Raw genomic sequence first — 42,726 nt, forward strand, 5'->3', positions numbered from 1 at the left:
CAAGACGCTCAGGCGCTGCGCGCGCAGCTCGGTTTGCCTGAAGATCAAAAAATCATTCTTTACTCAGGCAACATCGGCGAAAAGCAGGGGCTTGAGAGCGTGATTGAAGCGGCTCAACAGCTGAACGAACATCCATGGACGTTTGTGATAGTCGGGCAGGGCGGTGGGAAAGCGCGTCTGGAAAAAATGGTCAGCGAACGCGGCCTGACCAACGTGAAATTCTTCCCGCTTCAGTCTTACGAGGCATTGCCTGCGCTGCTGAAGATGGGCGACTGCCATCTGGTAGTGCAAAAACGCGGCGCGGCTGACGCGGTGCTGCCGTCCAAGCTGACCAACATTCTGGCAGTGGGCGGCAACGCGGTGATTACGGCCGAAGCCGAAACTGAATTAGGCCAGCTGTGCGACAGCTATCCGGGGATTGCCGTGTGCGTGGAGCCGGAATCGGTTCCGGCGCTGGTCACCGGAATTGAGCAAGCACTTGCCATGCCAAAAGTGAACACGGTGGCACGTGAATATGCCGAACGCACGCTCGAGAAAGAGAACGTGCTGAGCCAATTTATTGCAGATATACGGGGATAAATCATGAGTCAAACCACTTTGTATCCGGTTGTGATGGCTGGTGGCTCTGGTAGCCGGTTGTGGCCGCTGTCCCGCGTGCTCTATCCAAAACAGTTCCTCTGCCTGAAAGGGGATCTCACCATGCTGCAGACGACGGTGAACCGTCTCCACGGCGTGGAGTGTGAAAGCCCGGTGGTGATTTGTAACGAACAGCACCGCTTTATTGTTGCCGAGCAGCTGCGTCAGCTGAACAAACTAACAGAAAACATCATTCTGGAGCCTGCCGGACGCAATACCGCGCCTGCGATCGCCCTGGCGGCGCTGGCGGCAAAACGCAGCAGCCCGAACTGTGACCCGCTGATGCTGGTGCTGGCGGCAGACCATGTCATCCAGCAGGAAGAGGCCTTCCGCGACGCGGTGCGTGCGGCCATTCCTTACGCTGAAAACGGCAAGCTGGTGACCTTCGGCATCGTGCCGGATCTGCCGGAAACCGGCTATGGATACATCCGTCGCGGCAACGTGACGCCGGGTGAAGGCGACAGCGTGGCGTTTGACGTGGCGCAGTTCGTTGAAAAACCGAATCTGGAAACCGCGCAGGCGTATGTCGCCAGCGGTGAGTATTACTGGAATAGCGGGATGTTCCTGTTCCGCGCCGGACGCTATCTGGAAGAGCTGAGCAAATATCGCCCGGATATTCTGCACGCCTGCGAGAAAGCGATGGCGGTGGTGGACCCGGATCTCGACTTCATCCGCGTGGATGAAGAGGCGTTCCTCGCCTGCCCGGAAGAGTCGATTGACTACGCGGTGATGGAACGCACGGCGGACGCCGTTGTGGTACCGATGGATGCGGGCTGGAGCGACGTGGGCTCCTGGTCCTCCCTGTGGGAGATCAGCGCCCATACCCCGGAGGGTAACGTCCACCACGGCGATGTCATTAGCCACAAAACGGAAAACAGCTACGTCTACGCCGAGTCCGGCCTGGTCACCACGGTTGGGGTTAAGGATCTGGTGGTGGTCCAGACCAAAGACGCGGTGCTGATTGCTGACCGTAACGCCGTGCAGGACGTTAAAAAAGTGGTGGAGAAGATCAAGGCGGATGGACGCCACGAGCACCACATTCACCGTGAAGTCTACCGTCCCTGGGGTAAATATGATTCCATCGACGCAGGCGACCGCTATCAGGTGAAACGCATCACCGTGAAGCCGGGCGAGGGGCTGTCGGTGCAGATGCACCATCACCGCGCCGAGCACTGGGTGGTGGTTGCGGGTACCGCTAAAGTCACTATCGACGGTGAAGTCAAACTGCTGGGCGAAAACGAGTCAATTTATATTCCGCTGGGGGCGACGCACTGTCTGGAGAACCCGGGGAAAATTCCTCTCGACTTAATTGAGGTGCGCTCCGGCTCGTATCTGGAAGAGGACGATATCGTGCGCTTCCAGGACCGCTACGGGCGGGTGTAGCACTCTGCATTATGCCCGGTAGCGTTACGCTTACCGGGCCTACGAATGACAAAAAAATCAATTTGGCCATTTAGTGGTCAGGGCCGACTGTTGCCTGAAAAAGGGGTCATCATGGAAAAATTAACCTGTTTTAAAGCCTACGATATTCGCGGCAAGCTGGGCGAAGAGCTGAATGAAGATATCGCGTGGCGCATTGGCCGCGCGTACGGCGAATACTTAAAACCGCAGACCATCGTGCTGGGCGGTGACGTGCGTCTGACCAGTGAATCCCTGAAGCTGGCCCTGGCGAAAGGGCTGCAGGATGCAGGCGTGGACGTGCTGGACATCGGCCTTTCCGGAACCGAAGAGATTTACTTTGCCACGTTCCACCTGGGCGTGGACGGCGGTATCGAAGTGACGGCCAGCCACAACCCGATGGACTACAACGGGATGAAGCTGGTGCGCAAGGGCGCCCGTCCTATCAGCGGCGACACCGGCCTGCGCGACGTGCAGCGCCTGGCGGAAGCCAACGATTTCCCGCCGGTGAACGAGGCGAAGCGCGGCAGCTACAAAAAAATCAACCTGCAGAAAGAATACATCGACCACCTGCTGGGCTACATCAACGTGGCAAACCTGAAGCCGCTGAAGCTGGTAATTAACTCCGGCAACGGCGCGGCCGGCCCGGTTGTCGATGCCCTGGAGGCGCGCTTTAAGGCCCTGAACGTGCCGGTGACCTTCGTGAAAGTGCACAACACCCCGGACGGCAACTTCCCGAACGGTATTCCTAACCCGCTGCTGCCGGAGTGCCGCGACGACACCCGCAACGCGGTGATTGAGCACGGTGCGGACATGGGCATCGCATTTGACGGTGACTTCGACCGCTGCTTCCTGTTCGACGAGAAAGGGCAGTTCATTGAGGGCTACTATATTGTCGGCCTGCTGGCGGAAGCGTTCCTTGAGAAAAACCCGGGCGCGAAAATCATTCATGACCCGCGCCTTTCCTGGAACACCGTCGACGTGGTGTCAGCAGCGGGCGGCACGCCGGTGATGTCCAAAACCGGCCACGCCTTCATCAAAGAGCGCATGCGCGAAGAAGACGCCATCTACGGCGGCGAGATGAGCGCCCACCACTACTTCCGTGACTTTGCCTACTGCGACAGCGGGATGATCCCGTGGCTGCTGGTGACCGAACTGCTGTGCCTGAAGGGGCAGACGCTGGGCGAGCTGGTACGCGACCGTATGGCGGCGTTCCCGGCGAGCGGGGAGATCAACAGCAAGCTGGCGGAGCCGGCCGAGGCGATTGCCCGCGTGGAGCAGCACTTTGCGATTCACGCGCTGGAAATTGACCGTACCGACGGCATCAGCATGGCGTTCCCGCAGTGGCGCTTTAACCTGCGCTCGTCCAATACCGAGCCGGTGGTGCGCCTGAACGTGGAGTCCCGTGCTGACACCGCGCTGATGGAAGCCCGAACGAAGGACATTCTGGCGCTGTTGAATCAGTAATACTTGCCCCTCCCGGTGGGAGGGGGAACCGAATACAGGAACAACGATGACGAATCTAAAAAAACGCGAACGAGCGAGAACGAATGCATCGTTAATCTCTATGGTGCAGCGTTTTTCTGATATCACCATCATGGTCGGTGGATTGTGGGCGGTGTGTCGGATCGGCGGGCTGCCGTTCTTATACATGCATCTGCTGATGGCCCTGATTGCGCTGGTCGTGTTTCAGATGATCGGCGGAATGACCGATTTCTACCGCTCGTGGCGCGGCGTGAAAATGACCACCGAACTGATGCTGCTGCTGCAGAACTGGACCCTCAGCCTGATCTTCAGCGCAGGACTGGTGGCGTTCAGCCATGATTTTGATAATCGCTTCGTCACCTATCTCTGCTGGTATTTAATATCCAGCGTCGGCATGGTGGTGTGCCGTTCTCTGATCCGCTTCGGTGCGGGCTGGCTGCGTAACCGCGGCTATAACCGTCGCTTCGTTGCCGTAGCAGGCGATCTGCCGGTTGGTAAGGTTCTGCTCGACAGCTTCCGCAAAGAGCCGTGGTTAGGGTTTGAAGTGGTCGGGATTTACCACGATGCGAAGCCGGGCGGCGTGCCGTCGGACTGGGCGGGCAATTACGAACAGCTTATTGAAGACGCGAAAGCCGGTAAAATTCACAACGTCTACATCGCCATGCAGATGAGAGACGAATCCCGCATTAAGCAGCTGATGCGCGAGCTGGCGGACACTACCTGTTCGGTGATCCTCATCCCGGACGTCTTTACCTTCAACATCCTTCATTCACGCATTGAAGAGGTGAACGGCGTGCCGGTGGTACCGCTGTACGACACCCCGCTGTCGGGCATTAACCGCGTGCTCAAGCGCGTTGAAGATATCGTGCTCTCGTCGCTGATTTTACTGCTCATCTCCCCGGTGCTGTGCTGCATTGCCCTGGCGGTGAAGCTGAGCTCTCCCGGCCCGGTTATTTTCCGCCAGACCCGCTACGGTATGGACGGTAAGCCGATTATGGTGTGGAAATTCCGCTCCATGAAGGTGATGGAAAATGACAAGGTGGTGACCCAGGCGACGCAGAACGATCCGCGCGTCACCCGCGTGGGGAACTTCTTGCGCCGTACCTCACTGGATGAACTGCCGCAGTTTATCAACGTCTTTACCGGCGGCATGTCGATTGTTGGCCCGCGTCCGCACGCGGTGGCGCATAACGAGCAGTACCGCTCGCTGATTGAAGGCTACATGCTGCGCCATAAGGTGAAGCCTGGCATTACCGGTTGGGCGCAGATCAACGGCTGGCGCGGCGAAACCGACACGCTGGAAAAAATGGAAAAACGCATCGAATTCGATCTGGAGTACATCCGTGAATGGAGTATCTGGTTCGATATCAAGATTGTTTTTCTGACCATCTTCAAAGGTTTCGTGAACAAAGCGGCGTACTAAGATGAGCTTACGTGAAAAAACCATCAGCGGGGCGAAGTGGTCAGCGATGGCGACCATCGTCATCATTGGCCTCGGCCTGGTGCAGATGACCGTGCTGGCGCGCATTATTGATAACCACCAGTTCGGCCTGCTGACCGTCTCGCTGGTGATTATCGCGCTGGCCGATACGCTGTCTGATTTTGGTATCGCCAACTCGATTATCCAGCGCAAAGAGATCAGCCATCTTGAGCTGACCACGCTCTACTGGCTGAACGTGGGGCTGGGGATTTTCGTGTTTGTGCTGGTGTTCCTGCTGAGCGACACCATCGCCAGCGTGCTGCACAACCCGGATCTCGCCCCGCTGATGCGCACGCTGTCGTTTGCGTTCGTGGTGATCCCCCACGGGCAGCAGTTCCGCGCGCTGATGCAGAAAGAGCTGGAGTTCAACAAAATCGGCATGATCGAAACCAGCGCGGTGCTGGCGGGCTTTACCTTTACCGTGGCGAGCGCCCATTTCTGGCCGCTGGCGATGACCGCAATTCTGGGATACCTGGTTAACTCTGCCGTGCGTACGCTGCTGTTCGGCTACTTTGGCCGCAAAATTTACCGTCCCGGGCTTCATTTTTCTCTTGCGTCCGTCTCGTCCAACCTGCGCTTTGGCGCGTGGCTGACGGCGGACAGTATCATCAACTATGTGAATACCAACCTGTCGACGCTGGTGCTGGCGCGTATTCTTGGTGCGAGCGTGGCGGGGGGCTACAACCTGGCCTACAACGTCGCGGTGGTGCCGCCGATGAAGCTGAACCCGATAATCACCCGCGTCCTTTTCCCGGCGTTTGCCAAGATTCAGGACGACACCGAGAAGCTGCGCGTCAACTTCTACAAGCTGCTTTCCGTGGTGGGAATTATCAACTTCCCAGTGCTGCTGGGGCTGATGGTGGTCTCCAGCAACTTCGTGCCGCTGGTGTTTGGCGAGAAGTGGAACGGCATCATCCCGATCCTGCAGCTGCTGTGCGTGGTGGGGCTGCTGCGCTCCGTGGGGAATCCGATTGGTTCCCTGCTGATGGCAAAAGCGCGCGTGGATATCAGCTTTAAGTTCAACGTGTTCAAAACCTTCCTGTTTATTCCGGCAATTATCGTCGGCGGGCATATGGCAGGCGCCATCGGCGTCACGCTGGGCTTCCTGCTGGTGCAGATAATCAATACCGTTCTGAGCTACTTCATCATGATCAAGCCGGTGCTGGGCTCCAGCTACCGTCAGTACATCCTGAGCCTGTGGCTGCCGTTCTATCTCTCGTTGCCGACCCTGGCGGTGAGCTACGGCCTGGGCATCATCCTCAGCGGTCACCTGCCGCTGGCCGCGCTGCTGGCGGTGCAGGTTGCTGCGGGCGCGCTGGCATTTGGCGTGATGATTGTGCTGTCACGCAATGCGCTGGTGGTGGAGATGAAGCGCCAGTTTTGCCGTAACGAAAAAATGAAAACGCTGCTTCGCGCAGGCTAGTTATTTAAGAGGCCATTATGAAATTATTAATTCTTGGCAACCATACCTGCGGCAACCGTGGCGACAGCGCCATTCTGCGCGGTTTACTGGATGCAATTAACACCCTTAAGCCTGAGACCGAAGTGGACGTGATGAGCCGTTATCCGGTTAGCTCATCCTGGTTACTGAACCGCCCCGTGATGGGCGACCCGCTCTACAGCCAGATGAAACAGCACAATAACGCCGCGGGCGTGATGGGCCGCGTGAAGAAAGTGCTGCGTCGTCGCTACCAGCACCAAGTGCTGCTTTCCCGCGTGACCGATACCGGCAAGCTGCGCAACATCGCGATCGCCCAGGGCTTCACCGACTTTGTTCGTCTGCTGTCCGGCTATGACGCTATTATCCAGGTTGGCGGTTCGTTCTTCGTCGATCTCTACGGCGTGCCGCAGTTTGAGCATGCGCTTTGCACCTTTATGGCGAAAAAGCCGCTGTTTATGATTGGTCACAGCGTGGGGCCATTCCAGGATCCGCAGTTTAACCAGCTGGCAAACTATGTCTTCGGCCACTGCGACGCGCTGATCCTGCGCGAGTCGGTCAGCCTCGACATGATGAAGCGCAGCGAAATAGACATCTCAAAAGTTGAGCACGGCGTGGACACCGCCTGGCTGGTGGATCACCAGGACGACAGCTTCCAGCCGAGCTACGCGGTGCAGCACTGGCTCGACGTAGCGGCGAAACAGAAAACCGTCGCGATTACCCTGCGCGAGCTGGCACCCTTCGATAAGCGTTTAGGCACGACGCAGGCGGCGTATGAGAAAGCCTTCGCCGACGTGGTGAACCGCGTGCTGGACAGCGGTTATCAGGTGCTGGCGCTTTCTACCTGCACCGGTATCGACAGCTACAACAAAGACGATCGTATGGTGGCGCTGAACCTGCGCAACCTGGTGAACGATCCGTCCCGCTATCACGTGGTGATGGACGAGCTGAACGACCTGGAGATGGGCAAGCTGCTCTCCGCCTGCGACCTGACCGTGGGCACGCGCCTGCACTCGGCGATTATCTCCATGAACTTTGGAACGCCGGCCATAGCCATCAACTACGAGCACAAGTCTGCCGGCATCATGCAGCAGCTCGGTATGCCGGAAATGGCCGTGGATATTCGTCATCTCCTGGATGGTTCTCTTGGCGCGATGGTGGGGGATACGCTCGGCCAGCTGCCTGCGATCAACGAGCGTCTGGCCGTTGCGGTGAAAGCCGAGCGCGAGAAGGGCATTGGGATGGTGAAATCGGTACTTGACCGCGTGCGGGAGGGGGAATGAAGGTTGGTTTCTTCTTACTTAAATTTCCGCTGTCGTCTGAAACGTTTGTCCTGAACCAAATTACCGCGTTTATCGATATGGGATATGACGTGGAGATTATCGCCCTGCAAAAGGGCGATACCAAAAATACCCATGCGGCGTATACCCAGTATGGGCTGGAGGCGAAAACCCGCTGGCTGCAGGATGAGCCGTCCGGGAAGCTTAGCAAGCTACGCCACCGTGCCAGCCAGACGTTGCGCGGGATCCACCGCGCGTCGACGTGGCGGGCGCTGAATATTTCCCGCTATGGGTCCGAATCACGCAATTTAATTCTCTCGGCCATCTGCGGGCAAACGGCGCAGCCGTATCGTGCCGACGTGTTTATCGCCCACTTTGGCCCGGCTGGCGTCACCGCCGCGAAGCTGCGCGAACTGGGCGTGATTGACGGTAAAATTGCGACCATCTTCCACGGCATCGACATCTCCAGCCGCGAAGTGCTGAACCACTACACGCCGGAATACCAGCAGCTTTTCCGGCGTGGCGACATGATGCTGCCCATCAGCGACCTGTGGGCCGGACGCCTGAAAAACATGGGCTGCCCGGGAGAGAAAATTGCCGTTTCGCGCATGGGCGTAGATTTAACGCGCTTTACCCGCCGTCCCGTGAAGGTGCCTGGCAAACCGCTGCAGATCATCTCCGTTGCCCGTCTGACCGAGAAGAAAGGGCTGCATGTGGCGATTGAAGCCTGCCGCCAGCTGAAAGCGCGCGGGGTGGATTTCCACTACCGCATTCTCGGCATTGGGCCGTGGGAGCGTCGGCTGCGGACTCTTATCGAACAGTATCAGCTGGAAGATGTCGTAGAGATGCCCGGCTTCAAGCCGAGCCACGAGGTCAAGGCCATGCTCGATGAGGCAGATGTATTTCTGCTGCCTTCCGTAACGGGTGCCGATGGCGACATGGAAGGCATTCCGGTGGCGCTGATGGAGGCGATGGCCGTAGGTATTCCGGTTGTATCGACTCTGCACAGCGGGATCCCGGAGCTGATTAAGTCTGACCATTCCGGCTGGCTGGTGCCGGAGAATAACGCGATGGCCCTTGCGGACCGTTTAGCCGCCTTCAGCGACATCGACCAGCAGTCGCTGGAGCCCGTGCTCCACAACGCCCGACAAAAAGTTGAAACCGATTTTAACCAGCAGGTGATTAACCGCCAGCTAGCGAGCCTGCTGCAAACGCTGTAACGCCGAGGATGTATGCTGAAAAAGATTACCCGACGCACCTTTGTCTCTTCTCTGTCCGTTCTGGCGGCCACGCCCCTGCTGTCGTCCCGCATTGCGCGGGCGGCAAGCGGCAGAACGGTCTCTGTCAATCAGTACAATAACAACGACTGGATCGCCGCTTTTAAGCAGGCGTTTAATGACGGTGACACCGTCGTGGTCCCGGCCGGACTCACCTGCGAAAACATCAATGCGGGTATTTTCATTCCCGACGGTAAAACCTTGCTGATCCGCGGGGCGTTAACCGGCAACGGGCGCGGCCGCTTTGTTCTGCAGGAAGGCAGCAAAGTGATAGGCGAAGGTGCTGGTCGCACGGAGAACATTACGCTCGACGTTCGCGGCTCTGACTGCGTTATCAAAGGGCTGGCCATGAGCGGTTTTGGCCCGGTGACGCAGATCTACATCGGCGGCAAGAAACCCAGCGTGATGCGCAATCTGCTGATTGATAACATCAGCGTGAGCCAGGCCAACTACGCCATTCTGCGCCAGGGTTTCCATAACCAGGTGGATGGCGCCCGCATCACCAACAGCAAATTTAGCCATCTGCAGGGCGATGCAATCGAGTGGAACGTCGCCATCAACGATCGCAATATTCTGATCTCCGACCATGTTATCGACAACATCAACTGCACCAACGGCAAGATCAACTGGGGCATCGGCATTGGCCTCGCCGGCAGCACCTACGACAACGACTACCCGGAAAAGCAAACCGTTAAGAACTTCGTGGTAGCCAACATCACCGGCAGCAACTGTCGCCAGCTGGTGCACGTTGAAAACGGTAAGCATTTTGTTATTCGTAATATCAAAGCCAAAAATATTACTCCCGACTTCAGTAAAAAAGCGGGGATAGACAATGCCACTGTGGCCATTTATGGCTGTGATAATTTCATTATTGATAATGTCGACATGGTTAACAGTGCAGGAATGTTAATCGGCTATGGGGTAATAAAAGGCGATTATTTGTCCATCCCGCAGAACTTCAAGCTCAACAATATTCACCTCGATAACCGCCAGCTTGCATATAAATTGCGCGGGATACAGATTTCATCCGGCAACGCCACGTCGTTTGTGGCGATAACCAATGTGGAAATGCAGCGTGCAACGCTGGAACTGCACAACAAGCCACAGCATCTTTTCTTACGCAATATCAATGTGATGCAGGAAGCCGCTGTGGGGCCCGCCCTGAAGATTAACTTCGACCTGCGCAAGGATGTGCGGGGCAAGTTTATGGCGAAAGACGAGACGTTGCTGTCACTGGCGAACATAAAAGCTGTGAATGAGAAGGGGCAGAGTTCGGTGGATATTGACCGGGTCGACCAGCAGGTAGTGAATGTGGAAAGGCTGAACTTTGCGCTTCCGCACAGATAATCGACAAACATCAGTTTTGAGACTATTCCTGGCATAAAAGCGCGATCTAATCAGATTACAACTACAGAAATTTGTGATGCTGAGGCGTAAGATTGCCTAAGGATTACGGCAAATCATGCTGGCGAAAACAGGTTTAAGAGCTATAATTCGTCAACCATTTTAAGGTGGAAGAAATAATGATTAATTTGAAAGCAGTCATTCCGGTAGCAGGCCTGGGCATGCATATGCTGCCAGCCACAAAAGCCATTCCAAAAGAGATGCTGCCGATCGTCGACAAGCCAATGATTCAGTACATTGTCGACGAGATTGTTGCTGCAGGGATCAAAGAAATCGTCCTGGTTACGCACTCGTCCAAGAATGCGGTAGAAAACCACTTCGACACCTCTTACGAACTCGAAGCGTTGCTTGAGCAGCGCGTTAAGCGCCAGCTACTGGCGGAAGTGCAGTCTATTTGCCCGCCGGGCGTGACCATCATGAACGTGCGTCAGGCGCAGCCGCTGGGTCTGGGCCACTCAATTCTGTGTGCCCGTCCGGTTGTGGGTGATAACCCATTCATTGTCGTGCTGCCGGATATCATCATCGATACCGCATCTGCCGATCCGCTGCGTTACAACCTGGCGGCAATGGTGGCACGTTTCAATGAAACCGGCCGCAGCCAGGTGCTGGCGAAACGCATGAAGGGCGATCTCTCCGAGTACTCCGTCATCCAGACCAAAGAACCGCTGGAAACGGAAGGGCAGGTGAGCCGCATCGTTGAGTTTATCGAGAAGCCGGATCAGCCGCAGACGCTGGACTCAGACCTGATGGCGGTTGGCCGTTACGTTCTGAACGCTGATATCTGGGCAGAGCTGGAAAAAACTGAGCCAGGTGCCTGGGATCGTATTCAGCTGACCGACGCGATTGCCGAACTGGCGAAAAAACAGTCCGTTGACGCCATGTTGATGACCGGCGACAGCTACGACTGCGGTAAGAAAATGGGGTATATGCAGGCGTTCGTAAACTATGGGCTGCGTAACCTGAAGGAAGGGGCGAAGTTCAGAAGCCGCATTGAGAAGCTGCTGGCTAACGACTGATATTTCTGTCTCCGACCTGAGCAAGCGGCAGTCATTATTTTGGTGTGTTAATATCCAACCAAAATGATGACTGCCGTTTTTTGTTATAAATTCAATATTTACATAGAGTTATCCAGACTGCTCCTGGACCGCTTTGTAGCGATTTGTGCTTGTTTCTGAGGTCGTTTAGGACGACAATTAACGGCAGTTTTTTGTCTGTAAACAGACAAGAAAAATCATTTAATCAAACATCGCTCAGTGCACTGGTAGCTGTTAAGCCAGGGGCGGTAGCGTGCTCAATTTCTGAAACCGCTTATAAAAGCTCAGGTTCCAGAACGCCAGTATCCAGACATATACACTAGACGGAACAGATAACGTGAAAATTCTTGTGACGGGGGGGGCCGGCTTTATCGGCTCAGCGGTTGTACGACATATTATTAAAAATACCCAGGACTATGTCGTCAATGTGGATAAGCTGACCTATGCCGGTAATCTTGAGTCGCTTAGTGAAGTCAGCGAAAGCGACCGCTATGCCTTTGAACATGCGGATATTTGTGATAAAGACGCTATAGATCGCATCTTCGCAAAGCATAAGCCTGATGCGGTGATGCATCTGGCCGCTGAAAGTCACGTCGATCGTTCTATTACCGGCCCGGCTGCGTTTATCGAAACCAATATCGTCGGCACGTATGTGCTGCTGGAAGCCGCTCGTGCGTATTGGTCAACGCTGGAGGAACAGGCGAAGAAAGCGTTTCGTTTCCATCATATCTCTACCGACGAAGTGTATGGTGATTTGCCACATCCTGATGAGCATCCAGCATCAGCGGATCTGCCGCTCTTCACCGAAACCACGGCTTATGCGCCCAGCAGCCCGTATTCAGCATCAAAAGCCTCAAGCGACCATCTTGTTCGTGCCTGGCTGCGTACCTATGGTTTCCCAACTATTGTCACCAACTGTTCGAATAACTACGGTCCGTACCACTTCCCGGAAAAGTTGATCCCGCTGGTAATTCTGAATGCGCTGGACGGTAAAGCGCTGCCGATTTACGGCAAAGGCGACCAAATCCGTGACTGGCTGTATGTAGAAGATCATGCGCGTGCACTCTATACCGTTGTCACTCAGGGGAAACCGGGTGAAACGTACAACATTGGCGGTCATAACGAGAAGCAGAACCTGGACGTAGTACATACGATTTGCGATCTGTTGGATGAGATTGTGCCGAAAGAGGGGTCATATCGCGATCAGATTACGTATGTGGCTGACCGACCAGGTCATGACCGTCGCTATGCGATTGATGCGCATAAAATTGGCTTTGAACTGGGCTGGAAGCCTGAGGAGACGTTCGAAAGCGGAATTCGTAAGACGGTGGAATGGTATTTGAGCAATCAGAATTGGGTTAGCAACGTTAAAAGTGGTGCTTATAAAAGTTGGATCGAGCAGAACTACGGGGAACGTTAATAATGAATATTCTTCTGTTCGGTAAAACAGGGCAGGTGGGGTGGGAACTCCAGCGTGCGCTTGCTCCATTAGGTAATTTGATAGCGGTCGATGTGCATTCTAAGGAGTATTGCGGGGACTTTAGCAATCCGGAAGGGATCGCTGAAACCGTTCGTGCCATTAAACCCGATGTCATTGTTAATGCGGCGGCACATACAGCAGTCGATAAGGCTGAATCTGAGCCGGATTTTGCCAGACTCCTCAATGCAACAAGTGTTGAAGCGATAGCCAAAGAAGCCGCAAAAATAGATGCATGGGTTGTTCACTATTCTACCGACTACGTTTTTCCTGGTGATGGCGAAACGGCATGGCGTGAAACGGATTCGACTGCACCGTTGAATGTATACGGTGAGACAAAGCTTGAAGGTGAAAAGGCATTGCAGGCGCATTGTCCTAAGCATCTTATTTTCCGTACCAGTTGGGTATATGCCGGGAAGGGCAACAATTTTGCTAAGACTATGTTGCGACTGGCAAAAGAGCGTAAGGAGCTCTCCGTTATCAACGATCAAGTTGGTGCCCCTACAGGCGCTGAGTTGTTAGCAGACTGCACAGCGCATGCTATTCGTGTCGCAATGATAAAGCCTGAAGTCGCTGGTCTCTACCATCTGGTCGCGTCGAATACGACAACCTGGTATGACTATGCGGCCCTTGTGTTTGATGAGGCAAGAAAAGCTGGGGTCGAGTTGGCTATTGAAAAACTAAATGCTGTGCCAACATCAGCTTACCCAACTCCTGCTAGTCGACCGCATAATTCGCGCTTGAACACAGAGAAGTTTCAGGCGAATTTTGGCCTTGTACTGCCTTCCTGGGATATTGGCGTAAAACGAATGCTCGCTGAGCTTTTTACGACCGAATCAATTTAATGAGATAAATGCCCTAATATGGGCATTTGGTATTTATAGAGAAAAAATGATGGCTACGCGTAAAGGTATTATTCTTGCTGGTGGATCTGGCACTCGTCTATATCCGGTGACTATGGCAGTGAGTAAACAGCTATTGCCAATTTATGATAAACCAATGATTTACTACCCGCTGTCAACACTCATGCTGGCAGGTATAAAAGATATTCTTATTATCAGTACTCCACAAGACACACCACGTTTTGAACAATTACTGGGTGACGGTAGCCAGTGGGGACTGAATCTGCAATATAAAGTACAACCAAGTCCAGATGGCCTAGCACAGGCATTTATCATCGGAGAAGATTTTATCGGCGATGACAGCTGTGCTTTGGTGTTGGGTGACAATATTTTCTACGGACATGACCTGCCGAAGCAGCTTGAATCTGCAGTAAATAAAGATGATGGTGCTACAGTTTTTGCCTATCATGTCAATGATCCTGAGCGCTATGGTGTGGTGGAGTTTGATAAGAACGGCACCGCAATCAGTCTGGAAGAAAAACCGTTAGAACCGAAGAGTAATTACGCCGTCACAGGGCTGTATTTCTATGATAATGACGTGGTAGAAATAGCAAAAAATTTGAAGCCATCCGCACGTGGTGAGTTAGAAATTACAGATATTAACCGTATTTATCTTGAGCAGGGGCGTCTGTCTGTAGCGATGATGGGGCGTGGTTACGCGTGGCTGGATACTGGCACACATCAAAGTTTGATCGAAGCGAGTAATTTCATTGCGACTATTGAGGAACGTCAGGGATTAAAGGTTTCATGTCCTGAAGAGATTGCATTTAGAAAAGAATTTATTAATGCAGAACAAGTTAAAAAGCTAGCGGTCCCATTATCAAAAAATGCGTACGGACAGTATTTAATTAAAATGATTAAAGGCTACTAAGAATGAAAGTAATCAAGACAAATATACCAGATGTATTAATTTTTGAACCGATAGTTTTCGGTGATGAACGTGGATTTTTCATGGAAAGCTTTAATCAGCAGATATTTGAAAAGGCAGTAGGGCGTAAGGTTGAGTTTGTTCAAGATAATCACTCTAAATCAAGTAAGGGAGTGCTACGTGGACTGCATTATCAATTGCCTCCGTTTGCTCAGGCAAAGTTAGTTCGTTGTGTTGTTGGTGAGGTATATGATGTTGCAGTAGATATTCGTCGTGATTCACCAACATTTTCACAGTGGGTTGGGGTAAAGCTGTCCGCAGAAAATAAGCGACAGCTATGGATCCCTGAAGGATTTGCTCACGGCTTTTTAGTTTTAAGCGAAATTGCTGAGTTTGTATATAAAACAAATAATTACTATATGCCTGCATATGATAACGGGATATTGTGGAGTGACCCTCAGCTAAATATAAATTGGGATTGTGATGATGATTCGGATTTTAATCTTTCATCCAAAGACAAATCTTTGCCATTATTCTCTGATGCGAATGTTTTTTAATTAAAAAAAGAGTTTTTTAAGAAAAATCTTCTTTTAAAGGTGATAATACAAAAAATGCTCAGGGTTTTTATTAAAAACATTCAATTGATGGTAGGATTAATAAACCAATCATGTAATATTATTGTCCCATTTGTAGTAACTTTTGCATCTTTAAAAATACTGCCTCAAGAAGAGGGTAGTATATGGTTAATGTTTTTATCTATGGTGATTCTGGTAAGTCTTTTTGATTTCGGTTTATCGCCTACAATAATTAGAAACGTTAGTTATGTTATTGCAGGAGCACAACATTTATCAAAAAATAACTTAGATAAAATAGAGTTTAGTGATGCGGTTTCCTACTCGCTTTTGGGACGCTTAATAAGCGATATTAAATTAATATATAAAAAGCTAACATTTCTCGCGATATTAGTGATTACAGTCTTTGGTGGATGTTATTTTTTCATTGTTGCTCCAAAGGATATTCTGCTTGATACTCTAATATCATGGATGATATTCAGTACGGGATTATTGCTGAGCTTATATTATCTTTACTACACTCCTGTTTTGAGTGGGTTTGGCGAGATACAGTATGCTAATCTTTCAAATATTTATGGTCGACTGAGTTGGTTGGTATTTAGTCTATTATGCATACCAATTGGATTGAATCTAATAAACTTGTCTCTTTCTTTCCTTCTTTCTGTTGTTGTAGCAAGAATATCCTGTCTTTATTTCTATAATCGCAATTCTTATACAAAGGAAATAAAAAAAACAAAGCCTGCAAAGGAATCAACAATTCCTTATATATCTGGCAGTGCTATTAAACTAGGTTTAGCTACGGCAGGAAATGTGGTTATTAATCGCGCTCCAATTATAATCGCGGGCGTTGCATTTAGTCTGAATATTGCAGGTGAGTTTACATTAACTATGCAAATATTCCTGGCGATTATTTCAGTAAGTAACGTCTACTTGGCAGTAAAAATACCAAGATTATCTCAATTGGTGATAAGAAATGAAAGGCTCGAAATAAATAAAATGGTTGTTAAGATCATATTTATTTCCATTGCTCTTTATTTAACAGGGGTCATTGCTTTTGCTTGTTCCTCTGATTTAATTATAAAAATAACAGGTGCAAAAGTTGGTTTCTTAGAGAAAAAATATATTTTATTATTAGGTGTTGTTTTACTTTTAGATTTAAATCATAACATATGCGCATCTATTTTGACTGCCGGCAATAAAATCCCATTTGTTATACCTGTTATAGCTTCAGGCATCTTGATTGCCCTTGTAGGTTGGCTATTTGCTGTTGTATTTAATATGGGGGTTGCGGGTCTTATTTTAGCTCAGGGGATTATTCAGTTAAGTTACAACAATTGGCGATGGCCACTTATGGTATATCAAGATTATATCAAAAAATGAATGTTGAACGAACTTATATTTATGAGTGCGCTGAGTGAAAATAAATCTAGACTTACCTTGTGAGGTAAAAATGACCAATGTTAAATTAATTCTATTAATGGTTATTTCAGCCAGCGCCCATTATTTAGGAATAATCGCTTACTTAGCATTAAGTATATTGATAATAATTAATGTAATAAAAAATAGTCTGACAATAAGACGAATTTTTATAATCATTGCTTTTTTAACAATATTTCTGTTAAATTCAGCATCCACTCTATATTCAGGCTTAACCATTGACTCTGTCGTGTGGAATTTTTTCCTCCAAATGATTTTTTTATTGTCATTGGATTATAAGAAAGAAAATTCCTTGTTGGTGCTTGAGGCCATTAAATGGCAAATAGTAGTATCTTTTATATTAGGTTTGATTGGACTTGCGGGGATTAATAAATCAATGTTAATTGACGCGGGATCGGCTAAAGGATTCTCAGGGTTCTACGCTCTTACAGGGATATTTGCCACACCTCAATTGCTTGCGAGTGCATGTATTGCGTTTCTGATATTTAAACCAATTATAAGATGTGGGGAGTCAGAAAATAAAAAAAATAATAACTTCATCAGATATGTATCCTTAAGTGTTTTATTGGTCAGCTTAAATAGAGTCAATATTGTCTTTTTTTTGTTGTGGAAGTTAATAAAACCACTTTATAAAAAACTCGGCGGCAATGTCATCTTATTTTTATTGGCATTGCTTGGGGTAACTCTTTTCTATATTGCAATATCATTTTTATCATTAGATAGTACTATCTTACAAACTATCCAAAGTCGTATGGCATTGATTCAAGGGGTAATATCGATAATTAATTTTAATGATGTTTGGCAAATACTATTTGGAATGTTTAATACTATAACTTTTTATTTGCCTGAGTACCTAATAGATATTTCATATGTTGAAAATGGTTTTCTTTTTATTTTTAAGTATTTCGGTTTGTTTGGTTTGATGACTTATTTGTCATTTTCGATCTTAATCTTCATAACGCTTTTTAAGCGAAATAAGGTATTGGCATTTTACGCGGCATTCTATCTACTTATAGTTCAAAACTTTACGAATGAATTTGTATCTATTATTTTCCCGCAAATCATTTATTTATTAATGTACTGTGCGTATGCGGATAATCGAAGTACGATACAACAAAGAATAGGGTAATATTGTACATGAAAAGAATTGCTATTTTTCATCCTGTAGACGACAGCTACGGGGCCAGCAAGATTTTAGCTTATGTGATAGATTTTCTATCGGAACAATATATTTGTGATGTCTACATTCCAAAAAATAATAAAGTCATAGAAGGAATGCTAACAAATCAAAAAAATATAAATTTTTATGAGTTGCCTTCACTTCCAGTCATTCATCGGGGTATGTATAACATCAAAGGTGTCTTTAAATGGGTATTTATGAACATTAAATTATATTTCCTTATGAAAAAATTGCGAGGGAATTATGATCTGATATACATAAATACATTGGCGCTTTTCAGTATTGTTGTTATAGCAAAACTATTGAATATAAAAAGTCTTGTTCACTGTCATGAGTATTTAAATGGTAGTTTTTACGGTCGATTGATTAAAAAGACAGTTCAACACTGCGCAACTGTAATCGTAAGTGTGTCTAACCATGTTGCTTCATACATTTCAGATTTTAAATCGAATAGCTACGTCATTCATAATGGCATACCTGATCTTAGTCTTAAAAAGACAGCCCCTCTTAATAATGGTTTTGTTAACTTTGCCATGGTTGGTAGAGTGATGCCTGAAAAAGGGCAATGGTTTTTGTTAGATGCTTTGAAAGCCACACCTAAAGAAAATTTAGCAAAAATAAAAGTTCATGTGTATGGCGATGCTCCGCCGACAAGAAAGGAATTGATGTCGAAATTCATTGAGGACATAAACCTGGCAGGTTTGAGTGACACTGTTATTGTATATGGGTTTGATCCTGAAGCATCTGAAAAAATTCAGCAATTGGACTGTTGTCTTGTACCATCACTAATGCAGGATCCCTTCCCGACGACAGTTTTGGAAGCAATGAGAGCTTCAAAAATAGTTATTGCAACTAACCATGGTGGTGCCAAAGAAGTTATTAATAGTGGAGTTAATGGATTTTCCATAAATCCAAATGGTGTAGAACAACTATCTTCTGTGTTAAGTAAAGTTGCTTGTATGTCAGTTGATGAAAGAGAATTGATAGGTAAGAATGCCAGAGAAACTTACTCTAATGAATTTACTGTTGAACAGTTCAAAAAACGCTTTCTTACTACATTAGGTTTATACTTGTAATATTTTGGGTTTGCAATGAAAAAAATTCATATAATTGGTACCGTAGGGGTTCCCGCTTGTTATGGCGGGTTTGAAACTTTAGTTGATAATCTATTAGATGATACTAACTTTGATATTACTGTATATTGTAGCTCGCATACATACAAAAACAGTAAAATTGTTAATTATAAAAAAGCAAAACTAGTATATGTTCCATTAAATGCAAATGGTATACAGAGTGTTGCCTATGATATGTATTCTATGATGTATGCTATTTTGAAAAAAGCTGATGTGATCCTGATTTTAGGTGTTTCCGGATGTGTTTTTTTACCTGTTATCCGAAGAATGAGTAATGCTAAAATTATTACGAATATTGATGGCTTAGAGTGGCGGCGGGATAAATGGAATTCCTTTGCGAAGTCATTTTTAAAAAAATCAGAAGAGTTAGCCGTTAAATATTCTGATGTCGTCATTTCAGATAATAAAGCTATTGCTGATTATGTCAAAAGCGAATATGGTTGTGAGAGTAAAGTTATTGCTTATGGTGGTGACCATGCAGTTAATAGTGGCTTTGCTTCGATAGATAAGAATTATGCATTTACAGTATGTAGAATTGAACCTGAAAATAATATCGCAATGATACTAAAAGCTTTTAGTATGGTTCGTAAAAAATTAATAATAGTTGGAAACTGGAATAATAGCAGGTATGGTATGGATTTGCGTGAGGAATATAAAAATTTTAGTAATATACAGATGCTAGATCCCATATACGATACCGCCAAATTAGCAGAGCTACGTGCATTTTGTTCATGTTATATACACGGGCATTCTGCCGGTGGCACTAATCCCTCATTGGTTGAAATGATGCATTTTGGTAAATCTATAATCTGTTTTGATTGTAGTTACAATAGAGAGACTACAGAACATAGAGCGGTTTATTTCGAAAATGAACTGGCATTATCTGAAATAATAAAGTCCGGAGAGTGTTTTGGCAATAATAAACATATGCTTGATATTGCTAGAGAAAAATATACTTGGGAAAAAATACGCAAGCAATACTATGAACTATTTTAATATTGATTAAATTTTTATATAAGCATGGAATGAATATGAACATTAGCAAAATACTCTCTTCATTATCATATGATGACGAATCATTTAATATTGGAGTGTTGTTTCGTGTTTTATTTATGACGATTAGAGGTGGGTGGCTTTCCATACTTTCCTTGAACAGGATCGCTTTTCCTGTATTTGTGTCAAAGAATGTTAAGGTAGTTGGTCCCTACAAAAACATTAATACTGGTAAATATGTTAAAATTGAGTCTGATGTCATAATCCAAACGGAAGCAATTAAAGGGATAAAAATTGGGAGATCTTGTACTATTGGTTCTGGTACAAGTATTAGACCATCCAGTTATTATGGTGGGGATAGAGGCGAAGGATTGGTTTTAGGAGATCGCTCTGCTATTGGAATTAATTCTTATATAGGCTGTTCTGGTTATATTGAGATCGGTGATGATGTTATTATTGGGCCGCATTTCACTATTATATCTGAGAACCACAATTTTTCTGATCGGAAAAGAAAAATAAAAGAACAGGGTGTAAGGCGCGCTAATATCAAGATTGATAATGATGTTTGGATTGGCTGCAATGTCACTGTTCTTGCTGGGGTAAATATTGGTGGCGGAAGTGTTATTGCTGCAGGCTCAGTCGTTACCAAGTCGTTTCCACCAAACTCTCTTATTGGTGGTGTTCCCGCGAAGTTAATAAAAACAATATAAAATTAAAGAATTCTTTCTGAGTTTTAACGCCAAATTAAGATATTTAATAAATAAATTATATCTATTTATAGTTGAAGTAAGCTAGGATAATATAGAAGTATATTGAACAACCGCGTGTGCCGCGGTGACCACACCTGACAGGAGTATGTAATGTCCAAGCAACAAATCGGCGTCGTCGGTATGGCAGTGATGGGGCGCAACCTGGCGCTCAATATCGAAAGCCGTGGTTATACCGTCTCCGTTTTCAACCGCTCCCGTGATAAGACCGAAGAAGTCATTGCCGAGAACCCTGGCAAGAAACTGGTTCCTTTCTATACGGTGAAAGAGTTCGTTGAGTCTCTGGAAACGCCTCGTCGTATCCTGTTAATGGTGAAAGCTGGCGCAGGTACCGATGCAGCTATCGACTCCCTGAAGCCTTACCTCGAAAAAGGTGACATCATCATTGATGGCGGTAATACCTTCTTCCAGGACACCATTCGTCGTAATCGTGAACTTTCTGCTGAAGGTTTTAACTTCATCGGTACCGGTGTTTCCGGTGGTGAAGAGGGCGCTCTGAAAGGCCCATCCATCATGCCTGGCGGCCAGAAAGAAGCATACGAACTGGTTGCGCCTATTCTGACTAAAATCGCTGCTGTTGCAGAAGATGGCGAGCCGTGTGTGACTTATATCGGTCCTGACGGTGCCGGTCACTATGTGAAAATGGTGCATAACGGCATCGAATACGGCGACATGCAGCTGATTGCTGAAGCTTATTCCCTGCTGAAAGGCGGTTTGAACCTTTCTAACGAAGAGCTGGCTGAAACCTTTACCGAGTGGAACAAAGGCGAACTGAACAGCTACCTGATCGATATCACCAAAGATATCTTCACTAAAAAAGATGAAGAAGGTAAATACCTGGTTGATGTGATTCTGGACGAAGCAGCGAACAAAGGCACCGGTAAATGGACCAGCCAGAGCTCTCTTGATCTGGGCGAACCGCTGTCACTGATCACCGAATCCGTCTTCGCGCGTTACATCTCTTCCCTGAAAGAGCAGCGCGTTGCGGCATCTAAAGTGCTGTCTGGCCCTCAGGCTAAACCAGCGGGTGATAAAGCCGAATTCATTGAAAAAGTGCGTCGTGCACTGTACCTGGGTAAAATCGTCTCTTACGCGCAGGGCTTCTCTCAGCTGCGTGCGGCATCAGACGAGAACAACTGGGATCTGAATTACGGTGAGATCGCGAAGATCTTCCGCGCGGGCTGCATCATTCGTGCGCAGTTCCTGCAGAAAATCACCGATGCCTATGCTGAAAACGCCGGTATCGCCAACCTGCTGCTGGCACCGTACTTCAAGAAAATTGCTGACGAATATCAGCAGGCGCTGCGTGATGTGGTTGCCTACGCTGTCCAGAACGGTATCCCGGTTCCGACCTTCTCTGCTGCAGTAGCCTATTACGACAGCTACCGTGCGGCTGTTCTGCCAGCTAACCTGATTCAGGCACAGCGTGACTACTTCGGAGCGCATACTTACAAACGTACCGATAAAGAAGGCGTGTTCCATACCGAATGGATGGAATAAGTTAACTTACTCGCTGTCATCAAAACCCGGAGCCTGTCTCCGGGTTTTTTTATGCAAAAAATGTCGCCTGTTATTCGAAGTAGTCTGAATCTCGCCCCGCTCATAGTGATTACTCCTGGTTTGCCTTGACAGTTCAGTTTGCCAGGAGGTACAAAGCCCAACAGTTATGTTTATCGCGATGGTCTGGTGGCCATCAGTACAGTTAACTCACAGAAGTCATTAGCGAATGAAAATAACAATCTCCGGAACAGGGTATGTCGGTCTTTCTAACGGCATTCTGATTGCCCAGAATCATGAAGTGGTTGCGCTGGATATCGTGCAGGCCAAAGTGGATATGCTCAATCAGAAGAAATCGCCGATTGTGGATAAAGAAATCCAGGACTATCTCAGCAATAAATCGCTGAATTTCCGCGCCACGACAGATAAAGAAGATGCATACCGCGATGCGGATTACGTCATCATTGCGACGCCTACTGACTACGATCCTAAAACCAACTATTTCAACACCTCAACGGTAGAAGCGGTAATCAAAGACGTTATCGCGATCAACCCTGATGCGGTGATGGTGATTAAATCGACCATCCCTGTCGGTTTTACCAAATCCATTAAAGAAAAATTCGGTATTGATAATATCTTCTTCTCGCCGGAATTCCTGCGCGAGGGGAGAGCGCTTTACGATAACTTGCATCCTTCGCGTATCGTTATTGGCGAACGTTCTGAGCGCGCTGAACGTTTTGCTGCGTTGCTACAGGAAGGGGCGCTGAAGAAAGATATTCAGGTGCTGTTTACCGACTCCACTGAAGCTGAGGCGATCAAGCTCTTCGCGAATACCTATCTGGCAATGCGAGTGGCTTATTTCAATGAACTGGACAGCTACGCAGAGAGCCTCGGACTGAATACCCGTCAGATTATTGAAGGGGTATGTCTCGACCCACGCATTGGCAACCACTATAACAACCCGTCATTTGGCTACGGTGGCTATTGCCTGCCAAAAGACACGAAGCAACTGCTGGCAAACTATCAGGCGGTGCCGAATAATCTCATTTCGGCGATTGTTGATGCGAACCGTACCCGTAAAGATTTCATCTCCGACTCCATCCTCGCGCGTCAACCCAAAGTGGTGGGCGTATATCGTCTGATCATGAAGAGCGGTTCCGATAATTTCCGCGCTTCTTCTATTCAGGGGATCATGAAGCGCATTAAAGCCAAAGGGGTTGAGGTTATCATCTATGAGCCTGCCATGCCGGACGATCAGTTCTTCAATTCTCGTGTGATCCGCGACCTGGATGCATTCAAGAAAGAAGCCGATGTCATCATTTCAAACCGCATGGCTGAAGAACTGGCTGACGTAGCGGACAAAGTCTATACCCGCGATCTCTTCGGTAGCGACTAATTCTCATGCTCCATAAAAAACCCGGCGGATAAGCCGGGTTTTTATTTTCAGACTTTGTAAAACTCGCGGTACCAGTTAACGAAGTTTTTCACTCCATCCTTAACCGAGGTTTGCGGTTTAAATCCGATCACCTCATAAAGAGCCTGTGTATCGGCACTGGTCTCCAGAACATCCCCTGGCTGGAGAGGCAGCATGTTTTTCTCTGCTTTTGTACCCAGCGCTTCTTCCAACGCGGTAATGTAGTCCATAAGTTCGACCGGCGAGCTGTTACCAATGTTGTAAACGCGATACGGCGCGGAGCTGGTCGCCGGGGAACCGGTCTCAACGGTCCAGTCTGCATCAGCCTGAGGAATAACATCCTGCAGACGAATAATGGCTTCGGCGATGTCGTCGATGTATGTGAAGTCGCGCTTCATCTTGCCGTAGTTGTAAACGTCGATGCTTTTGCCTTCAATCATCGCTTTGGTGAATTTAAACAGCGCCATATCCGGACGGCCCCATGGACCATACACGGTAAAGAAGCGCAGCCCGGTGGTCGGCAAGTTGTAAAGATGCGAATAGGTGTGCGACATCAACTCGTTGGCTTTTTTAGTCGCGGCATAGAGCGAGACTGGGTGATCCACGGAGTCGTCAGTGGAGAAAGGCATCTTGCGGTTGAGACCGTATACTGAGCTCGATGAGGCATACAGAAGATGCTGAACATTGTTATGGCGGCAGCCTTCCAGCACGTTGAGATGCCCAATAAGGTTGGCATCAGCATACGCGTGCGGGTTTTCCAGGGAGTAGCGCACACCCGCCTGCGCGGCAAGATGAATCACACGATCAAACTTCTCAGCCGCGAAAAGCGTGGCCATACCTTCCCGGTCGGCTAATTCCAGCTTGTGAAAGGTGAAACGCTCAGATTTTAACAGTTCCAGGCGTGCCAGCTTCAGGTTGACATCGTAGTATTCATTGAGGTTATCGATACCGACAACCTGATGACCAGCCTCAAGGAGGCGTTTACTGACATTTGCACCGATAAAACCTGCGGCACCCGTGACCAAAAATTTCATAGCTTCCCTCATAAACCCTATTCTTTAGATGCCGTAACGCATCACATGGCGTCTATGATAGCGCGAAGGGGGTTAGTTACATAACCCATCTTTCCGATATTACTCATCGGATTCTTATAGAAAAATCGCCAGTAATCGATAAACTATACAAACTTAATTATGTTTGCCCTTTTTTATCAGTTAGGGATTGTATGACGCAAAACAACAATGGCCAGGTCAGCAGAAGCAATGACCCTGAGCAAATTGATTTATTTGATTTAGTGTTCCAGCTGTGGCGTGGGAAGTGGGTGATAGCAGCCTTTGTTGTTGTTTGTATCGCCCTGGCAATTGGATATTTATCCGTTGCAAAAGAAAAGTGGACCTCTAGCGCAATTATTGCACAACCTGACGCAGCTCAGATTGCCAGCTATTCTAATGCGTTGAATATCCTGTATGGTACCGCCGCACCTACAATGAATGACAACCAAACGCGTGCTATCGGCCGTTTTAGCTCATCATTCTCGGCGTTGTCGCAGGCGCTTGAAAACCAGGCTGTACCTGAAAAACTGACTATTGAGCCCAAGGTTAAAGACCAGCCATTCCCGTTAATTGTATCGTATACCAGTTCATCGGCAGAAGCCGCGCAAAAGCAGCTGGCGCAGTACATCCAACAAGTCGATGAGCAGACTGCAAAAGAGCTAGCTCTTGACCTTAAGGACAATATCAAAGAGCAGATCAAGACTCTGAATGATTCTCTGCATAACCAGGAGAAGGTCGCTCAGGAGCAGAAAGATCTGCGTATCAAACAGATTGCTGAGGCGTTGAAGAACGCAGAAGCGGCGAAAATTACCTCTCCACAGCTCCAGCAGACACAGGATATAACTCAAGAGACGTTATTCCTGCTGGGAAGCGAGGGGCTGAAGTCGATGATTGACAATGAAGCTTCTCGTCCGCTGGTCTTCTCAACGGCTTATTACCAGACCAAGCGAAACCTCCTGGACATCCAGAATCTGAACGTAAACCCGGAAACGATCCACGTTTACCGTTATGTTATGAAGCCGGAACTCCCTGTACGTCGTGACAGCCCGAAAACAGCTATTACGCTTATTCTTGCCGTGCTGCTTGGCGGGGTGCTTGGTTCAGGTGTGGTATTAGGCCGCAACGCATTGCGCAACTACAAACCAAAAGCCTGATTTGCAGATAAAAAAAACCGGGGATATTCCCCGGTTTTTTTTATTTGTGCCGTTTGCGAAGATTTTCTATCACCGCCGTCAAATCCAGCTCCTGATCCTGCAGCAGCACCAGCAGGTGATACATCAGGTCCGACGCTTCATTCGTCAGCTCCTCGCGGTCATGCACCGTCGCGGCCAGCGCGGTTTCAACGCCTTCTTCACCTACCTTCTGCGCAATACGCTTGGTTCCGCTGGCGTACAGCTTTGCGGTATACGAACTTTCAGGGTCAGCCGTTTTACGCTCTGCCAGCAGCTTTTCCAGTTTATACAGGAACAACCACTGGTGGCTCGCCTCGCCGAAGCAGCTGCTTGTGCCCTTATGGCAGGTTGGGCCGATTGGGTTTGCCAGCACCAGCAGGGTGTCGTTATCGCAGTCTGGCGTAATGCTCACTGCATTCAGGAAATGACCCGAGGTCTCGCCTTTGGTCCACAGGCGCTGTTTCGTGCGGGAGTAGAAGGTCACTTTGCCGCTGGCGAGCGTTTTCGCCAGCGCGTCCTGGTTCATATACCCCAGCATCAGCACTTCGCCTGAGACGGCATGCTGGACAACCACCGGCAGTAATCCGTCCGTTTTTTCCCAGTCCAGCTGCGCCTGTTGTTGCTCTGTTAACATACCCTGATCTCCACGCCCTGGTCGGCCAGGTACGTTTTTAACTCACCAATATTAATAATCTGCTTGTGGAACACGGAAGCGGCCAGCGCGCCGTCCACGTTCGCATCGCGGAAGGCTTCCAGGAAATGTTCCATGGTGCCCGCGCCGCCGGAGGCAATCAGCGGAACGTGGCAGACCTCACGAACTTTTTTCAGCTGTTCGAGGTCATACCCGTTACGCACGCCATCCTGATTCATCATGTTGAGGACAATCTCGCCAGCGCCACGCTTCTGCACTTCCTGCACCCAGTCGAGCGTTTCCCACTGCGTCACGCGCGTGCGGCTTTCATCCCCCGTGTACTGGTTGACGTGATACTTGCCCGTTGCGGCGTCATACCAGGTGTCGATCCCAACCACAATACACTGCACGCCAAAACGATCGGCAAGGCGGGTGATCAGCTCCGGGTCGGCCAGGGCAGGGGAGTTGATGGAAATCTTGTCGGCGCCAAACGAGAGGATTTTGGCGGCGTCGTCAGCGGACTTAATTCCGCCCGCCACGCAGAACGGAATGTCGATCACTTCCGCCACGCGTTCCACCCAGCTTTTGTCAACCACGCGGCCATCGCTGGACGCGGTAATATCGTAGAACACCAGCTCGTCTGCGCCTTCATCAGCATAGCGTTTTGCCAGCGGAACGATGTCGCCAATGATCTCGTGGTTGCGGAACTGCACGCCTTTCACGACCTGGCCGTCACGTACGTCCAGGCAAGGGATTATCCGTTTTGCCAGCATTGAATCGCCTCCGTCACAGTAAATTTACCTTCCAGCAAAGCCCGGCCCACAATCACACCCTGCACACCGGTACCGCGCAGCGCGGCTACGTCGCCTATATCACCGATACCGCCGGAAGACTGGAACGCTATCTGCGGATAACGCGCACAAACCTCTTCATAAAGCGAGACGTTGGAGCCAGCCAGCGTGCCGTCGCGGGAGATGTCAGTGCATAACACGTGCTTCAGGCCAACGGGCAGATAGATATCAACCAGCTCTTCCAGCGTCACGCCGGAGTTTTCCTGCCAGCCGCTGACGGCCACCTGCTTGTTGCCCTGTTCGTCAATACGCACGTCCAGCGCCAGTACAAGGGCGTCGGCGCCAAAGCGGCGGAACCAGCCCTTCACCGTCTCAGGATCTTTCACGGCGGTCGAACCTACCACCACGCGGGCCACGCCAGCGTCCAGCAGCGCCGCGACGTCATCTTCCGTACGCACACCGCCGCCAACCTGTACCGGCACATCAACACCCGCAACAAGTTGTTTAAGCAGCGGGATCTGGCGTTTCGCCGGGTCTTTCGCGCCCGTCAAATCCACAAGATGCAGTACCTGCGCACCCTGGGCGGCATAATCCTGCAGACGCGGCAGCGGATCGTTTCCGTAGTCTCGCTGCTGCCCGTAATCACCCTGATGCAGACGGACAACCGTACCATCAATTAAATCTAACGCGGGAATAATCATCACATCTCCAGGAAGTTTTTCAGCAGCTGCGCGCCCGCGGCGCCAGAGCGCTCCGGGTGAAACTGCACGCCGAAGAAATTGTCTTTCTGTACGGCTGCCGTAAACGCCTCGCCGTAAGTGCACTGGGCGATCGTATTCACGTTCACCGGCATGGCGTAGCTGTGCACGAAGTAAAAATACGCGCCGTCTTCGATGCCGCGAAACAGCCTGTCGCCCGCTTTGGCGTAAACGCGGTTCCAGCCCATATGCGGCAGAGGCAGACCGTGGTCAGTCATTTTCGGCACGTCTTCGTCAATAATGCCCAACAGGTCAACGCCGTTATTCTCTTCGCTGCGGCGGCCCAGGATCTGCATGCCCAGGCATATGCCCAGCACCGGCTGGGTACAGGCCTTGATCAGATCGATCAGATCGCGTTCGCGAATCTGATCCATTGCAGCCTGCGCGGTACCTACGCCCGGTAAAAAGAGTTTGTCGGCTCGCAGCACCACGTCCGGGTCACGGCTCACCACCGGCTCGTAGCCGTGGCGCGCAATGGCCGATTTTACGGAGTTCAGGTTGGCGCATCCGGTATCCAGAATCACCACATTCATTACAGTACTCCTTTCGATGAAGGCAGGGCGTCACCTTCCACGCGAATTGCCTGGCGCAGGGTACGACCAAAGGCTTTGAAGAGACTCTCCACGCGGTGGTGGTCGTTCTTACCTTTGGTCTTCAGGTGCAGCGTCAGGCCCATGGTATAAGACAATGAACGGAAGAAGTGCTCCACCATTTCGGTGCTCAGATCGCCCACGCGCTGGTAATTGAAGTCTGCTTTATATTCCAGGTGCGGGCGACCGGAGATGTCCATGGCGCAGCGCGCCAGACACTCGTCCATCGGCAGGACAAAGCCAAAACGGTTAATGCCGCGTTTATCACCGAGCGCAAGCTTCAGTGCTTCACCCAGCGCCAGGCCGGTATCTTCCACGGTGTGGTGATCGTCGATGTAGAGATCGCCTTTTACCGTAATTTCCATGCGGAAACCGCCGTGGGTGGCAATCTGGTCGAGCATGTGGTCGAAGAAACCTACGCCAGTATGGATCTTGCTGCCGCCTTCGCGGTCCAGCCAGACCTTCACATCAATCTGCGTCTCTTTGGTGTTACGTTCAACGTGCGAGTAGCGGTCGCGTTTTGTCAGCTGCTCACCAATCATCGTCCAGTTCAGGTTGTTGCGGTCATATCGCAGTCCCGCGATGCCCATGTTTTCCGCCAGCGTAATATCGGTTATGCGATCGCCGATAACATAGCTGTTGGTTTTATCCAGCGCATCTTCAGCCAGGTAGCGCTCAACCAGCTTCACCTTTGGCTTACGGCAGTCGCACTCGTCGGCCGGCATGTGCGGGCAAATCAGCACCTCATCAAATACCACGCCCTGAGAGGTCAGCACCTGCATCATTAAATTATGCGGGCCGTCAAAGTCTGCCTGCGGGAAGCTGTCGGTACCCAGACCATCCTGATTGGTGATCATCACCAGCCTGTATCCGGCTTTTTGCAGCTTGAGCAGCACCGGGATCACGTCCGGTTCAAAGGCCAGCTTGTCGAATCGATCGACCTGAAAATCGGCTGGAGGCTCCGAAATAAGGGTGCCGTCACGATCGATGAAAAGGATCTTCTGGGTCATACTTTCTCCGCTTTCAGGGCGTCAATTACGCGCTGGCTCTCTGCGCGGGTGCCGACGGTAATGCGCAGGCATCCGCTCAGGGAAGGTTGTTTATTCTGGTCTCGTAAGATAATGCCCTGATCCCATAAAGATTTAAATACGGCACTCGATGCGGTGAAGCGTACCAGGATGTAGTTGGTTTCCGAGTCGAACACCTGCTCCACGCACGGAATATCCTTCAGGGCAGTCACCAGATACTGACGTTCCTCCAGGATTTGCGCCACGCGCTCGCGCATCGCGTTGATCCCCTGAGGCGTCAGCGCCTGTGCCGCAATATCGGCAACCGGCGTTGAGAGCGGGTACGGGGCGATCACCTTCAGCAGCAGGTCGATGACCTCTTTATTCGCCAGCGTAAACCCGCAGCGCAGGCCCGCGAGGGCGAAGGCTTTTGACAACGTGCGCAGCACAACGAGATGCGGATACTCTTCCAGCCAGCCCGTCAGCGTCGCCTGCGGGCAGAACTCGATGTAGGCCTCGTCGGCCACCACCAGCGCTTTACCACGGGTCATCTCCAGCAGGGTGCGGATATCCTGCGGGTTAATAATCTGCCCGGTCGGGTTGTTTGGGCTGCAGACGAAGACGACCTTCACGCCGTCGAGATTGTCGGCAATGCCCTGCAGATCCAGCTGCCAGTTCTCCAGCGCCTGCACGTTGCGGCACGCCACGCCGAAGGTTTCCGCGCTGACGCTGTACATGCCGTAGGTAGGTTGACAGTACATTACCGCGTCTTTGCCCGGCTCGCAGAAGGCGCGGATCAGCAGTTCAATGCCCTCATCCGCGCCGCGGCTGACCAGCACCTGCTCTGGCTTCACGCCCGCGTACTGCGCGTAGTTTTCAATAACCGCCTTCGGCTGACACTCCGGATAGCGGTTCAGCGTTTGCTGCGACAGCTCGAACTGCACCGCAGTCGGGAATTCGTTAGCGTTCAGCCAGACATCCCCTTTTCCGCCCAGACGACGCGCAGACTGATAGGGCGTCAGGCGACGGACATTTTCGCGGGCTAATTCTTCAATGTTCATGCTTGCTCCTTCAGGGCTGCAACGCGCAGCGTAACGGCATTTTTGTGGGCGGTCAGGCGCTCGGCGGCAGCAAGGGTTTCAATGGTCGAGGCCAGTGAGGCAAACCCTTCGCGGGAGAGTTCCTGCACGGTCATGCGCTTCTGGAAATCCGCCAGGCCGAGGCTGGAACAGGTTGAGGTGTAGCCGTACGTTGGCAGCACGTGGTTGGTGCCGGAGGCGTAATCGCCCGCTGACTCCGGTGACCAGTCGCCGAGGAACACCGAGCCCGCGCTGGTAATGCTGTCGACCAGATCGCGCGCGTTGCGGGTCTGAATAATCAGGTGCTCCGGGCCGTACTGGTTAGAAATGGCAATGCACTGCTCCATATCGCGCGCCACAATCAGGCGGCTGGCCGCTAACGCCTGGCGTGCCGTTTCGGCGCGGGGCAAGTCGGCAAGCTGACGCTCAACGGCTTCGCCCACGCGTTTTGCCATGTTGGCGTCCGGCGTCAGCAGGATGACCTGCGAGTCCGGGCCGTGTTCCGCCTGTGAAAGCAGGTCGGATGCCACGAAATCCGGCGTTGCGCCGCTGTCGGCAATCACCAGCACCTCAGACGGGCCGGCAGGCATATCGATGGCCGCGCCGTCCAGACGCTGGCTGACCTGGCGCTTGGCTTCGGTAACATACGCATTGCCCGGACCAAAGATTTTGTCGACCTTCGGAATGGATTCCGTGCCGAACGCCAGGGCAGAAATCGCCTGCGCGCCACCCACTTTATAGACCGCCTGCACGCCGCACAGCTTCGCCGCGTAGAGGATCTCGTCGGCAATCGGTGGCGGCGAGCACAGCACCACTTTCTGACACCCGGCAATCCGCGCGGGAGTCGCCAGCATCAGTACGGTGGAGAAAAGCGGCGCAGAGCCGCCGGGAATATAGAGGCCGACGGACGCAACCGGGCGCGTTACCTGCTGGCAACGCACGCCGGGCAGGGTTTCGACATCTACGGTCTGCAGCTTCTGCGCGGTATGGAAGGTATCAATGTTTTTCACCGCAACAGCCATTGCCTGCTTGATGTCGTCACCCAGACGATTGCTGGCATCAGTGATTTCCTGATCGGTAACCTGTAATGCGCCGACTTCCGTCTTATCAAACTTCGCGCTGTATTCACGCAGCGCGTCATCGCCACGGGCTTTGACGTTATCCAGGATCTCAGCCACGGTGCGCGAGATGCTTTCAGAGGCGGAAATCGCCGGGCGCATCAGCAGCTCGCGCTGCCGTGCGTCGCTACAGGTATTCCAGTCGATGATTGTGTTAAAGCTCATGGCCATTACTCCATCATCTTCTCAATCGGCAGCACCAGGATGGAGCTTGCGCCCAGCGCCTTCAGTTTTTCCATGGTTTCCCAGAACAGGGTTTCGCTGCTCACCATGTGCATCGCCACGCGCTGCTGATCGCCCGCCAGCGGCAGGATGGTTGGGCGCTCAGCGCCCGGCAGCAGGGCAATCACTTCATCCAGGCGCTCGGTTGGGGCGTGCATCATGATGTACTTGGATTCACGCGCCTGAATGACGCCCTGAATACGGGTCAGCAGTTTGTCGATCAGCTGTTGCTTGGCGTCGGCCATCTCGCCGTCGCGCTGAATCAGGCACGCTTTGGAGCGGTAGATCACTTCCACTTCGCGCAGGCCGTTCGCTTCCAGCGTCGCGCCGGTAGAGACCAGGTCACAGATGGCGTCCGCCAGACCCGCACGCGGCGCCACTTCAACGGAGCCGTTCAGCAGGCAGGATTTAAACTGCACGCCTTTCTGATCCAGATAACGCTTTAACAGGTGAGGGTAGGAGGTGGCAATACGTTTGCCGTTCAGCGCGGCCGGGCCGTCCCAGGCTTCATCAACCGGCGTTGCCAGCGACAGGCGGCAGCCGCCGAAGTCCAGACGACGCAGGGTGAAGTAACGCGGGTCTTCGCCCTGCGCGCGGCGGGTCAGCAGCTCTTCTTCCAGCACGTTTTCCCCGATGATGCCGAGGTCAACGACGCCATCCATGACCAGGCCGGGAATATCGTCATCACGCACGCGCAGAATGTCGATGGGCATGTTTTCAGCCAGAGCAATCAGGCGCTGGGTGTGCAGGTTAATTTTAATCCCGCAGCGGGCCAGCAGTTCGCGTGAATCGTCACTCAAACGGCCTGATTTTTGAATAGCTATGCGTAAACGTGAGTTATCTAACATTCTTTATTCCTCGTTAACCTGTTTTAACCTGTCTGAATTCGGTCCAAAAAAAAGCCCCCGGAAGAAGATCTTCCGGAGGCTTTTTCATGCGTTCATGCACCACTGGAAGATCCAAACGTCTTCCAGCACACATCGCCTGAAAGACTAGTCAGGATGATGGTGATGATGGTGGTGTTTAAATTGAACGCGTGTCATATAAATTCTCGATGAATGCTTATTCATTTGATGTCTTTTAACCTAAACCAGTTGTGCGACATATTGCAAGGGCTTTTTTTGATCATTAATTCATTTCATATTGATGCTATGAATTGTGTGTTCTGCCGGGCTGGCGTAGCCTTATGAAAGACGAGTAAGAGTCAGGAGAATTCGCATGAAAAAGGTCGCGATTGTCGGTTTAGGATGGCTGGGAATGCCGCTGGCGATGTCATTAGCCGCGAAAGGCTGGCAGGTGACCGGGAGTAAGACCACCCGAGATGGGGTCGAAGCGGCGCGCATGTGCGGTATTGATGGCGTTGAACTGCGTCTGGAGCCGGAACTGGTGTGTGATGCGGACGATCTGGACACGCTGATGAACGTCGATGCGCTGGTCATTACGCTACCCGCGCGGCGCAGCGGCCCGGGCGAATCATTTTATCTGCAGGCGATGCAGGAGATTGTCGACAGCGCGCTGGCGCATCACGTACCGCGCATTGTTTTCACCAGCTCGACGTCGGTCTATGGCGATGCTGAAGGTGTGGTAAAAGAGAGCTCCGAGCGACGTCCCGTTACGGCGAGCGGTCAGGTCCTGAAAGAGCTGGAAGACTGGTTGCATAATCTTCCAGGCACGCAGGTTGATATCGTGCGTCTGGCAGGATTGGTGGGGCCTGGACGCCATCCGGGACGCTTTTTTGCCGGAAAGACGGCGCCAGACGGCCAGCACGGCGTGAATCTTGTCCATCTTGAGGATGTTATTGGCGCGATTGAGTTACTCTTACAGGCTCCGAAAGGCGGACACATCTATAATATATGTGCACCGTCTCATCCAGCGCGCAGCACCTTTTACCCGCTGATGGCACGTCAGCTTGGCCTGGCTCCGCCGGTCTTTAGTGAGGCAAAAGATGACAGCAAAGGCAAAATTGTTGATGGCAATCGCATTTGTCATGAGCTGGGGTTTGAGTATCAGTATCCCGATCCGCTGGTGATGCCCATGGAATAAGACCAGCAGCGGAGACGATCGCACACCAGAAGGGGGCGAGCATGAAACCGCTGCTGGATGTTCTTATTATTCTGGATGCACTGGAAAAAGAGGGGAGCTTTGCCGCTGCGTCGGCAAAGCTCTACAAAACCCCGTCTGCGTTGAGCTATACCGTTCAAAAACTGGAAAGCGATCTCAATATTCAGATCCTCGATCGCTCCGGGCACCGCGCACGTTTTACCCGAACCGGACAGATGCTGCTGGAAAAAGGCCGCGAAGTTCTGCATACCGTTCGCGAGCTGGAAAAACAGGCTGTTAAGCTCCATCAGGGATGGGAAAACGAGCTGGTTATTGGCGTGGATGATACCTTTCCATTTTCTCTCCTGACGCCGCTGATTGAAGCTTTTTATCAACACCACAGCGTGACCCGTCTTATCTTTATAAATGGCGTGCTGGGTGGCTCCTGGGATGCTTTAACCCAGGGCAGGGCGGATATTTTTGTCGGTGCACTCCATGAGCCTCCCCAGCTGAGCGATTTTGGTTTTGCCCGGCTCGGCGTGCTGGAGCAGGTATTTGCCGTGGCGCCCCATCATCCCCTGGCTCAGGAACCAGAGCCTCTTAACCGTCGTATGATTAAAGGCTACCGCGCGATTGTGGTGGGGGACAGCTCTCGTCCGGAATGTTCGGCCTCCTCGCAGCTGCTTGATGAGCAGGAGGCCATCACCGTTTTCGACTTTAAAACCAAGCTGGAGCTACAAATAAGCGGCCTGGGCTGCGGCTATTTGCCCCGCTATCTGGCGCAGCGGTTTATTGACAGCGGTGCGCTTGTTGAAAAACAGGTACTTGCTCAAAACAGCCATGAGTCGGTGTGGGTGGGCTGGAATGAACAGACCGCCGGGCTGGCCAGTGCCTGGTGGCGCGACGAAATTTTAGCAAATAGTGCTATCGCCGCTGTTTATGCTCAGGGCAGCGTCGAGAAATCAGCCAGTTAGCAAAAAGAAAATTACCCGCTGCGTTGCAAAGTATTGCCTTTTGTATCCGATGTGGGGCAAAATGCCGCCGCTGCAACCAAATGAATAATCGACGATATAAAAGGCGTCGGTTATTTTTTTTTGCATGTACGAAACGAAACTAAAAACCAAGAGGCCGGGCTTCGTACCGGATAGATATTTACTAAAATCCGACAGTTGTTGTCGCTGAGGAAGAAACAAATGGGGCAATTTTTCGCTTACGTGGCGGTTATCACCTTAAAGGAGAATAACTATGTCGCATAACGCAACTCCAAACACCTCTCGCGTGGAATTACGTAAAACGCTTACGTTGATTCCGGTTGTTATGATGGGCCTGGCCTATATGCAACCGATGACGCTGTTCGATACATTCGGTATCGTATCAGGCCTCACAGACGGTCATGTGCCGACGGCTTACGGCTTCGCGCTGATTGCGATCCTCTTTACCGCGCTGAGCTACGGTAAGCTGGTTCGCCGCTATCCGTCTGCCGGTTCCGCCTACACCTATGCACAGAAATCCATCAGCCCGACGGTTGGCTTTATGGTGGGCTGGTCTTCGCTGCTCGACTATCTGTTCGCGCCGATGATCAACATTCTGCTGGCAAAAATCTATTTTGAAGCGCTGGTGCCATCGATTCCATCCTGGATGTTCGTCGTGGCGCTGGTGGCCTTTATGACGGCCTTCAACCTGCGTAGCATTAAGTCTGTTGCCAACTTTAACTCCGTTATCGTTGTGCTTCAGGTTGTCCTGATTGCCGTTATTCTTGGCATGGTGATCTATGGCGTGTTCCACGGCGAAGGCGCGGGCACCCTGGCGAGCAGCAAACCGTTCTGGTCTGGTGATGCGCATGTGATCCCGATGATTACCGGGGCAACCATTCTGTGCTTCTCCTTTACCGGTTTTGACGGCATCAGCAACCTGTCCGAGGAAACGAAGGATGCAGAGCGCGTGATCCCTCGCGCAATCTTCCTGACGGCGCTGATTGGCGGTCTGATCTTTATTTTCTCGACCTATTTCCTGCAGCTGTACTTCCCGGATATCTCCCGCTTCAAGGATCCGGATGCGTCTCAGCCAGAAATCATGCTCTATGTGGCGGGTAAAGCGTTCCAGGTTGGTGCGCTGATCTTCTCCACCATCACCGTACTGGCGTCCGGTATGGCCGCGCATGCAGGCGTTGCGCGTCTGATGTACGTAATGGGCCGCGATGGCGTATTCCCGAAAAGCTTCTTCGGCTACGTGCATCCAACCTGGCGTACCCCGGCGATGAACATCATCCTGGTCGGTGCGATTGCGCTTCTGGCAATTAACTTTGATCTGGTGATGGCTACGGCGCTGATTAACTTTGGTGCGCTGGTGGCGTTCACCTTTGTTAACCTGTCGGTTATCTCTCAGTTCTGGATCCGTGAAAAGCGTAACAAAACGCTGAAAGATCACTTCCAGTATCTGTTCCTGCCGATGTGCGGTGCCCTGACCGTGGGCGCGCTGTGGGTTAACCTGGAAGAGAGCTCGATGGTGCTTGGCCTGATTTGGGCGGGTATCGGCCTGATTTACTTGGCCTGCGTTACGAAGAGCTTCCGTAACCCGGTTCCGCAGTACGAAGACGTCGCGTAAGACTGTGTCGGGTGGCGGTTACGCCTTACCCGACCTACATAACCCGTAAGCCCGCGTAAGCGCAGCGCCGCAGGGCAAAAAAAAACCGGAGACCATCGCCTTCGGTTTTTTTATTTCTGACTTTCAGACTATCTCTTGCGCGTACTGGAACAGGGATTTCAACAGTGCCTGTTTCTCAGCATTCCCTTCATACTGGCCATAAAGCATTTCCAGCTCCTGAGCGTAGCTGTGCAGATACTCTGGCGTAAATACGTTGCGACGGTGCTGCAGCCAGCGTTCCTGCTCGGCTTCATCCAGCGTGCCGGGGTAGTTACGCGCGCGGTAATTAAACATCAGCTTTTCGATGCGCTTATCGGCGAAGGTGATATCAAGCGCCGGTAAGTTACGCGGCTCGGTTTGCAGAACGATATTCATGGCCGCGCGATCGGCATCGCTGAAGAAGCCGTTATAGAGCTGGGCATCCACGTTTTCAGACGGCACGAATGGCTCCGCCTCGGCAAAGATAGCAACCAATTTCTCGCGCACCTGCGGGTTTTCGCGCAGCACTTTCAGGTTATCGAGGCAGTGCTGACGGTTGATGCCCAGCCTGTCTGCATCTTCCGGGCGCAGCGTGTTCGCCTGAGCGAGTACCGGACATTTATTTATGTGCACCAGTTTGACCGGCACCGCGGGCAGATCGCCGAGTTCATTTTTTGGCGTGTACAAACGTTCGCGCAGGGTATCGCTGTCGAGCTCCAGCAGGGGTGAAATATCGCCCGCCAGGTCCACCATGATGACCGCATTACGGTTGTCCGGATGCCACGCCAGCGGCGCAACCCAGCTGGTATTGCCGCGCCATGCGCCAAACATGCCGGAAATATGCACCAGCGGCTTCATCTGCGGTACATCAATCAGCGTGATCAATTTCTGTTTACTGCGGTGGCTCAGCAGATACTCGAACAACCGGGGCTGTGCGCTTTTCACCAGCTTCGCCATGGCAATGGTGGCATAGACGTCCGCCATCGCGTCGTGGGCGTTGCTGTGCTCGATACCGTTGGCGCGCGTCAGGTGTTCCAGCCGGAAGCTGGTCAGCCCTTCCTCATTTTCCGGCCAGTTAATGCCTTCAGGACGCAGGGCGTAGCAGGCGCGCATGATGTCGAGCAAATCCCAGCGTGAATTGCGGTTCTGCCAGCTCCAGGCATAGGGATCGTAGAAGTTGCGATAGAAGATATTGCGCGTCACTTCGTCATCGAAGCGGATGTTGTTGTAACCAACCACGCAGGTATTGGGAACGGTAAAGAGATCGTGAATGCGTCGGGCGAACTCTGCCTCGTTAACGCCTTTCTCCCGCGCTTCCTGCGGGGTGATGCCGGTAACCATGACCGCGCCGGGCTGCGGCAGGTAGTCATCAGCCGGTTTGCAGTAAAAGACCTCGGGCTCGCCAATAATGTTGAATTCGTCGTCGGTACGGATGGCGGCAAACTGCGCCGGTCGGTCCAGCGCCGGGTGAGTGCCAAAGGTTTCGTAGTCGTGGAAGAGGAAGGTAGGTTGATTATCTGTGTCTGCCATTGTTTAAGATTGTCCACAATAGTTAATTAACTGCCTGTTATCACTCGAAAAACAACCATTTTCTCACCTGAGTTTGTCCACGAACGTTAAATATAGTTGTTTACTGTATCTAGATGTCCATGTGATATTGCGTACCAGAAGTGTACCAAACCACTATTTCTGAGCGTACCAAATATTATTTATGGCTATCAGCGACACAAAACTGCGTACCATTCATGGTAAACCATATTCGGGCCCACAAGAAGTGGCTGATGCTGATGGCCTCAGCGTGCGCATTTCTCCAAAGGGGGTCATCCAGTTCCAGTACCGGTATCGCTGGCATGGTAAACCTCATCGTCTTGGAATTGGCCGCTACCCGTCGGTGTCGTTAAAGGATGCCAGGCAGATCACGTCTGATTTACGAAACCTTTATTTCTCCGGCACAGATCCGCGCTCCTACTTTGAAGAGAAAACGCAGAACTCCCTGACGGTCGCTCAGTGCCTCGACTACTGGTTCGAAAATTACGTCTCTACAACACTCAGGGAAAAGACCCAGGCACTATACCGCTCAACGGTTATGAAGCGGATGCATGATGCATTCCCAAACAGGCCAGCATCCTCAATCACCGTTAAGCAATGGGTTGATCTCCTCACCGAAGAGGAAAGGGATAATCCCCGCCGCGCGCGTCAGGTGCTCAGCCAGCTTAGATCGGCGATAAGCTGGTGCATGCGGCGTCAGGTGATAGATAGCTGCGCAATTATGAGCATCCAGCCAAGAGACTTTGGCTCCCGTGCTGCTGTGGGCGACCGCGTTTTGTCATATAACGAGCTGGCTCAGATTTGGATGGCTATTGAAAGAAGCCGGGCGTCTACCTCAAACAAGCTTCTTCACCAGATGCTGATGCTGTGGGGGGCGAGGCTCTCAGAGCTCAGGCTGGCAACCAAGACCGAATTTGACCTGCTAGACAACGTCTGGACTGTGCCAAAAGAGCACAGCAAAATGGGCAACGTCATCCGGCGGCCCATCTTCGAACAGATTATGCCTTTCCTCGAAAAGGCCATGACAACTTACAATGATGTGCTTTTCCCCGGGGAAGATATAAACGAACCGATCAGCATCGCTGCCGCTAACCGGTTCGTAAATCGAATAAGGGGAGGGATGGACCTTGGATACTGGCGAACCCACGATTTCAGGAGGACGCTGGTAACAAGGCTGTCTGAAATGGATGTCGAGCCCCATGTGACTGAGAGGATGCTCGGACATGAACTTGGCGGGGTAATGGCCGTGTACAACAAACACGACTGGATAGAGGCTCAGCGCAAAGCGTATGAGCTTCACGCTGATAAGCTGTTCTGGCACATCAGGAACATTTCTGGTTAACGCCGCCATTGAGGATCCATCCATCAACAGCTTCCCGCAGGTACGCTTTTGGGTGGGTCCTGACTGGCTTCGGAAACCCGTGCCGGTTGGTGTAGTTCCAGATTGTCTGGCGTGATGAAACCCCAAGCTTGTTCATCACTTCTTTTTCAGGAATCAGGCTGGTGTCGCTCATTGGTGTCTCCAGGCAAAAAAGAACCCGGCGCGGGGCCGGGCAAAAGGGATTACGTTGCAGTGCATTCGCACCCAATAGCCAGCTCATAACTGGCTATCAGTTGCGTCATGGTTTTATATGAAGTCGCGGCTCGCCGTCTTTCGGCTCCGGCCACTGGCGCGCCATATTCACCTTTAGCTTTTCTTCCAGCGCCGCAGTGATTTGCTCATCGGTGATACCGGCGCGCCGCTGCGCGTCCCACAGCAGGAACTGCATATCAGCCCATTCACTGAGGTCGCCAGGATCGGCTGCAGCTTCCAGCGCCTCTTTCGAAAGGTGCTTCAGAGGTCCGATGGGGCCGACATTGCCGAAGGTTTTTTCTGACCATTCAGCGTGGCGCCGCCGGATCAGGTTTCTGGTGAACTGCGATTTCTTCGATTCGTAAGGTTTCACGCTCTCTCCTCATGCCGCGCGCTGGGCACGCAGCTTCTTCAGGTGTTCTGCTGTTTCGATTTCTTCGGCGATCCGCGTGGCCTGTGCTTTGGTCAGCGGCTCGAATTCATGTTGAAAGCGGCCCATGCTGGCGATGCAGGTGCGACCGTTGCGGATGTAGTGGATCATTTCGTGGGTAGCGCGGAGGATTTTGCAGGGCGCGCCGTGGAGGTCGGCGTACCAGGTATTAGGCTGGATTATCCTGAACATTGGGCACCACCTTAAATTCGATTACCCAGACCCAGGGGTTGGAGTCGAAGCTACCTTCGCCATTGGCCTTATCCCACCACGCTTTAAAGCCGTGCATTTCTGGACACAGCCCTACCGGAACGCCAGCGATCGCATAATGCTCGGCATGGTTGAAGGCTCGTCCAGCTACGGTTTCGCAGTGTTCAAGCATGTCGCCAAGGTCATTCAGCAAGTGTGATTCATTAGCTGTCTGAAGTTTCTCGACTCGGATGCCGGTTATCTCTAGGGTGATTCGGCTGGCGGCGCGAGGCATTACTGCGCCAGATTGTGGACGTGTCCATTCTCCCCATTCTGGCTCACCATCGGCCCAATACCAGAAGTCCGGGACTTCTTGAGGAACTGCTGGATCAAAGAAGTTAAATGCGTCGAGCCGTGAAAATGACTCTCTGACATAAATCGCATCGCCAACTGCACCAAATGGACATGGATGCCAGTAATCGCACACGTGCTCCGCATCTTCGCTCCATGGCCACATGCTTCCGTCGTCGCGCTCTGCAATTTCAGTAGCCCGAGTCTGACGCCATTTGATAGGGCGCCGAACCTGCGTCATGCTGCCATCAAGCAAGGCGCGCACCTGATACTCATTAAAAATCATTCCGCGCTCTTTCACTGGATACCCCTCTGCTTATTCCTCAATTCGATCTCTTCCTGGCAACTGGCGCACGTCTGGCAGCCCGGAACGGCAGCGCGTCGCGGCTCGGGGATTTGTTCATCGCATTCTTCACAACGCTCAGCTGATACAGCGTTGCGGTTTACTCGGTGAGCGGAAAGGGCAGCGTTACGCTGAAGCTCTTCAATCTCTGCTGCGGTATCGATGATATCGGCCATGGTCAATGCTCCCGGAACTGTCGGTTAATTCGGTTGAAGGTGAACGCCAGCAATAAAAAAGGCCGCGATAGCGACCTGGTGATTAGTGCTTTCATGCTGCACCGCCTTCATTCTTCTCGGCTTCGACTGCCATGTGCTCAAGCCGTCGCGATAGCTCGGCGGCCAGTTTCTGGAATTCTTCTTCTGTCGCCACCGGGATCGGCACAAAGCGGATCCCGATGTGTGCGAGGTTGTTGGCGATTTCGAGGCTCTTCCTCAAATCAACGGGTGAGGCTCTGTTCATGCCGCACTCTCCTCTTCCTGGAAGATAATTTCCATTTCCAGCTTCTCGGCCAGGGCATTCTCCGCTCGGGCACCAGCGGAGTGCTCCCAGCCTTCAAGCATGTAGATAGCATCAGCACAGCGAAGCATTGATAGGCAGATGTCCATGTACTCGGCCTGGGTTAATCCATCTGGTAGACGGGCGGGATTCAGAACAATATGGCCTTTCGACCAGAGATGAAAATGCGCATGGTTAAAAGCGGCACGGTTAAAATTAGGTAGGCCGCTCATCGGCCCGGCTATGTAAATCTTCATGCTACCTCCCTTGCTCCGATCCGCCTCAGTTCTGCCAGCGAAACAGATGTGATGATGTGTCGCGGTTTGGTGAACGGACGCCAGATAAATAGAACTGACCCCTTTGGATTGCTTTTGCGCTTGCCGCCATCCGTTACCGGAACAAACTGAATGCGCCCGTCGGTGATGAGCCGTAATTCGTCAGCTGTCTGCATTGCCGCGCTGAACCATCCGGTAGATATGTCGGCGGGGAGAAGCATCACGACAGGCTGTCTCTGCGCCATGCATTGCTCAGCGGCTTTCTCTACCCATGGCGAGATATCGGAATAGGGCGGGTTACACCAGATTGCGCCGTACGAGTTCCATTCTCGACTCAGAGAATCATCCCGCTCGGTTAGGAAATTAGCGCACAGTGCGTTACGCTCACTGGAGGCGGCGTCCAGCCAGAAACCAAACTCCATATCCAGTGCATCGAATACCCACAGCGGTGTCTGCCAGCAGTCCTTTTCATCTTGTGGCGTCGTCGATCCTCCAAAATCGGTCATGCCGCCTCCCACTTAGTCACCGCTTCGGGGTTATGCTTATCCCACCCGTTGCGCTCCAGATTTGCCTGCAGGCGACGATCTCCAACCTCTTTGATGCTGCGCCCGGTCATTGCTGCGACCTCAGCGTTTGAGTGTCGCCACAGCAGCGCCAGTTCTTCGAGTGACCATGCTTTCATAGCACTGACTCCATTTCGTCGATGTAGAGGCCCTGAGCAATCAGGCGTCTACGGCGGGCGGCCCGCGCTATGCATTCCTGCCGTCT

Annotated in this window: 45 protein-coding genes, 2 pseudogenes and 1 other annotated feature (1 of these 48 cut by a window edge); of the genes and pseudogenes, 26 read left to right on the forward strand and 21 right to left on the reverse strand. The window is 51.2% G+C overall.

Features of this window, described 5'->3' with window-relative positions:
- From wcaI to ugd, 20 genes are all read left to right on the forward strand, one after another.
- Window positions 1–579 carry the 3' end of a colanic acid biosynthesis fucosyltransferase WcaI gene (wcaI, locus tag ACWYRJ_RS03565; RefSeq protein ID WP_111965779.1) on the forward strand. Its footprint begins 645 nt before the window's first position, so 579 of the gene's 1,224 nt are visible here — the last part of the coding sequence; the start codon falls outside the window, past its left edge; it ends in the stop codon at window positions 577–579.
- Between the two features lie 3 nt (window positions 580–582).
- A complete protein-coding gene (gene cpsB, locus ACWYRJ_RS03570) occupies window positions 583–2,019 on the forward strand; it encodes a mannose-1-phosphate guanyltransferase (protein ID WP_111965778.1) in 1,437 nt (478 codons plus the stop codon).
- Between the two features lie 111 nt (window positions 2,020–2,130).
- Entirely contained in the window at window positions 2,131–3,501 is a 1,371-nt protein-coding gene (gene cpsG, locus ACWYRJ_RS03575) for a colanic acid biosynthesis phosphomannomutase CpsG (RefSeq protein WP_047647343.1), read from the forward strand.
- A 46-nt stretch (window positions 3,502–3,547) separates the two neighbouring features.
- Window positions 3,548–4,942 (forward strand): undecaprenyl-phosphate glucose phosphotransferase, encoded by a 1,395-nt coding sequence (gene wcaJ / locus ACWYRJ_RS03580; RefSeq protein ID WP_455507428.1) that lies wholly within the window; start codon window positions 3,548–3,550, stop codon window positions 4,940–4,942.
- A gap of 1 nt (window position 4,943) precedes the next feature.
- Window positions 4,944–6,422, forward strand: coding sequence for a colanic acid undecaprenyl disphosphate flippase WzxC (gene wzxC / locus ACWYRJ_RS03585; RefSeq protein ID WP_455507429.1), 1,479 nt, complete (start codon window positions 4,944–4,946; stop codon window positions 6,420–6,422).
- 17 nt (window positions 6,423–6,439) lie between these two features.
- Window positions 6,440–7,720, forward strand: coding sequence for a colanic acid biosynthesis pyruvyl transferase WcaK (gene wcaK, locus ACWYRJ_RS03590; protein WP_455507430.1), 1,281 nt, complete (start codon window positions 6,440–6,442; stop codon window positions 7,718–7,720).
- Window positions 7,717–8,937: a colanic acid biosynthesis glycosyltransferase WcaL gene (wcaL, locus tag ACWYRJ_RS03595; RefSeq protein WP_325813658.1), complete on the forward strand. Its 1,221-nt coding sequence runs from the start codon at window positions 7,717–7,719 to the stop codon at window positions 8,935–8,937. Before wcaK ends, wcaL begins: the two co-directional genes overlap by 4 nt.
- Before the next feature lie 12 nt (window positions 8,938–8,949).
- A complete protein-coding gene (gene wcaM / locus ACWYRJ_RS03600; RefSeq protein WP_223579638.1) occupies window positions 8,950–10,341 on the forward strand; it encodes a colanic acid biosynthesis protein WcaM in 1,392 nt (463 codons plus the stop codon).
- A 176-nt stretch (window positions 10,342–10,517) separates the two neighbouring features.
- The gene (gene galF, locus ACWYRJ_RS03605) at window positions 10,518–11,414 is read left to right on the forward strand and encodes a GalU regulator GalF (protein ID WP_017383282.1); all 897 of its coding nucleotides are present in this window, start codon (window positions 10,518–10,520) and stop codon (window positions 11,412–11,414) included.
- Window positions 11,415–11,769: 355 nt separating this feature from the next.
- Window positions 11,770–12,852, forward strand: coding sequence for a dTDP-glucose 4,6-dehydratase (gene rfbB / locus ACWYRJ_RS03610; RefSeq protein ID WP_455507431.1), 1,083 nt, complete (start codon window positions 11,770–11,772; stop codon window positions 12,850–12,852).
- 2 nt (window positions 12,853–12,854) lie between these two features.
- On the forward strand, window positions 12,855–13,754 hold the full coding sequence (rfbD, locus tag ACWYRJ_RS03615; protein ID WP_249576356.1) for a dTDP-4-dehydrorhamnose reductase: 900 nt from the start codon (window positions 12,855–12,857) through the stop codon (window positions 13,752–13,754).
- A 49-nt stretch (window positions 13,755–13,803) separates the two neighbouring features.
- Window positions 13,804–14,682 carry a glucose-1-phosphate thymidylyltransferase RfbA gene (gene rfbA, locus ACWYRJ_RS03620; RefSeq protein WP_455507447.1) on the forward strand — a complete coding sequence of 293 codons (879 nt, stop codon included), beginning with the start codon at window positions 13,804–13,806 and terminating at the stop codon, window positions 14,680–14,682.
- Between the two features lie 2 nt (window positions 14,683–14,684).
- Window positions 14,685–15,236 (forward strand): dTDP-4-dehydrorhamnose 3,5-epimerase, encoded by a 552-nt coding sequence (gene rfbC, locus ACWYRJ_RS03625; protein ID WP_455507432.1) that lies wholly within the window; start codon window positions 14,685–14,687, stop codon window positions 15,234–15,236.
- Window positions 15,237–15,290: 54 nt separating this feature from the next.
- Window positions 15,291–16,631, forward strand: a complete 1,341-nt coding sequence (wzx, locus tag ACWYRJ_RS03630) for an O-unit flippase-like protein (RefSeq protein WP_455507433.1) — start codon at window positions 15,291–15,293, stop codon at window positions 16,629–16,631.
- A 70-nt stretch (window positions 16,632–16,701) separates the two neighbouring features.
- Complete coding sequence (locus tag ACWYRJ_RS03635; protein WP_455507434.1) at window positions 16,702–17,817, forward strand: hypothetical protein; 1,116 nt, start codon at window positions 16,702–16,704, stop codon at window positions 17,815–17,817.
- Window positions 17,818–17,825: 8 nt separating this feature from the next.
- Complete coding sequence (locus ACWYRJ_RS03640) at window positions 17,826–18,944, forward strand: glycosyltransferase family 4 protein (protein WP_455507435.1); 1,119 nt, start codon at window positions 17,826–17,828, stop codon at window positions 18,942–18,944.
- Window positions 18,945–18,959: 15 nt separating this feature from the next.
- Window positions 18,960–19,997, forward strand: a complete 1,038-nt coding sequence (locus ACWYRJ_RS03645; RefSeq protein ID WP_455507436.1) for a DUF1972 domain-containing protein — start codon at window positions 18,960–18,962, stop codon at window positions 19,995–19,997.
- A 35-nt stretch (window positions 19,998–20,032) separates the two neighbouring features.
- Entirely contained in the window at window positions 20,033–20,704 is a 672-nt protein-coding gene (locus tag ACWYRJ_RS03650; protein WP_455507437.1) for an acyltransferase, read from the forward strand.
- Between the two features lie 150 nt (window positions 20,705–20,854).
- Window positions 20,855–22,261, forward strand: coding sequence for an NADP-dependent phosphogluconate dehydrogenase (gene gndA / locus ACWYRJ_RS03655; protein WP_025913289.1), 1,407 nt, complete (start codon window positions 20,855–20,857; stop codon window positions 22,259–22,261).
- 226 nt (window positions 22,262–22,487) lie between these two features.
- A complete protein-coding gene (ugd, locus tag ACWYRJ_RS03660) occupies window positions 22,488–23,654 on the forward strand; it encodes a UDP-glucose 6-dehydrogenase (RefSeq protein ID WP_133294762.1) in 1,167 nt (388 codons plus the stop codon).
- Window positions 23,655–23,701: 47 nt separating this feature from the next.
- On the opposite strand, the gene ACWYRJ_RS03665 is transcribed toward ugd, so the two are convergent.
- Window positions 23,702–24,706, reverse strand: a complete 1,005-nt coding sequence (locus ACWYRJ_RS03665; RefSeq protein WP_087822844.1) for an NAD-dependent epimerase — start codon at window positions 24,704–24,706, stop codon at window positions 23,702–23,704.
- 191 nt (window positions 24,707–24,897) lie between these two features.
- Here ACWYRJ_RS03665 and wzzB point away from each other — a divergent pair, with 191 nt between their 5' ends.
- Window positions 24,898–25,878, forward strand: coding sequence for an LPS O-antigen chain length determinant protein WzzB (wzzB, locus tag ACWYRJ_RS03670; protein WP_455507438.1), 981 nt, complete (start codon window positions 24,898–24,900; stop codon window positions 25,876–25,878).
- Between the two features lie 40 nt (window positions 25,879–25,918).
- Here wzzB and hisIE read toward each other — a convergent pair whose 3' ends face one another.
- The 9 genes from hisIE to hisL form a co-directional block, all read right to left on the reverse strand.
- Complete coding sequence (gene hisIE / locus ACWYRJ_RS03675) at window positions 25,919–26,530, reverse strand: bifunctional phosphoribosyl-AMP cyclohydrolase/phosphoribosyl-ATP diphosphatase HisIE (protein WP_133294760.1); 612 nt, start codon at window positions 26,528–26,530, stop codon at window positions 25,919–25,921.
- Window positions 26,524–27,300, reverse strand: a complete 777-nt coding sequence (gene hisF / locus ACWYRJ_RS03680; protein ID WP_111966136.1) for an imidazole glycerol phosphate synthase subunit HisF — start codon at window positions 27,298–27,300, stop codon at window positions 26,524–26,526. The genes hisIE and hisF overlap by 7 nt, the downstream gene beginning before the upstream one ends.
- Window positions 27,282–28,019, reverse strand: a complete 738-nt coding sequence (gene hisA, locus ACWYRJ_RS03685) for a 1-(5-phosphoribosyl)-5-[(5-phosphoribosylamino)methylideneamino]imidazole-4-carboxamide isomerase (RefSeq protein WP_111966137.1) — start codon at window positions 28,017–28,019, stop codon at window positions 27,282–27,284. The genes hisF and hisA overlap by 19 nt, the downstream gene beginning before the upstream one ends.
- Window positions 28,019–28,609, reverse strand: coding sequence for an imidazole glycerol phosphate synthase subunit HisH (hisH, locus tag ACWYRJ_RS03690; protein WP_127731590.1), 591 nt, complete (start codon window positions 28,607–28,609; stop codon window positions 28,019–28,021). Before hisH ends, hisA begins: the two co-directional genes overlap by 1 nt.
- Window positions 28,609–29,676: a bifunctional histidinol-phosphatase/imidazoleglycerol-phosphate dehydratase HisB gene (hisB, locus tag ACWYRJ_RS03695; protein ID WP_127731588.1), complete on the reverse strand. Its 1,068-nt coding sequence runs from the start codon at window positions 29,674–29,676 to the stop codon at window positions 28,609–28,611. The genes hisH and hisB overlap by 1 nt, the downstream gene beginning before the upstream one ends.
- On the reverse strand, window positions 29,673–30,734 hold the full coding sequence (hisC, locus tag ACWYRJ_RS03700; protein ID WP_111966140.1) for a histidinol-phosphate transaminase: 1,062 nt from the start codon (window positions 30,732–30,734) through the stop codon (window positions 29,673–29,675). The genes hisB and hisC overlap by 4 nt, the downstream gene beginning before the upstream one ends.
- Window positions 30,731–32,035: a histidinol dehydrogenase gene (gene hisD / locus ACWYRJ_RS03705; protein ID WP_455507439.1), complete on the reverse strand. Its 1,305-nt coding sequence runs from the start codon at window positions 32,033–32,035 to the stop codon at window positions 30,731–30,733. The genes hisC and hisD overlap by 4 nt, the downstream gene beginning before the upstream one ends.
- A gap of 5 nt (window positions 32,036–32,040) precedes the next feature.
- Complete coding sequence (hisG, locus tag ACWYRJ_RS03710) at window positions 32,041–32,940, reverse strand: ATP phosphoribosyltransferase (RefSeq protein ID WP_000886595.1); 900 nt, start codon at window positions 32,938–32,940, stop codon at window positions 32,041–32,043.
- A gap of 45 nt (window positions 32,941–32,985) precedes the next feature.
- Window positions 32,986–33,109 (reverse strand) — a sequence feature (His leader region).
- Complete coding sequence (gene hisL / locus ACWYRJ_RS03715; RefSeq protein ID WP_001364200.1) at window positions 33,085–33,135, reverse strand: his operon leader peptide; 51 nt, start codon at window positions 33,133–33,135, stop codon at window positions 33,085–33,087. (Overlaps the previous feature by 25 nt.)
- 175 nt (window positions 33,136–33,310) lie before the next feature.
- Between hisL and ACWYRJ_RS03720 the strand changes: the two genes are divergently transcribed.
- From ACWYRJ_RS03720 to plaP, 4 genes are all read left to right on the forward strand, one after another.
- The gene (locus ACWYRJ_RS03720; RefSeq protein WP_111966141.1) at window positions 33,311–34,135 is read left to right on the forward strand and encodes an SDR family oxidoreductase; all 825 of its coding nucleotides are present in this window, start codon (window positions 33,311–33,313) and stop codon (window positions 34,133–34,135) included.
- 41 nt (window positions 34,136–34,176) lie between these two features.
- Entirely contained in the window at window positions 34,177–35,106 is a 930-nt protein-coding gene (locus ACWYRJ_RS03725; protein ID WP_111966142.1) for a LysR substrate-binding domain-containing protein, read from the forward strand.
- A 219-nt stretch (window positions 35,107–35,325) separates the two neighbouring features.
- Complete coding sequence (yoeI, locus tag ACWYRJ_RS03730) at window positions 35,326–35,388, forward strand: membrane protein YoeI (protein ID WP_111966150.1); 63 nt, start codon at window positions 35,326–35,328, stop codon at window positions 35,386–35,388.
- The gene (plaP, locus tag ACWYRJ_RS03735; RefSeq protein ID WP_023312362.1) at window positions 35,378–36,736 is read left to right on the forward strand and encodes a putrescine/proton symporter PlaP; all 1,359 of its coding nucleotides are present in this window, start codon (window positions 35,378–35,380) and stop codon (window positions 36,734–36,736) included. The genes yoeI and plaP overlap by 11 nt, the downstream gene beginning before the upstream one ends.
- A 123-nt stretch (window positions 36,737–36,859) precedes the next feature.
- Here plaP and sbcB read toward each other — a convergent pair whose 3' ends face one another.
- Window positions 36,860–38,284, reverse strand: coding sequence for an exodeoxyribonuclease I (gene sbcB, locus ACWYRJ_RS03740; RefSeq protein WP_455507440.1), 1,425 nt, complete (start codon window positions 38,282–38,284; stop codon window positions 36,860–36,862).
- Window positions 38,285–38,465: 181 nt separating this feature from the next.
- Here sbcB and ACWYRJ_RS03745 point away from each other — a divergent pair, with 181 nt between their 5' ends.
- Window positions 38,466–39,644 (forward strand): tyrosine-type recombinase/integrase, encoded by a 1,179-nt coding sequence (locus ACWYRJ_RS03745; protein WP_249576373.1) that lies wholly within the window; start codon window positions 38,466–38,468, stop codon window positions 39,642–39,644.
- Here the strand turns inward: ACWYRJ_RS03745 and ACWYRJ_RS03750 are convergent.
- From ACWYRJ_RS03750 to ACWYRJ_RS03795, 10 genes and pseudogenes are all read right to left on the reverse strand, one after another.
- Complete coding sequence (locus ACWYRJ_RS03750) at window positions 39,625–39,816, reverse strand: helix-turn-helix transcriptional regulator (RefSeq protein ID WP_045346713.1); 192 nt, start codon at window positions 39,814–39,816, stop codon at window positions 39,625–39,627. The two genes, ACWYRJ_RS03745 and ACWYRJ_RS03750, sit on opposite strands and share 20 nt — an antisense overlap.
- A 111-nt stretch (window positions 39,817–39,927) precedes the next feature.
- Window positions 39,928–40,200, reverse strand: a pseudogene (locus ACWYRJ_RS03755) (DUF550 domain-containing protein); the annotation flags it as partial.
- Between the two features lie 57 nt (window positions 40,201–40,257).
- Window positions 40,258–40,497 (reverse strand): DUF4222 domain-containing protein, encoded by a 240-nt coding sequence (locus ACWYRJ_RS03760; RefSeq protein WP_455507441.1) that lies wholly within the window; start codon window positions 40,495–40,497, stop codon window positions 40,258–40,260.
- Window positions 40,475–41,146, reverse strand: a complete 672-nt coding sequence (locus ACWYRJ_RS03765) for a hypothetical protein (protein WP_455507442.1) — start codon at window positions 41,144–41,146, stop codon at window positions 40,475–40,477. The genes ACWYRJ_RS03760 and ACWYRJ_RS03765 overlap by 23 nt, the downstream gene beginning before the upstream one ends.
- On the reverse strand, window positions 41,143–41,364 hold the full coding sequence (locus tag ACWYRJ_RS03770) for a TraR/DksA family transcriptional regulator (RefSeq protein WP_455507443.1): 222 nt from the start codon (window positions 41,362–41,364) through the stop codon (window positions 41,143–41,145). The genes ACWYRJ_RS03765 and ACWYRJ_RS03770 overlap by 4 nt, the downstream gene beginning before the upstream one ends.
- 91 nt (window positions 41,365–41,455) lie before the next feature.
- On the reverse strand, window positions 41,456–41,647 hold the full coding sequence (locus ACWYRJ_RS03775; protein WP_455507444.1) for a DUF1382 family protein: 192 nt from the start codon (window positions 41,645–41,647) through the stop codon (window positions 41,456–41,458).
- The gene (locus ACWYRJ_RS03780; protein ID WP_455507445.1) at window positions 41,644–41,940 is read right to left on the reverse strand and encodes a DUF4406 domain-containing protein; all 297 of its coding nucleotides are present in this window, start codon (window positions 41,938–41,940) and stop codon (window positions 41,644–41,646) included. The genes ACWYRJ_RS03775 and ACWYRJ_RS03780 overlap by 4 nt, the downstream gene beginning before the upstream one ends.
- On the reverse strand, window positions 41,937–42,464 hold the full coding sequence (locus ACWYRJ_RS03785) for a phage N-6-adenine-methyltransferase (RefSeq protein WP_047357430.1): 528 nt from the start codon (window positions 42,462–42,464) through the stop codon (window positions 41,937–41,939). Before ACWYRJ_RS03785 ends, ACWYRJ_RS03780 begins: the two co-directional genes overlap by 4 nt.
- Complete coding sequence (locus ACWYRJ_RS03790) at window positions 42,461–42,640, reverse strand: hypothetical protein (protein ID WP_455507446.1); 180 nt, start codon at window positions 42,638–42,640, stop codon at window positions 42,461–42,463. Before ACWYRJ_RS03790 ends, ACWYRJ_RS03785 begins: the two co-directional genes overlap by 4 nt.
- Window positions 42,637–42,726, reverse strand: a pseudogene (locus tag ACWYRJ_RS03795) (regulator); the annotation flags it as partial. The gene ACWYRJ_RS03790 and the pseudogene ACWYRJ_RS03795, both read right to left, overlap by 4 nt.

The sequence above is a fragment of the Enterobacter sp. genome, assembly GCF_977039595.1.

Bases quoted from the DNA above. Each gene is read 5' to 3' on its own strand.
- cpsB (WP_111965778.1), top strand. From the start codon at position 583: ATGAGTCAAACCACTTTGTATCCGGTTGTGATGGCTGGTGGCTCTGGT.
- cpsG (WP_047647343.1), top strand. From the start codon at position 2,131: ATGGAAAAATTAACCTGTTTTAAAGCCTACGATATTCGCGGCAAGCTG.
- wcaJ (WP_455507428.1), top strand. From the start codon at position 3,548: ATGACGAATCTAAAAAAACGCGAACGAGCGAGAACGAATGCATCGTTA.
- wzxC (WP_455507429.1), top strand. From the start codon at position 4,944: ATGAGCTTACGTGAAAAAACCATCAGCGGGGCGAAGTGGTCAGCGATG.
- wcaK (WP_455507430.1), top strand. From the start codon at position 6,440: ATGAAATTATTAATTCTTGGCAACCATACCTGCGGCAACCGTGGCGAC.
- wcaL (WP_325813658.1), top strand. From the start codon at position 7,717: ATGAAGGTTGGTTTCTTCTTACTTAAATTTCCGCTGTCGTCTGAAACG.
- wcaM (WP_223579638.1), top strand. From the start codon at position 8,950: ATGCTGAAAAAGATTACCCGACGCACCTTTGTCTCTTCTCTGTCCGTT.
- galF (WP_017383282.1), top strand. From the start codon at position 10,518: ATGATTAATTTGAAAGCAGTCATTCCGGTAGCAGGCCTGGGCATGCAT.
- rfbD (WP_249576356.1), top strand. From the start codon at position 12,855: ATGAATATTCTTCTGTTCGGTAAAACAGGGCAGGTGGGGTGGGAACTC.
- rfbA (WP_455507447.1), top strand. From the start codon at position 13,804: ATGGCTACGCGTAAAGGTATTATTCTTGCTGGTGGATCTGGCACTCGT.
- rfbC (WP_455507432.1), top strand. From the start codon at position 14,685: ATGAAAGTAATCAAGACAAATATACCAGATGTATTAATTTTTGAACCG.
- wzx (WP_455507433.1), top strand. From the start codon at position 15,291: ATGCTCAGGGTTTTTATTAAAAACATTCAATTGATGGTAGGATTAATA.
- ACWYRJ_RS03635 (WP_455507434.1), top strand. From the start codon at position 16,702: ATGACCAATGTTAAATTAATTCTATTAATGGTTATTTCAGCCAGCGCC.
- ACWYRJ_RS03640 (WP_455507435.1), top strand. From the start codon at position 17,826: ATGAAAAGAATTGCTATTTTTCATCCTGTAGACGACAGCTACGGGGCC.
- ACWYRJ_RS03645 (WP_455507436.1), top strand. From the start codon at position 18,960: ATGAAAAAAATTCATATAATTGGTACCGTAGGGGTTCCCGCTTGTTAT.
- ACWYRJ_RS03650 (WP_455507437.1), top strand. From the start codon at position 20,033: ATGAACATTAGCAAAATACTCTCTTCATTATCATATGATGACGAATCA.
- gndA (WP_025913289.1), top strand. From the start codon at position 20,855: ATGTCCAAGCAACAAATCGGCGTCGTCGGTATGGCAGTGATGGGGCGC.
- ugd (WP_133294762.1), top strand. From the start codon at position 22,488: ATGAAAATAACAATCTCCGGAACAGGGTATGTCGGTCTTTCTAACGGC.
- ACWYRJ_RS03665 (WP_087822844.1), bottom strand. From the start codon at position 24,706: ATGAAATTTTTGGTCACGGGTGCCGCAGGTTTTATCGGTGCAAATGTC.
- wzzB (WP_455507438.1), top strand. From the start codon at position 24,898: ATGACGCAAAACAACAATGGCCAGGTCAGCAGAAGCAATGACCCTGAG.
- hisIE (WP_133294760.1), bottom strand. From the start codon at position 26,530: ATGTTAACAGAGCAACAACAGGCGCAGCTGGACTGGGAAAAAACGGAC.
- hisF (WP_111966136.1), bottom strand. From the start codon at position 27,300: ATGCTGGCAAAACGGATAATCCCTTGCCTGGACGTACGTGACGGCCAG.
- hisA (WP_111966137.1), bottom strand. From the start codon at position 28,019: ATGATTATTCCCGCGTTAGATTTAATTGATGGTACGGTTGTCCGTCTG.
- hisH (WP_127731590.1), bottom strand. From the start codon at position 28,609: ATGAATGTGGTGATTCTGGATACCGGATGCGCCAACCTGAACTCCGTA.
- hisB (WP_127731588.1), bottom strand. From the start codon at position 29,676: ATGACCCAGAAGATCCTTTTCATCGATCGTGACGGCACCCTTATTTCG.
- hisC (WP_111966140.1), bottom strand. From the start codon at position 30,734: ATGAACATTGAAGAATTAGCCCGCGAAAATGTCCGTCGCCTGACGCCC.
- hisD (WP_455507439.1), bottom strand. From the start codon at position 32,035: ATGAGCTTTAACACAATCATCGACTGGAATACCTGTAGCGACGCACGG.
- hisG (WP_000886595.1), bottom strand. From the start codon at position 32,940: ATGTTAGATAACTCACGTTTACGCATAGCTATTCAAAAATCAGGCCGT.
- ACWYRJ_RS03720 (WP_111966141.1), top strand. From the start codon at position 33,311: ATGAAAAAGGTCGCGATTGTCGGTTTAGGATGGCTGGGAATGCCGCTG.
- ACWYRJ_RS03725 (WP_111966142.1), top strand. From the start codon at position 34,177: ATGAAACCGCTGCTGGATGTTCTTATTATTCTGGATGCACTGGAAAAA.
- plaP (WP_023312362.1), top strand. From the start codon at position 35,378: ATGTCGCATAACGCAACTCCAAACACCTCTCGCGTGGAATTACGTAAA.
- sbcB (WP_455507440.1), bottom strand. From the start codon at position 38,284: ATGGCAGACACAGATAATCAACCTACCTTCCTCTTCCACGACTACGAA.
- ACWYRJ_RS03745 (WP_249576373.1), top strand. From the start codon at position 38,466: ATGGCTATCAGCGACACAAAACTGCGTACCATTCATGGTAAACCATAT.
- ACWYRJ_RS03750 (WP_045346713.1), bottom strand. From the start codon at position 39,816: ATGAGCGACACCAGCCTGATTCCTGAAAAAGAAGTGATGAACAAGCTT.
- ACWYRJ_RS03760 (WP_455507441.1), bottom strand. From the start codon at position 40,497: ATGTTCAGGATAATCCAGCCTAATACCTGGTACGCCGACCTCCACGGC.
- ACWYRJ_RS03770 (WP_455507443.1), bottom strand. From the start codon at position 41,364: ATGGCCGATATCATCGATACCGCAGCAGAGATTGAAGAGCTTCAGCGT.
- ACWYRJ_RS03775 (WP_455507444.1), bottom strand. From the start codon at position 41,647: ATGAACAGAGCCTCACCCGTTGATTTGAGGAAGAGCCTCGAAATCGCC.
- ACWYRJ_RS03780 (WP_455507445.1), bottom strand. From the start codon at position 41,940: ATGAAGATTTACATAGCCGGGCCGATGAGCGGCCTACCTAATTTTAAC.
- ACWYRJ_RS03785 (WP_047357430.1), bottom strand. From the start codon at position 42,464: ATGACCGATTTTGGAGGATCGACGACGCCACAAGATGAAAAGGACTGC.
- ACWYRJ_RS03790 (WP_455507446.1), bottom strand. From the start codon at position 42,640: ATGAAAGCATGGTCACTCGAAGAACTGGCGCTGCTGTGGCGACACTCA.